The organism is Pseudomonas sp. OA65 (genome assembly GCF_017498305.1).
Lineage (GTDB): Bacteria > Pseudomonadota > Gammaproteobacteria > Pseudomonadales > Pseudomonadaceae > Aquipseudomonas > Aquipseudomonas zanjanensis.
Genome location: NZ_JAGDEZ010000032.1, coordinates 1 through 57671 on the forward strand (window position 1 = coordinate 1; position 57671 = coordinate 57671).

At 61.7% G+C, this 57671-nt stretch carries 41 protein-coding genes (1 of these 41 running past the window's edge); 21 read left to right on the top strand and 20 right to left on the bottom strand.

The genetic code is table 11. The features are described 5' to 3' along the window. Nucleotides 1–249: 249 nt before the first annotated feature. Together J3361_RS22175 and J3361_RS22180 are read right to left on the bottom strand one after the other, a co-directional pair. Nucleotides 250–2685, bottom strand: coding sequence for a TonB-dependent siderophore receptor (locus tag J3361_RS22175; protein WP_207966325.1), 2436 nt, complete (start codon nucleotides 2683–2685; stop codon nucleotides 250–252). A gap of 103 nt (nucleotides 2686–2788) precedes the next feature. Continuing rightward, the gene (locus tag J3361_RS22180) at nucleotides 2789–4438 is read right to left on the bottom strand and encodes a cyclic peptide export ABC transporter (RefSeq protein WP_207966326.1); all 1650 of its coding nucleotides are present in this window, start codon (nucleotides 4436–4438) and stop codon (nucleotides 2789–2791) included. Between the two features lie 547 nt (nucleotides 4439–4985). On the opposite strand from J3361_RS22180, the gene J3361_RS22185 reads away from it, so the two are divergent. Next, nucleotides 4986–7463, top strand: a complete 2478-nt coding sequence (locus tag J3361_RS22185; RefSeq protein WP_207966327.1) for a TonB-dependent receptor — start codon at nucleotides 4986–4988, stop codon at nucleotides 7461–7463. Nucleotides 7464–8189: 726 nt separating this feature from the next. Here the strand turns inward: J3361_RS22185 and J3361_RS22190 are convergent. Genes J3361_RS22190 through pvdM form a run of 3 tightly spaced genes read right to left on the bottom strand, consistent with a single transcriptional unit; the run spans nucleotide 8190 to nucleotide 11736 of the window. After that, nucleotides 8190–9065, bottom strand: a complete 876-nt coding sequence (locus tag J3361_RS22190) for a formylglycine-generating enzyme family protein (RefSeq protein WP_207966328.1) — start codon at nucleotides 9063–9065, stop codon at nucleotides 8190–8192. 23 nt (nucleotides 9066–9088) lie between these two features. Next, the gene (locus tag J3361_RS22195; RefSeq protein ID WP_207966329.1) at nucleotides 9089–10369 is read right to left on the bottom strand and encodes an aminotransferase class V-fold PLP-dependent enzyme; all 1281 of its coding nucleotides are present in this window, start codon (nucleotides 10367–10369) and stop codon (nucleotides 9089–9091) included. Further along, the gene (pvdM, locus tag J3361_RS22200; protein ID WP_207966330.1) at nucleotides 10366–11736 is read right to left on the bottom strand and encodes a pyoverdine-tailoring dipeptidase-like protein PvdM; all 1371 of its coding nucleotides are present in this window, start codon (nucleotides 11734–11736) and stop codon (nucleotides 10366–10368) included. Before pvdM ends, J3361_RS22195 begins: the two co-directional genes overlap by 4 nt. A gap of 337 nt (nucleotides 11737–12073) precedes the next feature. On the opposite strand from pvdM, the gene J3361_RS22205 reads away from it, so the two are divergent. Beyond that, nucleotides 12074–13690: a PvdJ/PvdD/PvdP-like protein gene (locus J3361_RS22205; RefSeq protein WP_207966331.1), complete on the top strand. Its 1617-nt coding sequence runs from the start codon at nucleotides 12074–12076 to the stop codon at nucleotides 13688–13690. Between the two features lie 51 nt (nucleotides 13691–13741). Here J3361_RS22205 and J3361_RS22210 read toward each other — a convergent pair whose 3' ends face one another. The 7 genes from J3361_RS22210 to J3361_RS22240 form a co-directional block, all read right to left on the bottom strand. Continuing rightward, nucleotides 13742–14179, bottom strand: coding sequence for a hypothetical protein (locus J3361_RS22210; RefSeq protein ID WP_207966332.1), 438 nt, complete (start codon nucleotides 14177–14179; stop codon nucleotides 13742–13744). 2 nt (nucleotides 14180–14181) lie between these two features. Beyond that, on the bottom strand, nucleotides 14182–18594 hold the full coding sequence (locus J3361_RS22215; protein WP_207966333.1) for a hypothetical protein: 4413 nt from the start codon (nucleotides 18592–18594) through the stop codon (nucleotides 14182–14184). Nucleotides 18595–18902: 308 nt separating this feature from the next. Continuing rightward, entirely contained in the window at nucleotides 18903–19229 is a 327-nt protein-coding gene (locus J3361_RS22220; protein ID WP_045155537.1) for a DUF6124 family protein, read from the bottom strand. A 549-nt stretch (nucleotides 19230–19778) separates the two neighbouring features. Next, nucleotides 19779–20105 carry a DUF6124 family protein gene (locus J3361_RS22225; protein WP_207966334.1) on the bottom strand — a complete coding sequence of 109 codons (327 nt, stop codon included), beginning with the start codon at nucleotides 20103–20105 and terminating at the stop codon, nucleotides 19779–19781. Nucleotides 20106–20626: 521 nt separating this feature from the next. Continuing rightward, a complete protein-coding gene (locus J3361_RS22230) occupies nucleotides 20627–22021 on the bottom strand; it encodes an efflux transporter outer membrane subunit (protein ID WP_207966335.1) in 1395 nt (464 codons plus the stop codon). A gap of 10 nt (nucleotides 22022–22031) precedes the next feature. Continuing rightward, nucleotides 22032–24002 (bottom strand): MacB family efflux pump subunit, encoded by a 1971-nt coding sequence (locus J3361_RS22235; protein ID WP_207966336.1) that lies wholly within the window; start codon nucleotides 24000–24002, stop codon nucleotides 22032–22034. Further along, on the bottom strand, nucleotides 24003–25151 hold the full coding sequence (locus tag J3361_RS22240) for an efflux RND transporter periplasmic adaptor subunit (protein ID WP_207966337.1): 1149 nt from the start codon (nucleotides 25149–25151) through the stop codon (nucleotides 24003–24005). It abuts the gene before it with no gap. Nucleotides 25152–25610: 459 nt separating this feature from the next. Between J3361_RS22240 and J3361_RS22245 the strand changes: the two genes are divergently transcribed. The 11 genes from J3361_RS22245 to J3361_RS22295 all read left to right on the top strand — a co-directional run bounded on the left by J3361_RS22245 (nucleotide 25611) and on the right by J3361_RS22295 (nucleotide 40300). After that, complete coding sequence (locus tag J3361_RS22245; RefSeq protein WP_279382092.1) at nucleotides 25611–26093, top strand: sigma-70 family RNA polymerase sigma factor; 483 nt, start codon at nucleotides 25611–25613, stop codon at nucleotides 26091–26093. Between the two features lie 146 nt (nucleotides 26094–26239). Then, complete coding sequence (locus J3361_RS22250) at nucleotides 26240–27574, top strand: SidA/IucD/PvdA family monooxygenase (protein ID WP_207966339.1); 1335 nt, start codon at nucleotides 26240–26242, stop codon at nucleotides 27572–27574. A gap of 380 nt (nucleotides 27575–27954) precedes the next feature. Next, the gene (locus tag J3361_RS22255; RefSeq protein ID WP_207966340.1) at nucleotides 27955–31164 is read left to right on the top strand and encodes a transporter substrate-binding domain-containing protein; all 3210 of its coding nucleotides are present in this window, start codon (nucleotides 27955–27957) and stop codon (nucleotides 31162–31164) included. A 261-nt stretch (nucleotides 31165–31425) separates the two neighbouring features. After that, nucleotides 31426–31860 (top strand): response regulator, encoded by a 435-nt coding sequence (locus tag J3361_RS22260; RefSeq protein ID WP_207966341.1) that lies wholly within the window; start codon nucleotides 31426–31428, stop codon nucleotides 31858–31860. 75 nt (nucleotides 31861–31935) lie between these two features. Further along, the gene (locus J3361_RS22265; protein WP_207966365.1) at nucleotides 31936–32589 is read left to right on the top strand and encodes a response regulator transcription factor; all 654 of its coding nucleotides are present in this window, start codon (nucleotides 31936–31938) and stop codon (nucleotides 32587–32589) included. Between the two features lie 229 nt (nucleotides 32590–32818). Continuing rightward, on the top strand, nucleotides 32819–33685 hold the full coding sequence (locus tag J3361_RS22270; RefSeq protein ID WP_207966342.1) for a pirin family protein: 867 nt from the start codon (nucleotides 32819–32821) through the stop codon (nucleotides 33683–33685). Nucleotides 33686–33877: 192 nt separating this feature from the next. Next, nucleotides 33878–35320 carry a mechanosensitive ion channel family protein gene (locus tag J3361_RS22275; RefSeq protein ID WP_207966343.1) on the top strand — a complete coding sequence of 481 codons (1443 nt, stop codon included), beginning with the start codon at nucleotides 33878–33880 and terminating at the stop codon, nucleotides 35318–35320. Nucleotides 35321–35592: 272 nt separating this feature from the next. Continuing rightward, a complete protein-coding gene (locus J3361_RS22280) occupies nucleotides 35593–36033 on the top strand; it encodes a carboxymuconolactone decarboxylase family protein (RefSeq protein ID WP_053123536.1) in 441 nt (146 codons plus the stop codon). Nucleotides 36034–36242: 209 nt separating this feature from the next. After that, the gene (locus J3361_RS22285; RefSeq protein WP_207966344.1) at nucleotides 36243–36743 is read left to right on the top strand and encodes a sigma-70 family RNA polymerase sigma factor; all 501 of its coding nucleotides are present in this window, start codon (nucleotides 36243–36245) and stop codon (nucleotides 36741–36743) included. 37 nt (nucleotides 36744–36780) lie between these two features. Further along, a complete protein-coding gene (locus tag J3361_RS22290; RefSeq protein ID WP_207966345.1) occupies nucleotides 36781–37764 on the top strand; it encodes a FecR family protein in 984 nt (327 codons plus the stop codon). A gap of 97 nt (nucleotides 37765–37861) precedes the next feature. After that, nucleotides 37862–40300 (top strand): TonB-dependent receptor, encoded by a 2439-nt coding sequence (locus J3361_RS22295; protein ID WP_207966346.1) that lies wholly within the window; start codon nucleotides 37862–37864, stop codon nucleotides 40298–40300. Nucleotides 40301–40461: 161 nt separating this feature from the next. On the opposite strand, the gene J3361_RS22300 is transcribed toward J3361_RS22295, so the two are convergent. Further along, a complete protein-coding gene (locus J3361_RS22300) occupies nucleotides 40462–41613 on the bottom strand; it encodes an MFS transporter (RefSeq protein ID WP_207966347.1) in 1152 nt (383 codons plus the stop codon). A gap of 184 nt (nucleotides 41614–41797) precedes the next feature. On the opposite strand from J3361_RS22300, the gene J3361_RS22305 reads away from it, so the two are divergent. Beyond that, complete coding sequence (locus J3361_RS22305) at nucleotides 41798–42817, top strand: diaminopimelate epimerase (RefSeq protein WP_207966348.1); 1020 nt, start codon at nucleotides 41798–41800, stop codon at nucleotides 42815–42817. Nucleotides 42818–42958: 141 nt separating this feature from the next. Here the strand turns inward: J3361_RS22305 and codA are convergent, their stop codons facing one another. From codA to J3361_RS22330, 5 genes are all read right to left on the bottom strand, one after another. Beyond that, the gene (gene codA / locus J3361_RS22310) at nucleotides 42959–44206 is read right to left on the bottom strand and encodes a cytosine deaminase (protein ID WP_207966349.1); all 1248 of its coding nucleotides are present in this window, start codon (nucleotides 44204–44206) and stop codon (nucleotides 42959–42961) included. Between the two features lie 12 nt (nucleotides 44207–44218). Beyond that, entirely contained in the window at nucleotides 44219–45490 is a 1272-nt protein-coding gene (gene codB / locus J3361_RS22315; protein WP_207966350.1) for a cytosine permease, read from the bottom strand. 279 nt (nucleotides 45491–45769) lie between these two features. Next, nucleotides 45770–46597, bottom strand: a complete 828-nt coding sequence (locus J3361_RS22320) for an alpha/beta hydrolase (RefSeq protein WP_207966351.1) — start codon at nucleotides 46595–46597, stop codon at nucleotides 45770–45772. Nucleotides 46598–46802: 205 nt separating this feature from the next. Further along, the gene (queD, locus tag J3361_RS22325) at nucleotides 46803–47159 is read right to left on the bottom strand and encodes a 6-carboxytetrahydropterin synthase QueD (RefSeq protein WP_025212792.1); all 357 of its coding nucleotides are present in this window, start codon (nucleotides 47157–47159) and stop codon (nucleotides 46803–46805) included. Between the two features lie 82 nt (nucleotides 47160–47241). After that, entirely contained in the window at nucleotides 47242–48321 is a 1080-nt protein-coding gene (locus J3361_RS22330) for a patatin-like phospholipase family protein (protein WP_207966352.1), read from the bottom strand. Nucleotides 48322–48595: 274 nt separating this feature from the next. Here J3361_RS22330 and J3361_RS22335 point away from each other — a divergent pair, with 274 nt between their 5' ends. The 6 genes from J3361_RS22335 (at nucleotide 48596) to J3361_RS22360 (ending at nucleotide 54700) form a co-directional block, all read left to right on the top strand. Further along, on the top strand, nucleotides 48596–48904 hold the full coding sequence (locus J3361_RS22335) for a PepSY domain-containing protein (RefSeq protein WP_207966353.1): 309 nt from the start codon (nucleotides 48596–48598) through the stop codon (nucleotides 48902–48904). Beyond that, nucleotides 48904–49215, top strand: a complete 312-nt coding sequence (locus J3361_RS22340) for a PepSY domain-containing protein (protein WP_207966354.1) — start codon at nucleotides 48904–48906, stop codon at nucleotides 49213–49215. Before J3361_RS22335 ends, J3361_RS22340 begins: the two co-directional genes overlap by 1 nt. Next, a complete protein-coding gene (locus J3361_RS22345) occupies nucleotides 49215–49883 on the top strand; it encodes a response regulator transcription factor (RefSeq protein WP_207966355.1) in 669 nt (222 codons plus the stop codon). Before J3361_RS22340 ends, J3361_RS22345 begins: the two co-directional genes overlap by 1 nt. Then, on the top strand, nucleotides 49880–51193 hold the full coding sequence (locus tag J3361_RS22350) for a sensor histidine kinase (protein ID WP_207966356.1): 1314 nt from the start codon (nucleotides 49880–49882) through the stop codon (nucleotides 51191–51193). The genes J3361_RS22345 and J3361_RS22350 overlap by 4 nt, the downstream gene beginning before the upstream one ends. Before the next feature lie 284 nt (nucleotides 51194–51477). Next, entirely contained in the window at nucleotides 51478–52794 is a 1317-nt protein-coding gene (locus J3361_RS22355) for a Na+/H+ antiporter NhaC family protein (protein WP_207966366.1), read from the top strand. Between the two features lie 226 nt (nucleotides 52795–53020). Further along, the gene (locus J3361_RS22360) at nucleotides 53021–54700 is read left to right on the top strand and encodes a methyl-accepting chemotaxis protein (protein ID WP_207966357.1); all 1680 of its coding nucleotides are present in this window, start codon (nucleotides 53021–53023) and stop codon (nucleotides 54698–54700) included. A 272-nt stretch (nucleotides 54701–54972) separates the two neighbouring features. Here the strand turns inward: J3361_RS22360 and yegQ are convergent, their stop codons facing one another. After that, nucleotides 54973–56298: a tRNA 5-hydroxyuridine modification protein YegQ gene (yegQ, locus tag J3361_RS22365; protein ID WP_207966367.1), complete on the bottom strand. Its 1326-nt coding sequence runs from the start codon at nucleotides 56296–56298 to the stop codon at nucleotides 54973–54975. 147 nt (nucleotides 56299–56445) lie between these two features. On the opposite strand from yegQ, the gene J3361_RS22370 reads away from it, so the two are divergent. Next, a complete protein-coding gene (locus J3361_RS22370; RefSeq protein ID WP_207966358.1) occupies nucleotides 56446–57507 on the top strand; it encodes an AI-2E family transporter in 1062 nt (353 codons plus the stop codon). Here J3361_RS22370 and J3361_RS22375 read toward each other — a convergent pair. Further along, on the bottom strand, nucleotides 57504–57671 hold the 3' portion of the coding sequence (locus J3361_RS22375) for a hypothetical protein (protein ID WP_186708722.1). 15 nt of this gene lie beyond the right edge of the window; 168 of the gene's 183 nt are visible here — the last part of the coding sequence; its start codon lies beyond the right edge, outside the window — the gene reads right to left on this strand; its stop codon occupies nucleotides 57504–57506. The two genes, J3361_RS22370 and J3361_RS22375, sit on opposite strands and share 4 nt — an antisense overlap.

Here is a 57671-nt window from a genome sequence, read left to right on the forward strand (position 1 = left end):
AAGCAAAGGGCGGCACGAGAATTTGAGGCGCGTCGGGGGGGCGGGGAGTTGTAAAGAGGAGAGGGAGAAACCACACAAGCGGGGGCGTGGGGATTTATCCCCGCTGGGCTGCGCAGCAGCCCAAAAACAGGGCCGCTTCGCGCCCCAGCGGGAGCAAGCTCCCTCGCCACAGGGTTACTGCCGGGTTTTATTTCGCTTTACTGATCGGCATTAGGGCCAGGCCCGATTTTTTTTTGTGTGCGGTGTTGCTTAGAAGTCGTAGGTCACGTCCAGCGAGGCCACGCGTTCCTGGCCGTAGTAGCAGCCGAACGAGTAGTTGCAGTTGGACACGTACTCGCGGTCGAAGACGTTCTGCACGTTCAGGCTGGTGGTGACGCCACGCAGGCTCGAGGTGGCCTTGCCCATGTCATAGCTGATGGTGGTGTCGAACACGGTGTAGGCTGGGACGTCGAACGAGTTGTCCGCGTCGCCAGGTTTACGCCCGGTATAGCGGACCCCCGCGCCAAAGGTCAGACCATTGAGCGATGCTTGGATGAAGTGGTAGTCAACCCATAAGGTGGCGGAGACAGGAGCCTGTTGTTCGCTGCGGTTGTCCTGGTAGCCCCACTGATCTTTGGTATAGAACGAATCGAGGTAGGTCGCGGCAGCCATCACATCAATATTGTTGATCGCGGATTTGACCTCCAGCTCAACGCCGCGGGAGCGGATCTCACCTGTCTGAGACTCGTACCCAGGGTTGTCCAAATCCTGAGTCTTCACGTTCTTCTGTTCGATCTGAAACACCGAGGCAGTGATCAGGGTTTTGTCGAACGGCTGGTACTTCACGCCCACTTCGTATTGCTCACCCTCGGTCGGCTTGAAGACATTGCCGGCAGCGTCCGTCCCAGTGGTCGGCAGGAACGACTCGGAGTAGCTGATGTACGGAGCCAGGCCGAAGTCGGTGACGTAAGTCAGGCCGATGCGGCCGGTGAACTTGTTATCGCGCAGCGAAGCGACATTGTCTGCCAGCAAATCCTTGTTATCCACTTCGGCCCAGTCCTGGCGACCACCCACGGTCAGGATCCACTTGTCCAGCTTGATCTGGTCTTGCAGGTAGACGCCGGTCTGGCGAACGGTGTTGTCCCATTGGGTGTCCAGCGTCGGGGTCACGTCGCTGGTGTCGTAGTTGTTGTTATTGCCGTACAGGTCGATTGGCGCGCCTGTGATGTTGTAGCCCTTGTATTTACGGTTGAAATGACGATAGTCCACGCCCGCCAGGGTGGTGTGTTCGAGGGCGCCGGTGTTGAATTTGTATTCCACATTGTTATCAATGGTGTAGGCGGTGTTGTGCTGCTGCCAGTCGAGTTTGTTGCGAGTGGCCTGGGTCTGGTCATTCCCAACGAAACCACGCAGGTAGAAGCCCCGATACTGGTCACGCACATCGGTGTAGCGGGCGGTGGAGCGGAATGTCAGGTCATCGGTGAAGTTGTGGCTGAAGTCGTAGCCGAGAACGAACTGGTCACGCTTGTAGTCGTTCCACCGCGTGTCGCCGGAGAAAAAGTCCCGGTCGATCCGCTGGCCGTTGGGGCCGCGCTTCAGGGAGCCGATCATCGGCAGGGCCTGATAGTCTTCCAGGCCGTCATCGCGCTGGATCTGCGCCAGCACCGTCAGCGAGGTGTCTTCATTGGGCGCCCAGGTCAGGCTCGGCGCCAGCAGCATGCGTTCGCTGTGGGTGTGATCGACCTGCTGGTTGCCTTTTTTCGCCACGCCGATGACGCGGTAGCTGAATTCCTTTTGATCGTCGATCGGGCCGCTGGTGTCGAACGCGCCGTTGACCCGGTCGTAGCTGCCCGCGCCCAGTTTGATCTGGCTGCGCTGTTCAGTGGTCGGTCGCTTGGAGACCATGTTGATCAAGCCGCCGGGCTGGTTCTGTCCGTACAGCACCGATGAGGGGCCCTTGAGCACTTCGATGCGCTCCAGGGTATACGGATCGATTTGCGGCGCGCCGCCCAGGCTGCCGGCATAGGGCAGGTAGGCTCCGTCGAGGTACAGCTGTGTCGGCGCGAACCCGCGGCTGGTGATTTCATCGGCGATGGTGTTGCGGTCGGTGAAGCCGCTGGTGTCCAGGCCCGGCGTGTAGCGCAGGGCCTGGGTCAGGTTACGCGCGCCCTGGGTGGCGATCTGGTCGGCGGTGACCACGTTGATGGTCTGCGGGATCTCCAGGATCGGTGTGTCGGTCTTGGTGCCGGTGGCGCTGCGAGTGGCGACGTAGCCGTCCACCGGGCCGTAGGCCGATTCCGCGGATTTACCAGTGATGGTCGTGGCGCCCAGTTCCAGCGAATCCCCCGCCGTCCTGGCGCGCACGCTGGCGGTGTTGCCCTGGATCGTGAACATGACGCCGGTCCCCACCAGCATCTGCGACAACGCTTGCGCCGGCGACAACCGGCCACTGACCGGCTGGCTGCGCAGGCCCTGGACATCATCGGCGCTGTAGAGCACTTGCATGTTCGTTTGATTGCTCAACGCCTGCAGGGCACTCGACAGCGACTGCGCCGCGATGTTGAGGTCGACTTCCTGTGCCTGGACCTGTGCGCTGAACGGCATGGCCAGTGCCAGGCTGAACGCGGTGGCGCTGAAGCCTGGTTGCAGCAGGCGGCGCATGATCAGTGCCTTGGTAAAACGTGGAATCCCCGGAGTTGCTGGCATGTGTTTCACTCTTGCAGGTTTTAGTTTTAATAGGGTGTAGTTGTGATCGATTCTTAATTAGGACGCACCACCCCAGAAAAACCAGAATGAGAATCGTGATTATTTACGCGGGTTGCAGTTCGGTGATGACGCGGCCGGCTTCCATGCGCACCAATTGGTCGGCCACGTCGAAGTAACGGTCGTCGTGGGAAATCACGATGATGGTCTTGCCCAGGCGCTTGAGGTCCGGCAGCAACTCCGTGTAGAAAATCCGCCGGAAGGTCGGGTCCTGGTCGGCCGCCCACTCGTCGAAGACCAGCACCGGGCGTTCTTCCAGCCAGGCATTGACCAGCGCCAGGCGCTTGCGCTGGCCGGTGGAGAGGTCGGTGGTGGTGAAGGCGCCGTCGCGCACGCTGACCTTGTGGGCGATCTCCAGGCGTTGCAGGTATTGGTTGGCGGCGTCCGGGATATGGGTGTCGCCCTGGACGATGTCGTCGAACAGGTAGTAGTCGGCAAAGATCGTCGTGAACAACTGACGATAGTCATCGCGGGTCACGGCCGTCACGGCGTGGTCGTTGAGGCGGATTTCTCCTTGCTGCGGCGCGTAGAGGCCCAACAGCAGCTTGATCAGCGTGGTCTTGCCACAGCCGTTTTCACCGACGATGAACACGATGTCGCCCTGGTCGATCTTCAGGTTCACCGGCCCCAGGCGGAACGGCGCGGCGCCTTCCACCGCCGGGAAGCTGTAGGCCACATTGCTCAGTTCCAGTGTCTGCACCGGCGTTTTCGGCTGGCCTTGGTCGTTGAGTAGCAAGTGGGGTTCAGGGGATGAAAACTGTTCCGACAATTCGGCGATGCGGCGGAAGGCGATCTGCGCACGGCTGACGATAGGCAGGGTGCCGATCAGGTGTTCCAGCGGGCCTTTCATGTACAGCAACACCAGCACGAAACCGCTCATCACCGCTTTGTCGGCGCTCGGCCACAGCGACTGCAGGGCCAGGGCCAGGCCGATCACCACGAAGAACAGCATCGAGCCGAAGGTCTTGGCGATCACGAAAATGTTCACCGAGCGGATCTGCGTGTCGCAGATCTTGTCGGCGGTGTGCTCAATGCCCGAGACGAACATGCGGTGCCGACGAGGGCGATGGATGCGCAGCTCCTTGGCGCCTTCGGCGATGGCGTTGTAGTGCTTCTGCAATTCGTCCTCGGAGTCGCGCGCCTCCATGAAGCCCTTGATCCCATGATCGCGGGCAATGTACTGCACCACGGTGCCGATGATGATCGCCACGACCATCATCAGAAACATCGGCCACGACAGCATTGCCAGGTACCCCATGCACCCAAGGGTGACGGTCAGGGAAATGGCCAGGGGGGCGAAGGCGAAGGCGAAGTCGCTGATGGTGTCGACGTCGTGGGTCAACACCGGGATCAGGCGATGACTGCGGTAGCGTTCGATCTGCTGGATGGGCGCCGACAGGACTTTTTCCCCCAGCTCCTTGCGCAGCTTGGCGATGATCTTCTGGCCAACGTAGTTGGTGCCGATGTCGGAACAGATGGAACTGATCAGGGCCAGCAGGCATAACCCGGCGAACACGCCCACCACGGTGTGACTCAGCCCGCCTTCGGCGTGCAGCACCTGGTTGATGGTGGCCAGCAGCACGGTGACGCTCAGGCCACCGACCATGCCCAGCAGGATGGCGCCGATGACAATCAGCCGGAAGGGTTTGAGCAGGGTGAACAATTCATTGATCACCCCGCGTTTTGGTTGGCTCATGGAGGTTTCCCTGCAAGATGAAAAGGACGAACGCCATCGCGGGGACATGCACCGCATGGGCTGGAGGACGGCGGCACGCCGGGTTGGAGCGGGCCCACCTGTAGAACGATTGGAGGGGAAGGGGATTTAGCGAGGAGCCGCCTGACACACATTATTGTGGCGAGGGAGCTTGCTCCCGCTCGGTTGCGCAGCGACCGCAAAATCTTGGGGCCGCTGCGCCCGAAGCGTCGGACCGGCCTAGCGGGAGCAAGCTCCCTCGCCACAGGTGTGTTTGCAGCCCTGGTGTTGGCTGTGTTCATGGAATCCAGGATTAAAAAGGCCGGCGCCCAGCAGCGCCGGCCTTTTTTTGATTGTTTTCGCGAATGATAAGTAAAGTCATTCCGGTTTTTGCAGATGCTGCGTCTTATTTAGGTATGTGGGCACATCGGGTCGGCCACGCCCTGACACATTGCCCTGGGGCAATCGACGGTGCGGGTTCACGTGTGCCGGCGAGCGGCGGGCCCTTCGGCCCCATGGACTTTTACTTCGACCAATAATAGAGAACACGATGTCATCCATTCATGAGTTGAAACTTCTTTTCAAGGCACTCGTCATGTCCCGCGGCCTGCGTTCGCGGCGGGTGTTGGCCGGTTTGGGGTGGGTCTGCGTACTGCCCCTCAGCACTCAGGTAATGGCGCAAGACGTCAGCATCGACATTCCTGCGCAACCGCTGCCGCAGGCTCTGCAGGCGTTTGGTCAGCAGACCAACCAGCAAGTGATCTACAACGCTGGCGACATGGCCGGGCTGAAAAGCACCCGCGTCAGCGGCACGATGAGCCCGCAGGCGGCCATCGCCGAATTGCTCAAGGGCACAGGCGTGCGCTACAGCCTCGAGGGCAATACCTGGATGTTGATGCGCAGCCCTGCCACGGGAGGCCTTGAGCTGGGTGCGACCACCATCAGTGCACAAGCGTTGGACGCGACAACCGAAGGCAGTCATTCCTACACCAGCAAGGCCGTGACCCTCGGCAAGGGCACCCACACCCTCAAGGAAATTCCCCAGTCGATCACCGTGATGACGCGCAAGCAGATGGATGACCAGAACCTGGTCAGCCTCAAGGACGCCGTCAACCAGACCACCGGCATCGTCGGCCTGCAGGGCGTCGGCCAAGGCATGATCCTGTCGTCACGCGGTTTCCAGATCGACGATTGGCAATATGACGGCGTGCCGATCCTGCGCAATAACTATTCGCTGGGCAACTGGGCGACCCAAGACCTGATCTTCTTCGACCGCCTGGAAATCATGCGCGGCGCGGCCGGCTTGCTGCAAGGCACTGGCAGCCCCGGTGGTGCCGTCAACCTGGTGCGCAAGCGTGGCCAGCATGCCCCGACCGTAACCCTGACCGGCAAGGCCGGCTCCTGGGATCACTACGGCCTGCAACTGGACGCCGGCGGCCCGCTGAACCAGGCCGGCAATATCCGCGGTCGTGTCGTCATCGACGAAGACCAGAGCAATTCGTTCGTCGATCATGCGTGGAGCAAGACCCATTCGCTGTACGGTGCGTTGGATATCGACCTGAGCGAAGACACCACCCTGGGCCTTGCAGTCAGCCAATCCAACGGCGAATCGCGCGGCAACATCCGTGGCCTGCCACGCTACGCCGACGGGTCGATGCCGGACGTGTCGCGTTCGACCTATACGGGGGCGCGTTGGAACCGTTCGGAAATCGATGTCACCACCTACTACACCGACCTGGAGCATCGGTTCAACGATGACTGGGCGTTCAAGGTGGGTGCCGTGTACATGACTGAAGACAACCAGGCGAAAAACCAGCGAGTGCAAAGGGGGGGTGGTCTCTTGCCTGATGGCAGTGGCGTGCAATATGCCGATTTCGTGACTGATTTCCAGTCCACGAAGTCTGGTCTGGACATGAACCTGATCGGCAAGTTCGAAGCCTTGTCGATGGAGCAGGAAGTCATGCTCGGCGGCAACTTCTCGCAATTGGAGACGGATGATCGCTACGCCCGTACATTCAACAGCACCAGCGACTCCATCTTCGACCTGAACAATAACCGGCCGGACATCAGCTATGAGAGTCTGATCAACAGCCCGGGCGGGCGGGGCGTCCTCAGTAAGTACGATATCCGCCAGAAGGGTGTGTATGGCACTTGGCGCGTTAAGCCGATCGATGATCTGACGCTGGTGCTGGGTTCCCGGGTCAGCTGGTATGACTTCAGCTACAAGTCGAGAACCGAAGACTCAGCCGGTATTACCCCCTACACGGCAAACACCGGAACTGAAACCGGGGTGGTCACGCCCTACGGCGGTATCATCTATGACCTGAGCCGTGAGTGGGCGGTGTACGCCAGCTACACCGATGTATTCCAGCCCCAGACCGAGGTCGATACCAGCGGTTCGGTGCTCAAGCCCATCGTCGGCACCAACTACGAAGTCGGCCTTAAGGGTGAGTTGATGGACGGTCGGGTCAATACTTCCTTGGCCATCTTCCGTTACGACCACGAGAACCGCGCCATCCAAGACGTCGCCGGCGGGATGGTATGTGAGGGCGGGTATTGCTCGGCAGCCTCGGGGAAAGTGCGCAGCCAGGGTTTCGATGCGGAAATCAGTGGTGAAGTGGTAGACAATCTGCAGTTGTTCGCGGGCTACACCTACAACACCACCAAGTACTTGGAGGAGCCGGGGAAGGACGGTGTTGTCTTCAGTAGCTGGACGCCGAAACACATGCTGCGGGTATGGGGCAACTACCAGCTGACCGGCGACTGGAGCCGTGTCAGCACTGGCCTGGGCTTCACCACCCAAAGCCACACACTGGTTTACCAGGAAAAGACCGACGTACCGGGTTATACCGTGTGGAATGCCCGTGTCGGCTACCAGCTGACGCCAGAAATCGCTTTGGCGCTCAATGCCAACAACCTGTTCGACAAGACGTACATAACGCCCGCTTACAACCAGCTTGATGGCAACAACAACTTCGGTGATCCGCGCAACCTGATGTTCAGCGTGAAGTACACCCCGGAGTTCTGATTCTTGCGAGAATGAAATAGACCTGCCTTGTGCGTGATGCTGTTCACTTAGACAAAACGGCGCTTCTTCAGAAATGGGAAGCGTCGTTTTTTCTCTTCGTTTTTTGGGGGTTACAGTCGATGAAGAGGGTGGATGTACTGCCCTCATCGCGAGCAAGCTTTGCTCCCACAGAAGGACTCCGTGTGCACGCGGATATTGTGGCTGCTGAAGATCCAATGTGGGAGCGAGCTTGCTCGCGAAGGCGGGGTTACAGTCGATGAAGAGGGTGGATGTACTGCCCTCATCGCGAGCAAGCTTTGCTCCCACAGAAGGACTCCGTGTGCACGCGGATATTGTGGCTGCTGAAGATTCAATGTGGGAGCGAGCCTGCTCGCGAAGGCGGGGTTACAGCCAATGAAGTTGTTGGATGTACTGCCCTCATCGCGAGCAAGCTTTGCTCTCACAGAAGGACTCCGGGTGCGCGCGGATATTGTGGCTGCAGAAGATCCAATGTGGGAGCGAGCCTGCTCGCGAAGGCGGGGTTACAGCCAATGAAGTTGTTGGATGTACTGGCCTCATCGCGAGCAAGCTTTGCTCCCACAGAAGGACTCCGTGTGCACGCGGATATTGTGGCTGCTGGAGATCCAATGTGGGAGCGAGCCTGCTCGCGAAGGCGGGGTTGCAGTCGATGAAGAGGGTGGATGTACTGCCCTCATCGCGAGCAAGCTTTGCTCCCACAGGGGGCGCCTACATCTCCCGCGCCACCCGAAAACCGATCCAGTCGCCGCGGTCGCCCGGCACCAGCGCATTGCGGTTGCCGGAGCGGGAGAACACCGGCGCTTCGCCCCAGTCGTTGCCGCGGATGCGTTTGAATTCGCACTTGCCGGTCAGCCAGGCGCTGCCGTCGCTCGGGGCGCCCACGTAGTTTTCGTTGTAGCAATCGGCGGTCCATTCGTAGATGTTGCCGTGCATGTCGTACACGCCGAAGGCGTTGGGCGCGAAGCTGCCGGCCGGGGCGGTGAAGTTGTAGCCGTCGGCCGCGCCGTAGGTGTTGGCGTGCTGGGCGATGCTGTATTCCTTGCCCTCGTCGAACGGGAAGGGGAACGGCCCGGTGCTGCCGCCGCGTGCCGCGTATTCGCGCAGAGATTCGCTGACCAATCGGTACTGCTTGCCGGTCTTTTTCGACAACCACGCCACGTAGGCCTTGGCCTCGGCGAAATCCATGCACACCGCCGGGTGCCGGTCGGTGTATTGCTTGCGCGGGTCGCTGCCCTGGTAGTCCGGGATGCCGGCCTTGCAGGCCCGGCCGGGGCGATCGTCGCCGTCGGGCATCGTGTAGCCGGTGTCGCGCAGGTAGGCGAACCATTCGCCCTTGAGCACCTGGAAGCGACTGATCGCCAGCGGTTTGGCGAACGTCACCGGGTGCATCGGGCCTTCGTCGGGCTCGCGGCCCACTTCGTCTTCCGGGGTGCCCATTTGGAAGGTGCCGGTGGGCAGCACGACCATTTCCGGGCAGTCCTTGCAATCACGAAAGACCTGGCCCGCTTGAGACGCCTGGGCGCCGGAGGGCAGCAAGGACGCGAGGGCCAGTACCGGGAATAACTTCAGCGAAAAACTGTTCATCCATCTCTCTCGATAAGTCAGGTTCAGAGTGTCTTGCCCAGCAACCCCATGAAGCGATCGATCTCGGCTTCGGTGTTGAGCAGCCCTGGTGCGGTGCGGACCACCGGTCCCGCATCGCGATGCACGGCGTCGGCGATCACGCGGTTTTTCATCAGGTAAGCGGCGACCTCGTCGCTGTCGCGGCCCTTGATCCGGAAGAAGGTGAAACCGGCGGACAGCGCCGGGCTCAGCGGGGTGACCAGTTCAATCTTCGGCTGTGCCAGCAGCTGTTGTTTCAGGTAGCTGTTGAGGGCATGGATGCGCGCCTGCACCTCGGCCTTACCCAGTTGCAGGTGCAACTTGAACGCCTCGTCCGCTGCCCAGCGATGCTCGAAGGCGTGATAGCCGCCCGGCGTCATGACCGTGGAAAACGCCGTGGCTTCGGAGAAGGTCGGGATGATCGGCGTGACGTACTTGAGCTCTTCGCTGCGGCTACACACCAGGCCGGTGCCGCGTGGGCCGAACATCCACTTGTGGGTGCCGGCGATGAAAAAGTCGCAATTCATGGCGGGGAAGCTCAGGTCTTCGACGCCGAAACCGTGCACGCCGTCCACCACATAAATGATCCGCTGCTCATCGCTGCGGCCCTGGTTGTGCTTGTCCACCAGGGCGCCGATTTTGTCGATTGGCAGCTTCACACCGCTGCCCGAGTGCACCCAGGTCATGCCCAGCACTCGGGTTTCGGGGCGTATGTTGCGGTCGAGGGCCGTGAGGATCTGTTCATGGCTGACGTCGTGGGCGTTGTCGAACAACTTGATCTTGCGCACCCGTGTTCCCGTCCGTTGGGTGCGCAGGTCGAGAATGGTGTGAGTGGCGTAGTGTTCGTGGGCAGTGGTGAGGATTTCCTGGTCGGCCGCCACCTGGACGCCGCCGTAGATGATCGACAGGCCTTCGGTGGTGCTGCCAGTGAGGGCGATCTGCGCAGGATTCGCCTGCAGGTAGCGGCCGGCCCAGGTGCGGACGTTTTCCTCGCGTTCTTCGGTGACGCCCAGGTCCCAGTCCATCAACAGCCCCGGGTTTTTATCCAGGGCGGCGCGGTGCTTTTCGATGGCCTCGCGCACCGGGCGCGGGTGGGTGGTGACCAGGAAGTTCGAGAAGTGCAGGTAGTCCGGGTCCTGATCGAACAGCGAGCGCAGTTGCGCCCATTTATTTTTCGGCAGCGGCGGCAGTGGATCGGCGCTGGCCGTGGCGGGCAGGCTGGCCGCGAGCGGCAGGCCGGCGGCGAGGATCCCGGCCTGCTTCAGGAACGTGCGACGTTCATTCATGGCTGGACCGCCTTCTGGGTCGAGGCGAGGGCGGGGCGGGCGGCTTTCTGGACCTGATCCCAGACCCGCAGGAAATTGCCGCCCCACAGTTTGGCGATGTCGGCTTCCGAGTAACCGCGGGTCAGCAGTTCGGCGGTGACGTTGCGAATGTCGCCGACGTTCTCCCAGCCCTCCACACCGCCGCCTTCGTTGAAGTCCGAGCTGATGCCGACGTGGTCGATGCCGATCTTGCGTACGGTGTAGTCGATGGCGTCCCCCAGGTCCTTGAGGCTGGCCTTGGGTTCCTCTTCGAGGATGCCGTAGAGCTGGCCGGCGTATTCGCCGAATTTCTGTTCCGGCCAGGCGGCGATGATCGGGTCGCCGGGCATCAGCGCCATCGCCAGGTTGGGCAGCGGCGGCAGGTCGAAGCGTTCGCGCAGGGCGTTGAGCTTGTCCTGGGTCTTTTGCGTCAGCGGCCGCAGATATTGGGAGAAACCGACGACCTGCACCACGCCGCCGCTGGCCTTGATCAGTTGCATTTCCTTGTCGCTGAGGTTGCGTGGAATGTCGACCATCGCCCGTGGCGCCGAATGGGAGGCCACCAGCGGCGTGCGGCTCAGTTGCGCGACTTGTTCCAGGGCCTGGGTCGACATCTGCGACACGTCGATGATCACGCCCAGGTCGTTCAGGCGCGTCACTGCTTGCTTGCCGATGTCCGACAGGCCGCCGAGGGCGTCGGGCGAGTCGTTGAAGAACGGCAGCGGACGGGAGGAGTCGGCCCAGTCGTTGTTGCCGATGTAGCTGAAGCCGAACATGCGCATGCCCCGCGCGGTCCACAGGTCCAGCAGGCTCAGGTCGTGGCCGAGGGGATAGGCGTTGAGCATGCTGATGAAGATCGCGAACTTGCCTTCGCCGTGCAGGCGACGGAAATCATCCGGGGTATAGGCGATGGCGACCTGGTTGGGAAAGTCGCGGACCAGGCCGGTGATGATCTTGTAGCGCACTTCCTGTTGGTTGCGCGCCTCCTCGACGAAGCCGGCGGTGGGCTTGTGCGGCGCGTTGGGCCCGTTCCACAACTCCGGCCAGCCGAACACCGTCAGGGCCGCGCCGGACAGGTGTCCGCGGTTGGCTTTCACCAGGTCGAACTGGCCGCTGCCGTCCTTGTCGGCTTCATTGCCGGCGGTGCCGAAATCCAGCGGCACGGTGATGTGGCTGTCGAAGGACAGCAGGCGTTCGTGCAGCTCCCTGGCTTCTTTCATCACCTTGACCGGGTAGCCGGGATTGTCCCGCCACCAATGGTCCCAAGCCGCGACGCCAGCACCGACGGCCAGCGCCAGGGCCAGGGGTAGGCCGATAAACAGAGCCTTTTTCGAACGAGGTGTTGTCATTGCCGATCTCAGTCAGGTTCGCCTTGGAAGGACAGGCGCGGGGGCCTTTGCTATCTGGGGAGAACGAGTGATCGGGTGGGAAATTTAGGTGTTCTCGGGGCCGCCATCGCGAGCAAGCTTTGCTCCCACAGGTGACCGCATTGCAATTGCACTGTGGGAGCAAAGCTTGCTCGCGACGGCGGCCTTAAACCCACCCATCTCCTGCGAATGTACTCAGGCCCATTGTGGGAGCGAGCCTGCTCGCGAAGGCGGCCTCAAGGCTCTCTATAAATTTGTCAGCCCACCCATCGTTCTAGCTTGGATAAAGCCCACCCCTGGGCCGAACACAGGTAAGGCAATGACGATTTCTCGACGATGGTTCATGGCAGGCCTGGCGCTGACCGGTGCCGCCGTGCCTGCGGTGTATTACGGGCATCGCGAACTGACCCGGCCGGACCCGACCATCACCCCCGGCGAGGCCTCGTTCGATGTGGCCGACGCAGCGGGCCAGCGCCGGGCCGATACGTTGCGGGGCATCTGGACGATCCGTTTCACCGGCCGCGACGCCGGTCTCGAAGGCTTGCCCCAGGATGATCTGCAACTATTCCTCGATATCGGCCAAAGGGGCCGTGGCCTGGTGGGCTACCTCGACAGCGCCGAACGCCTGCGCGACACCGATGAGCCGCGTTATCGGGTGCTGGGCGACCTGGCCGGCACCGACCCGAAGCAACTGAGCTGGCGGCTGATGAGTGCTCGCCAGGACGCGCCGGACTACGAGTTCATCATGACCCTGGACGAAGTCTGGGCCGGTTTCGGCAATGCCGGCAGCGCCACCCTCAGCGGTCGCGTGTTGCGCCTGGACCGTCCTCTGGCGCTGCCGGAACCCGACAATCATTTCATCGCCATCAAGCAGCGTTTCCCCGAGGCCCGGGAGCGCACGCCGCTGAGCCCGGCGCTGCTGGCCTGGCTGGTATCGCCCGAGCATCGGCTGTTCCACCAGCTCTGGCACGCCTCGCGGGACAAATGGCACACCCTGGACGAAGACAAGCGCAATGCCTTGCGCGGCATCGGCTGGCAGCCCGGCCCACGGGACCAGGAACGTGATGCCCGCGGCCCGCGTAAGGATCGCAACGGTTCCGGCGTGGATTTCTTTTTCATGCACCGACACATGCTCGGCACCGCCCGTTCGTTCCAGCCGCTGCCATCGTGGCCGCGCTTCCCCTTGCCGCAACCGGAACTTGCGCGCGATCGCCTTGGGTTCGCCCGCTACCTCGACAACCACGATGGCACGGCCTTGCCGCCGACCTGGCTGGCCGATGGCGACGAGCAGTACGCCCAGTGGGTCAGCGACATCAAGACGGCAGAGACGTACCACAGCAATTTCCAGGTCTGGGAATCGCGCTACCGCGACCCGCGCTACCTGTCGAAACTGACCCTCGGCCAGTTTGGCTCGGAAGTGGAGTTGGGCCTGCACGACTGGCTGCACATGCGCTGGGCCTCGGTGCCCCGTGACCCTTCCAACGGCCACCCGGTGCCGTTCGCCCGCGACCCGGACGACTTCGCCGCGCGCTGGTACGCTCCGGAAAACGACTTTCTCGGCGATCCGTTTTCCTCCCATGTGAGCCCGGTGTTCTGGGCCTTCCACGGCTGGATCGACGACCGCCTCGAAGACTGGTTCCGCGCCCACGAGCGTTTCCATCCGGGCGAAGTGAGCCGGCTGCAAGTCAACGGTGTGCCTTGGTTCGCCCCGGGCCGCTGGGTCGAAATCGCCGACCCCTGGCTGGGCCCGGACACCCACGGTTGTAGCACCACGCCGGGGTTGCAGGTTGGACGTTCGGTGGAGATGGACCCGGAAACCATGAAGCTGGCCCTGCGCATCACCTTCGGCAGCGATGACAAAAAGCTCTCCGAACTATTCCGTCGCGTGCCGCAGCGGCCGTGGTATGCGCGTAATCTCAAGGCCAAACCCGTGTAGTCACGGCGAGGAGGGGGCTCGCCGTGGTCCACGTTTCAAATGGGGGCGCTCTCAGGTTCGGCACAACTGGCGAAGTTCATCCACATCGTCCGTTACGGCTTGCGCTTCGTACAACGCATCGTAGAAAGCAGACAACTCGTCGGCATCGAACGCATACAATACGCAAGTGATGGCTCTGGCCTGTTCGAACAGCGTTAAGTCGCCATCTGCCGCGTTTGAATCCACCTGCGGATCAACGGTTGAATAGTATTTTTCATCCAGGTCATCGGCTTTTTGGGCGAGACGCTGTCGATCGGCTTCGGTAGCGATATACGTGGGCTGCAGCATTTGCTTGAGGGGCAGCTCATGATGAAGCGCCATGGCATTGCTTTTGGTGCAGGCCCATTGCGCCGCCGCACACGCGACATTTTTTCGACGTGTCGCGGGAAGGCTGGCTCCCCATTCCACCAAGTCTGGCGCTACGCTGGTGAGCCGAGTTTGAGTGTTCATCTTTATCCCTCCTTGATGGGTGTTGCGGCAGTTGCGCCTATGGCAGTTATCAATCGAGCGCATTTCGAGCAGATAGGCCTACCCGCGCCAATCGTAAGCACGGAGTAGCCGTTCTGGCGTGCCCACTCGATGATGTTGGCCTCTGCATGGTCATGGCCATAGATCAGTTCATCGGCGCTTACTGCTACGCTTTTAGGCATATAGCTTCTTGGCGAACTGGTCGAGACGACGACCCGCTGCTCACCTGAGTCATTATTCAAGACCCCTACCGCCAGCGTCGTTTTGTCGATTGCAAAAGGCGGAAGTTGGGACTGCAACACTTGCGCCCGCTCAGCCGCGTGCGCTTGAGCCTGGGCAAGCGGCATAGGTTCAGTCTTGGCGCGTTTGGCCGGTGGACCCAGTGTCGGGTCATCGTCCGATAGGTCATCTTCTTCCAATGGCCGACGTGGATGTACATCGGGTTCTGGTTCGGTGGCTGACGGGGCAGTTGGATGCGTCGGCTCAATCAGCGGTTCTTCGCTGTCCGCCGCCCTGATGATGAATTGCGCCACGCTCGTCAGTTTGCCGGTCGCACGGGCCAGGTTTGAAAAACTCTTGAGGTTTATTTGTCGCTCCAACGCAAATTGATGCCAGGGCGTTTTTTTCCGTTCGGCTTGTGACATGTCCCGCCATTCAATCAGTTCCTTGGCCGTCGGCTCATGGTATTTGATCCCCTCGTTCTTGTTGACCCTGAACTCTCCGAGGGGCCCTAGTTCACCGGTCGCACGCGCTTCGGCATTGAAACGTTTTGGGTTTAATCGCCGGCTGGCGGCAAATTGTTCACGGCTGGTTTTGTTGCGATCGGCTTGCAGCATATCCCGCCAATCTCGCAGATCCTGGGCTGTGAGCGGCTTGAAATGGGTATTGGCCTGCTGGATTTTGTTGATCGCTGTTGTTTTCAGTTCACCGTTCGCCTTGGTGAAATTATTGAAGCTGTGCAAATCGATGGAGCGATCCAGGGCAAATTTATGCCAGGACGTTTCCTTGCGCTCAGCCTCCGGCATGTCTCGCCATTCGATCAGTTCTTCAACCGTGACGGGATGGAATTTGGTGCCTTCGGCCTTGCTGATCCTGAACTGACCCAGCACGGCCAGCTCGCCATTCGCTTTGACTTCAGTTGCAAACGTGTGAGGGTTCAGGTTGCGGCGCAATGCAAAGTCATGGATAGAGATGGTTTCACGTTCAGCCTTGGACAGCTCGTTCCATGCTTTCAACGCTTCGACGGTGGGAGGCATGAGTGTCACGCCGCCTCTATTGAGTTCCATATGACCCAAGGCACTCAGTCCGCCTCCGATCTTTATCTGGGATTTAAACGTATGCGGATTAATGTTTCGCTCGCGGGCGAACTGATACCAAGGTGTTTTTTTGATATCGGCTACGGAGGTATCTCTCCACATAGTCAACTCTTCAACGGTGGGCCGGTGAAACTCCATCCCTGCATCCAAGTCGACCCTGTATTGCCCTTTCCAAGTGAGTTCTCCGGTTATCAACGAGTCCTTGCGAAGGTCACTCAAATAAATTCGGTTGTTCATCGCGAACTGGTGCTGTGGAGTTTTCTGTCGCTCGGCTGTCGGCATGTCCCTCCAGGCTTTCAAATGTTCCACGGTGACGGGTCTAAATGCCTCGCCCAACGTGGCCTCGGCCAATAGGGCCTCTCCCAGCGATGTGAGTGTGCCGCTTTGGTTGATGTAAACCACGAAGGTGGCGGGAGGGACATCATAGGGTTTTAGGAAGTCCAGGAAAGCTTGGCGATTTTTTCGGCCGGTGTCTTTTTTTGGCAGCTTCTGCCAGGCTCTGACCATATCAGCAGTTACTTTCTTCACGCCTCTGGGCGTGCCGCCTACCATCCCTCGTCTTCGCCAGATTCCGGATTCGTCCGGTTTGGCAATTTTGCCGCTGCTCACTAATTTCGAGGCATCGTCCGGGTCTTGTGCTCGCAAGAGATAATGCATGCCATCGCCCGCATCGGGCGCGTCGGCCACGAAATATTCTTTTCCTTCAAATTCTATTTTCTGAATGCCCTGCAACTCGATGGGAAGAACATCCGGGTTGTCCCAAGGCCGAGGCATTTGCCTGAACTCAAGATCGTCGGTGTTGAGATTACGCGCCCATTTGTATGTTTTGAGGGTGGACTGGCTGAGGGCGGCAGGCACTTCAGTCATCCCTATCTCTACCCCGACAGGCAGCACCTCATGTATCAGTTGCAGGATGGATATCACCACGGCGGCGTTGCCTTGGATACGATCTTCTGCGGTCATGCCATACACACTGTCGTGGACGCCAAAGACAATGTTTCCACTATTGCCCACCAAGGGTAAATAACCGAAGGTATTGCCCCAAAATTCCTTTGCGGCTTTCCAGCTTTGTTGGGACGATCCAAAAATTTTTGTCTGATCGGCCCAGACGAAATTGTTGGCGTTGACGGCTTGATACACTGCGGCAATGCTGTCGTCGCCTTCTGGACTCAAGTTTCCATGTTTCAAGCGGTAATAGCGCCCCCGCGATCCGGTGTAGTTGAACAATTCTCTAACGGGTATCAACTGGTCAGAAAGAAGATTGTAATAGCCTTCGTAGTGGGCACCGTTGCCGGCAATTAAATTATCCAGAACCCTCGCTGCCTTTGGCCAATGGGCGTCGATACCTCCTTGCGCATCGTGAGCATTGAACGTTCGAAGCAGGCCGTGACGATTTTCTCTTGCCCAATGTGCAAAACTGTCATCACCTTGGATCTCATGGACTTTGTAGTTGTCCAGATCAATGATCAGCCCGTGATTGGGGCGATGTGTGTAGTCGCCGTCATACGGGGTGTAGGGAACAAATGCATACCCGACGAGCGGATAACCGTAGAGGTTGGGGATAATGATCTGACCGTTTTGCTCCAGGGTTCGCCCCACTGTGAGTTGCCCCTCGACCGTTAAACTTTCAAAACTGCCAGGATCATCCAGCAGGCTTTGCAGCGTCCCGCGGATTGCGTAGGCGAGGGCTTTCCCGGAACGTTTGGCAAGGGTTCCAGAAGGGTTTCGCATCGGCGTGTAGATGTCTTTTTCCCAGTGATGTTGCAGCACGTTGCCGAGCTCCTCCAATTGCTCGATGGTCAATTTGTCTTTGGGCTCGATCTCCATGTACTGGAAGTTGAGTGGGCCAACACCGCCGTATGACGCTTTGTCGTGCGCAAGGGCGCCGGCGGCAATTTCCCAGGCTGAGTAGGTATGATGGCTGCTGCTGGTGAGGTTTTCGGGTTGTCCTATTCCCGTAAACGCGGTCAAGGTAATGACTATTTTTTCATGGGGGTCATACCCGGCGGCCAGCAAGCCACCGCTGAAGTAACCCGAAGGTGTTGTGAAAGGGTGGGTATGCTGGAACTTGACGTTCCGTTCTCCTTCGTGACCCTTTTCTATGCCGTTGAGTTGTAATCGCACGCGATCGGCATAGGCATCGATGCGTTGTTTCCTCCCGGACAGGGAGTCGCCCCGTTTGGGCGGCCGCACGCCTTGTGTTCCGTAGATCGTCAGTTCCTGTTCGGGCAACGTTTCTCCGGTTGATTGCGTATTGATCGGGGTGATCGGAAAGTCCAACAGATATTGAGCGTGGCGATCTAGCAGATCTTGGATTCGATAAGTGATCTCACGTTGTACCTCGGTCGATTCCTGTAGCGCATTCTCCATGGCGATGACTGCGGTTACGATTGTCGCGGCGGCCAGGGCGTTTGTCTGTGGCGCAACGGCACGCCTTTGTAGTTCATATTGCCATTCGATGACGCTAGCCACGGTATCTTCCCCTTCGCTGGCCAGTGCATCGATTAGTTCTTTATCGTGTTGATACCAGGCTGTGTTGCTAGACAATTCCGAGGCTCTCAGTCGTACTTCTGCTCCCACCGCCGCAGAAAGCCATTGGGCCGGTAGCGCATTGCCAATATCAGCGTTTGGAGTGTTCCAAAAGGTATCCAGCGCTTTTTTATAGGTTTTAGGAAAATCAACGCCGGATTCCCTGATGATTTTCTCTATTGTGTTTATTGCGTTATTCGCATCGCGCATTGGCCATAGCATCGTGTCGTCAGCCAAGTCAGTGCTGTTGCCGAATAACCCGCTTAGCCCAGCGGGAAAGGTGACGCTCTGATGAGTGATCAGATAGTTCTTGTACAGTTGGGTCAGGGTCTGGGAAGAGACAGGTTCGCGATGTTCTTCGCCATGAATGTCATAACGCTTAGTAAAGGTCGTCAAGTAGATGTGGTCAGGCCGGATGGCGTTGGGCGGGCCCAGTTTTGGAAAGTAGTGGGCCAAGGCAATTTGCAATAATTTTTTGATCAGGTTTTCAAGTCTGGGCTGATTGGCCAAGAGACTGTTTCTTTCCCGATAGTGAGCATCCAGCTGCTTCATGATTAATTCATCCTGATAAACATATGTACGCGCGGAAGATAGAACGGGCGCATCTGTTGTGTTTGTGTTGGTTTATTTATTTCGTGTGTCTTGGATCCGGCAAAAATGTTGACCGGTTTTTAACAGGTGGATGGGTGGAGAGTAAGAGGAGGTGTAGAAACAAACTGTGTCTGCGTTTTTACTGGATAAACTCAATAACCGTATAGATGCATGAAGGTGGCTGGCCTGTGGAACGATCGCTTTTGTGGCGAGGGAGCTCGGTCCCTCGCCACAAGTGCCACTTGGTTTGAGATTTTTTGTGAAGGTTTTTATCGCGGCGCGGCGATGTCCAGTGCGCGGTTTGCCAGCAACTCACTCAGCTCGACCATCTGCTGGATCCCCAGGGCAAAGCTCCGGCGCGCACCTTCCAAATCAAAGGCCAGCTCGTTGGCCATGACATTGACCGAAGCGAGGGTTTCGCTGAGGTTGGCCAGCAGGCATTCCAGGTCCGCGCCTTGCGCTACGGTGAATAACTGGCCCGGTGGTGGCTTGGGTGTTTCGGGCTTGGGGTCGAGGTAGTAGGCGAGGGCGCGGTCGGCGGCTTCGTCGAGTTTCTTGGAATCGTCTGCGGGAGGGTTGGGGGTAATCTTGAACATGGTGTAACTCCTAGTATTCATTTTCAGGAGCCGACACCCTCGCTACCAAACGATTGGGTGGCGGCCGTACGCGGGTTGGTAGACCGGAGCACTAGGAACCCGGCGCGCCCGAAGACGCCCTGCGCACGGCCACCATGACACAGACGCGAGAGAGCATCTGTAGAAGGTGGCGCTTGCGCCTAGTTGACTCGCGGGCTACCAAACCCGATCGCTGAAATCAGCGACCCGAGAACAGTAAAAGTCATGAGCCAAGCGCACAAGCCGGCGGATTCTGGCGTAGTTGTAGGCAATGACGCAAGGCAACGTAGCCTCGCTCGGGCGTCCTACATGGCCGGATAAACAGAGCCCAAGTCGAACACCGTTTATGAGAAGTGGAGAGTTATCTGTGGCGAGGGAGCTTGCTCCCGCTGGGCTGCGAAGCAGCCCCCAAACCAGTCCCCTCAAAACACCTGACCCACCGAGGTGCTGGCCATTGGGGCTGCTGCGCAGCCCAGCGGGAGCAAGCTCCCTCGCCACAGGTGTCACTTGGCTTGAGGTTAGTGTTAGGTGTCAGCGCGGCGCGGCGATGTCCAGTGCGCGGTTTGCCAGCAGCTCACTCAGCTCGACCATCTGCTGGATCCCCAGGGCAAAGCTTCGGCGCGCACCTTCCAAATCAAAGGCCAGCTCGTTGGCCATGACATTGACCGAAGCGAGGGTTTCGCTGAGGTTGGCCAGCAGGCATTCCAGGTCCGCGCCTTGCGCTACGGTGAATAACTGGCCCGGTGGTGGCTTGGGTGTTTCGGGCTTGGGGTCGAGGTAGTAGGCGAGGGCGCGGTCGGCGGCTTCGTCGAGTTTCTTGGAATCGTCTGCGGGAGGGTTGAGGGTGATCTTGAACATGGTGCAGCTCCTGGTTATTTACGAGGCGCTGCCAGACATCACTTGCAGATGATGGGTGGCAGCTATGCGCGGGTCTGCAAGACCGGGAAACCAGGAACCCGGCAGACCCGAAGGTCTCCCGCACACAGCCGCCATTGAGCGACACAGGTGTGTCGATTGGCTTGTGGCTATGCGCCTGGTATTTCGTCGGGCTTGCAGACCCGATCACTGATGGGCAGTGACGGGAAACAAGTTATCGATGGGGTGCCAAGCGCACAAGCCGGCGGATTCTGGCGTAGTTGTAGGCAATGACGCAAGGCAACGTAGCCTCGCTCGGGCGTCCTACATGGCCGGATAAACAGAGCCAAAGCCGGACACCGTTTATGAAGTGTGGGACCTATCTGTGGGAGCAAGGCTTGCCCGCGATGCAGGCACCTCGGTCCCCCTGAAACCGCGTCGCCTGCATCGCGGGCAAGCCTTGCTCCCACAGAAGTTAACCCTGGCCACACTGTATGACTTGGTTTTGAAGATGTGTTTGAGCCCTACATCACCCGCCAACCCCCACCCAACGCCTTGTACAGCGCCACGCTCGCCTGCACCCGCGCCAATCGCAATTGCACGTTCATGTCCTGGGCGGCGTACAGCGTGCGTTGGGTTTCCAGTACGGTGAGCAAATCTTCCGCGCCGGCCTGGTAGCGGCGTTGGGCGATGTCGAAAGCGGTCTGGGCCTGGTGCAGTTCTTCGCTTTGCCATTGCCGTTGGCGGTCGAGGCCGTTGATGCCGGTCAGGGCTTTTTCGACGTCGGCGAAGCCGTTGATGATGGCGGCGCGATAGAGCTCCAGCAGTTCTTCCTGGCGCGCAAGGGTCCTGTCCCGTTCGGCCTTGAGGCGGCCGTTGTTGAAGATTGGCGCGGCCAGGCCAGCGGTGAGGCTGTAGACGTTGTTGCGCAGCAGCTGGTCGGCGATGTCGGCGCCGGTGGCGAGGCTCAGGCCCAGGGTCATGGCGGGCAGCATGGCGGCGCGGGCGACGGTGATGTCGGCCTGGGCGGCGGCGAGGCGTGCTTCGGCGGCGGCGATGTCCGGGCGGCGGCGCAGCAGTTCGCTGGGTACGCCGGCGTCGATGGCGGGCCAGTGCAGACGGTCGAAACTGTCGTCGTCGAGTGTGACCGACTGCACCGGTTGCCCCAGCAGCGTCGCCAGGGTGATCAACGCTTCGCGGGCTTGTTGTTGCACTTGCGGCACGCGGCGTTGCTGGGCCGCCACCAGGCTTTTTTGCTGGGACAGTTCCAGGGCCGTGGCGCTGCCGGCGTCGTAGCGGGTCTGGACCAGATCGAGTACACGCTGGGCGTTGTCCAGGTTTTGTTCGGCAATGCGCTGTTGCTCGCGCAGGGACAGCGCCTGGGTGTAGCTATTGGCGACGCCGCTGAGCAGGGTCAATTCCACGGTCGCGCGGTCGAACTGGCTGGCCGACAACGTCTTCAACGCACTGTCCTGGGCTGCCCGTTTGCCACCCCAGAAGTCCAGCTCATAGGTGGCGCTGAGGTTGGCGTCGTAGTAGTCGATGGTGCGGTTGTCCCGATCGACGTCCAATTGGCTGTAGCCCTTGCCCCGTAGCAATTCCTGGCGATTGCCGTTGAGTCCGGCGGTGACGGCTGGCAGCAGCGGTGCGCCAGCGATCACGGCGCTGGCCTGGGCCTGGCGTACGCGGGCCATGGCGGCGGCCAGGTCATGGCTGTCCAGGCGCGCCTGCTCGATCAAGCGGTTCAATTGCGGGCTGCCGAAGTGCGTCCACCATTGCAGGTTTACCGCTTGGGCGCTGGCTGTATCGAGGCTCTGCCAAGCCTGGGGCGGTTGAATGCCGCTGTCCGGCGTCGACAATGGGGTGGCGCAGGCCGCCAGCAACAGGCTGGCGGCCAGGAGGGTCAGGTGCGCTTTCATAAAGTGGGGTTCATTCACTGGTGAGGGCCGCCACCGGGTCGAGGCGGGCGGCCTTGCGGGCAGGCATGAAGCCGAAGACGACGCCGGTGACCAGGGCGCAGCCAAAGGCGCCGAACACCGCCAGCCATTCGAAGGCCACGGCGATCTTGCCCAGCAGCAGGGCGCCGCCCACCAGCAGGGCCAGGCCGATACCGGCGAGCCCGCCGACCACCGAGAGCATCACCGCTTCGGTGAGGAACTGGCGCAGGATGTCGCGCTGGCGGGCGCCGGTGGCCATGCGGATGCCGATCTCCCGAGTGCGTTCGCGCACGGTCATGAGCATGATGTTCATCACGCCGATGCCGCCCACCAACAGCGAAATCGCGGCGATGGCCCCGAGCATCAGCGACAGCGTGCCCTGGGTACGCGCCTCGGCCTGGATCATCGCGGCGTTGTTGGTCAGCTCGAAATCCTGCTTGCCGTCGTGCAGGCGCAACAGCGTCCGGGAGACCGCCTGCTCGGCCTCCTGGACCTTGCCGGCGTCCCGGGCGGCGATCACCACGTACTCGGGATGGCGAGTGCCGAACAGCCGCACACTGGCGGCGGAGTAAGGGATGGCGACGCGATTGTCGGCGTCCGAATCCCCGGAGCTGGCGCCTTTTTCCGCCAGCACGCCGACCACCTGGAATGGCATGTTCTCGATCAGGATGTAGCGGCCGATGGGGTCGGCGACGTCCTTGAGCAGCTTCTGCCGGACCTTGTGGCCGATCACTGCCACCGCCGCGGCGCCGCGTTCGTCGGCATCGGTAAAGTAGCTGCCCTCGGCCACTGGCCAATTGAAGATGATCGGGAAGTTTGTATCGTTGCCGCCGACGTAGCTGGTGTGGTCGAGGTTGCCGAAACGCACGCTGGCTTCGGCGCCGTTGACCGGCATGATGCGCTGCACCTCGGGCAGGGCGGCGAGGGCGGCCAGGTCGTATTCGCTGATGATGCCCTTGGCGGCTCGCGGCGTGGGCGCGCTGCCGTTGAGGTAGATGATGTTCGAGCCGAACGCACCCATTTGGGCCATGACCTGGCGCTTGCTGCCTTCGCCCACGGCCAGCATGACCACCACCGAAGCCACGCCGATGACGATGCCGAGCAGGGTCAAGGCGGTGCGAAAGCGATTGATCCACATCACCCGCCACGCCGCCTGCACCGCGTCCACCAGCTCGCCTTTCCAGGCACCGTTGTGTTCGCTGCCGGCACTCAGGCGCTGGCGCAGGTCCACGGCTTGCAGTGCCCTTGGGTTGGCTGGCGCGTCGCCCGGCAAAGCAGTGGCGCTGTCGCTGATGATCAGCCCATCGCGGATCTCGATGATGCGCTTGGCCCGGGCCGCCACTTCGCGGTCGTGGGTGATCAGGATCACCACGTGGCCCTGGCTCGCCAGTTCGTCGAGCAAGGCCATGACCTCGATGCCGCTCTGGCTGTCGAGGGCGCCGGTGGGCTCGTCGGCGAGGATGATGTGGCCACCGTTCATCAAGGCCCGGGCAATCGACACCCGTTGCTGCTGGCCGCCGGAGAGTTGATGGGGGCGGTTGCCGGTGCGGCTGGCCAGGCCGAGACGGTCAAGCAGGGCACTGGCCCGGGCGTGGCGCTCGGCGGCGGACGTGCCGGCATAGATGGCCGGCATCTCGACGTTTTCCTGGGCGGTGCCGGAGGGGATCAGGTGATAGCCCTGGAACACGAAGCCGAAGGCTTCTCGCCGCAGCCAGGCCAATTCATCGCTGCCCAGATTGGCGACGTCTTCGCCGGCGAAACGGTACTCGCCGCTGGTGGGGCGGTCGAGGCAGCCAAGGATGTTCATCAAGGTCGATTTGCCGGAGCCGGACGCGCCGACAATCGCCAGGAATTCCCCGGCATGAATGGATAAATCGATGCCGCGCAGCACCTCCACCCGCGGGCTGTCGCCACCGCCGTAGGCTTTGCGAATGTCCCGCAGTTCGATCAAGGGCGTGTTCATTCAGCCTCCGCCGCCGCTGGCCGGGCCGATCAGCACGCGGTCGCCTTCGCTCAGGCCGTCGAGAATCTCGGTACGCAGCCGATCGCTGACGCCGGTGCGAACGGTGCGTGGCTGGACATCGCCATTAGCGGCCAGCACCCGCACCTGGCCGGCCTCCTGCAATGCGGCGATGGGTACGGTCAGCACGTCGTTGGCTTGGGCAGCGACGAAAAACACTTGGGCGGTCATGTCGGTCATCAGCGCGCGGTCGGCGTTGTCCACGTCCAGCAAGACGGTGTAGAGCACCACCCGTTCGCTGCCGCTGCGGCCACCGGTAGGGCTGCCGCCCTGGCTGGCTTCCAGCGGGCGCGGCGGCACCGGGAGGATCTGGCGCACGGTGCTGCTCCAGCGCCGGCTGCCGCCGGCCAGGGTGGTGAAGTACGCGGTCATGCCTGGCTTGACGTGGCCGATGTCGGCTTCCGAGACCTCGGCCCAGACCGTCATCGGCGACAGCCGGGCGATGCGCAGGATCAGCGGGGTTTGCTGCTGGGCGTTGAGGGTCTGGCCTTCCCGGGCACCGACGGCGACCACAGTGCCGCTCATCGGCGCATAGATGCGCGTGTAGCCCAATTCAGCCTCGTCACTGCGCAGGCTGGCCTGGGCCTGGCGAATCTGCGCCTGGAACATGTCGATGCGTGCCTGGGTCGCGCGCACTTCGGCCTGGGCGGTCTGCACGTCTTCCTCGCGGGTGGCGCCGCCGGCCTTGAGTTGCTGCTGGCGGCGAAATTTCTGCTGCGCCAGGTCGTGCTGGGCGCGTTGTTCCTGGAGCTGGGCCTTGAGGTTCTCGATGGAAAAGCGCCCGGCGTCGAGCTTGGCTTTTTGCGTGGATGGGTCGATTTCCACCAGCAGTTGGCCTTCACGGACCTCGTCGCCGGCTTCTACGTGAATCTTCTGGATCTGCCCAGACGCCTGGGCGCCGACGTCGACATAGCGCCGCGGTTGCAAGGTGCCCAGGGCGGTGACGCTGTTTTCGATATCGCCCCGGGTAACGGGTGCGGTGACCAGGGGCGCCCGGCTTGGCCCGACCGCTTGCCAAGCGGCGAAAGCCACGGCCGGCAGCAGGGCGAAGGTGAGAAGCCAGGCGCGTCGGGTGGGGCGGGGACGTTTCATGCAGGGTTCCGGCCGGTGATATCGGGCCCGTCGCACGGAGGGCCGGGACGGGAAGCTGTTCTGGTAGACGAGCGTTCCGGGCGGGAATTTACTGGTGTGAAACACTTGGTAGCAGGTTGGAAAAAATCAATTGCAGCGCCACAGCCCCTGTGGCGAGGGAGCTTGCTCCCGCTGGGGCGCGAAGCGGCCCTAAAACCTGAATCCCGGTTATGTCAGATTTAATGGTGTTACCTGCCTTGGGCCTGCTGCGCAGGCCAGCGGGAGCAAGCTCCCTCGCCACAAAAGCAATACCTGGCGGCGGTTGAAGTAAACGAATCAGCCTTGATACAAACCAACGCTTTAAATCTATATGAGAATTACTATAAATTACGCGATTGAATCTGCCACTATCGTGCCATGCCCTTTTCAGGCATGCCGGGTGGCACAGGGATAGCTGTCGCAGTTATGCGCACGGGAGTCATGTTGGAAAACTACTATCGCGAGCTGGTGTGTTTCCTGAACGCCAGGCTAGGCAACCGCCAGGCGGCCGAGGATGTGGTGCATGACGCTTATGTGCGAGTGCTGGAGCGCGCCAGCGACACGCCCATCGAACAGCCGCGGGCGTTCCTTTACCGCACGGCGCTGAACCTGGTGATCGACGGGCATCGGCGCAATACCCTGCGCCAGGTCGAATCCCTGGATGTGCTGGACAGCGAAGAACGCTTCTTTACCCCATCGCCCCACATCAGCTTCGACCATGGCCAGCGCCTGGACATGCTGCAGCGCGCCCTGGCCGAGCTGCCGCCGCTGTGCCGCGAGAGTTTCCTGCTGCGCAAGCTCGAAGGCCTGTCCCACCCGCAAATCGCCGAGCGCCTGGGCATTTCCCAGGCGCTGGTGGAAAAGCACATCGTCAACGCCATGAAGCACTGCCGCGTTCGCGTGCGACAGTGGGACGCGCCCTGATTCGATCGTCGCCGGTCACCCGGCGGTAAATTTTTTTTCATTGTCCTCGTTCCTCTCAACAGACGACTTGCCGGCGCCTCGAACGCCGGTCAGGTTTCCCAGGCTTTTCGTGCCCTGTTGAGGGGCTTCTCCAGAGGACACTGGACATGACACAGGCAATTGCATCGCCCATCGTTCACGACTTGATCGGCATTGGCTTCGGCCCTTCGAACCTGGCGCTGGCCATCGCGCTGCAGGAGCGGGGGCCGGTCCAGGGTGAACTGGACGTGCTGTTCCTCGACAAGCAGGCCGATTATCGCTGGCACGGCAACACCCTGGTGACCCAGAGCGAATTGCAGATTTCCTTCCTCAAGGACTTGGTGACCCTGCGCAACCCCACCAGCCCGTATTCGTTCGTCAATTACCTCAAGCACCACGGTCGCCTGGTGGATTTCATCAACCTCGGCACCTTCTACCCGTGCCGCATGGAGTTCAATGACTACCTGCGCTGGGTGGCCGGACACTTCACCGAGCAGAGCCGTTATGGCGAGGAAGTGCTGCGCATCGAACCGGTGCTGCATAACCAACAGGTCGAAGCGCTGCGGGTGGTTTCCCGCGATGCCCAGGGTGAGGAGTTGATCCGCACCACCCGTTCGCTGGTGGTCAGTGCCGGCGGTACCGCGCGCATCCCCGAGGCGTTCAAGACGTTCAAGGATGATGCGCGGGTGTTCCACCATTCCCAGTACCTGGAGCGCATGGCGAGCCAGCCGTGCGTGCAGGGCCAGCCGATGAACATCGCCATCATCGGCGGTGGGCAGAGCGCGGCGGAGGCCTTCATCGACCTCAACGACAGTTTCCCTTCGGTGCAGGTGGACATGATCCTGCGCGGCTCGGCCCTCAAGCCGGCGGACGACAGCCCGTTCGTCAACGAAGTGTTCTCGCCGGAATTCACCGACCTGGTGTTCCAGCAACCCCACAGCGAGCGCGAGCGCCTGGTCAACGAGTACCACAACACCAACTATTCGGTGGTGGACATCGACTTGATCGAACGCATCTACGGGATTTTCTACCGCCAGAAAGTTTCCGGCATCGCCCGTCATGCGTTCCGTACCCTCACCACGGTTGAGAAAGCCACGGCCACTGACGCCGGCGTGGAGCTGGCGGTGCGCAACAACGCCACCGGCGAGCTGACGGTGCGCCGTTATGACGCCGTGGTATTGGCCACCGGTTATGAGCGGCAGATGCACCGCACCCTGCTGGAGCCGCTGGCGCAGTACCTGGGGGATTTCGAGGTGGATCGCAACTACAAGCTGATCACCGACGAGCGCTGCAAGGCGGCGATCTACATGCAGGGCTTCTGCCAGGCCAGCCATGGCCTGAGCGACACCCTGTTGTCGATCCTGCCGGTGCGTGCCGATGAAATCGCCGGCTCGCTGTATGAGCATGGGAACAATCGTGGGCAGGCGCGTCCGGTGCGCGATCGGTTGCTCGCCGCTGTGTAGCGCCCACAGGTCTCAAGTCACTGCAGGAAATCTACAGCCAACCCAACCCCCTTGTGGGAGCGAGCCTGCTCGCGAAAGCGGTGTGATAGCCGCTATCAATGTGACTGGCCTACCGCATTCGCGAGCAGGCTCGCTCCCACAAGTCCCAAGTCACTGCAGGAAATCTATCAGCCAACCCGGCCCCCTTGTGCGATACCGGCTTCAGGTCACTCGCAGGAAATTCTTCAGAAACTTCCTACACTCATGTCATGCGTCTGTTCGACAGGCGCACCGACGGTTCGCTGTTCCCTCGTATTGGCAGTCTGAACCCCTAACCGGTCACCCTGACTGAAGTCGGTGGTGTTCCGGGCCGACTACGCCAAGCGAAACACCCCGACCAGATGATGCTGCTTCTTCGCACAGGCCTGGTGGCGCTGCTGCTGGGCTCATTGAGTGTGGCGCCGCAGGTGGGCGCGGCGCCTGAGACCTTGCAGGTGCTCGGACGCTCCCATGTGGATGATTATTCGGTGTCCCTCGACGCCGCCGACTGGGCCTGGTTGCGCCAGAAGGGCACGTTGCTGCTGGGCGCCTCGGCGCCGGACTATGCGCCTTTCAGCATCACCGGCAATGGTCGCGACTATGAAGGCCTGACTGCCGACTATGCACAATTGCTGGGGCAACTCCTGCACATCAAGGTGCAGGTCCAGCGCTACCCGTCCCGTGCCGAATCGCTCCAGGCCCTGCGCGGCGGGGAGATCGACCTGCTTGGCACCGCCAATGGCTTCGAAGCCGCCGATCCAGACCTGGCGATGTCCCAGGCCTATGCCGATGACTTGCCCACCCTCGTGGCCCGCATCGACGACAGCCAGGACTTGCCCACGGACCTGGCCGGCAAGCGCGTGGCGATGCTCTATCACTACTTGCCGCCAGAGACGGTCGAGGCGTTTTATCCCGACGCTGCCTTTCAATTGTTTCCCTCGACCTTGAGCGCCATCGGTGCCGTGGCGTTTGGTCAGGCCGACGTCTACCTGGGAGACTCGATCAGTTCCAACTACCTCATCAGCAAGAATTACCTGAACAACGTCCAACTGGCCGATTTCTCGCGCCTGGAAGTGCAGCCGTTCGCCTTTGCGGTCAGCCGCGACAATGCGCGGGTGCTGCGCATCGTCAACGCCGCGCTGCACGCCATTCCTGCCAGCGAACGCATGATCATCCTGCGGCGCTGGAGCGCCGGTGGCGCCAGCATGCCGGGTCAGCAGACGCTGCATTTCAGCGTCAGCGAACAGCGCTGGCTGGATGCCCATCCACGGATCAAAGTCGCCGCCAACGAAAACTTCCTGCCGCTGACGTTCTTCGATGAACAAGACCATTTGCGCGGCATCGGCGCCGATGTGCTGGCCAGGATCAGCTTGCGCACCGGTTTGAAATTCGATGTGCAGCGGGGCGACTCGGTTGACGATTTGATCGGCCAGATCAAGAGCGGCAAGGCCGACGTCTTGGCCACCGCCATCCCCAGCGGCGAACTCGAAGACGAGTTGCGTTTTACCCGACCCTACCTGGCGAACCCGTTCGTGCTGGTGGTGCCGCTCAAGGCCAAGGCGCTGACCCTGGACCAGATGGCCGGCAAGCGCCTGGCGCTGGTGCGTGGCAACGTGCTGCGTGAGTTCCTGCTGGAGCAGTTCCCACGGGTGCAGTTGGTGGCGGCGCAGAACGCGGCCGACGCCATGGCCATGGTCGCCGCCGGCACGGCGGACGCGGCGATCAATCCGCTGATCAGCGCCCGCTACATGATCTCCCGCCAGTACCGTGACACGTTGCAAGTCACCAGCACCGTGGGCACCTTGCCCGCGCACGTTGCCCTGGCGACGAACCGGGACGCATTGGCGCTTCACTCGATCCTGGACAAGGCGCTGTTGAGCATCACGCCGGAAGAGATGGACGAACTGACCAACCGCTGGCGCAGCGAAGTGGTGATCGACGACAGTTATTGGCTGCGCAACCGCACCACGATTCTCCAGGGTTTTGCCGTGGCTGCGCTGCTGTTGCTGGTGGCCTTGGGCTGGGGCGTTTATCTGCGGCGCCTACTGGAGCAGTTGCGCGTGGCCAAGGAAAGCGCCGACGAGGCCAATCGGGCCAAGACCACCTTCGTGGCGACCATGAGCCACGAGATCCGCACGCCGATGAATGCGGTGATCGGCCTGCTGGAGCTGGCTCTGAAGAAAGCCGACCAGGGCATCGTGGACCGGTTCGCCATCGAAGTCGCGTCGGGTGCTGCCCATGGCATGCTGGACTTGATCGGCGACATCCTCGATATCGCTCGCATCGAGTCGGGCAAGCTGTCGCTGGCGCCGCAACGGGCCAATCTGCACGGGTTGATCGAGTCGGTGGCGCGGATCTTCGAGGGCCTGGCCTGGCAGAAACACCTGCGCTTGCACTGGGTACTGGATGCGACGGTCAATCGCGACGTGTTGGTCGATCCCTTGCGCTTCAAGCAGGTCGTCTCGAACCTGTTGGGCAACGCCATCAAGTTCACCGACCAGGGTGAAGTGCGCCTGAGTGTGCGCGGCGAGTTGAACCCTGAGCATAAACACTTGGGCATTCGCCTGCGGGTCGAGGACACCGGTTGCGGTATTTCCCCCGAGGACCAGCGTCGTCTGTTCAGTCCCTTTACCCAGGCCGGCCATCACCCCCAGTCGGCCCGCAGCGGTTCCGGGTTGGGGTTGGTCATCAGCCGCACCTTGTGCGAAATGATGGGCGGCACCCTGGCGTTACACAGCGTGCCAGGGCAGGGCACGCAGGTTGAAGTCTTGCTGGACCTGCCCGTGCTCGACGCGCTGCCGACGATGCCGCCCCGCCAGGACGAGGCGCTGCCGACGGTCCGGGCGCTGAGTATCCTGGTGGTCGACGACTACCCGGCCAACCGCTTGCTGCTGTCTCAGCAACTGGGCTACCTGGGCCATCGTGTCCAGGAGGCACAAAACGGTATCGACGGCCTGCAAGCCTGGCGCCGCGAACATTTCGATGTGGTCATCAGCGACTGCAACATGCCGTTGATGAGCGGCTACGAACTGGCCCGGGCCATTCGCGACGAAGAGCGCGACCGCAACCTGTCGCCGATAGTGATCCTGGGGTTCACGGCCAACGCCCAGCCTGAGGAAAAGCAGCGCTGCGCCGAGGCTGGGATGGACGATTGCCTGTTCAAGCCCATCGGCCTCAGGGAGCTCAATGCGTGCCTGGTGTCAGTGACGCCGGATGCGCGCGCGCGCCAGTCCAGCGATGGCATTGACTTGGCCGGTCTGGAACAACTGACCGGCAGCGACACGAGCGCCATGAAGGCGTTGTTGGAAGAGCTGGTCAGCAGCAATGCCGAAGATCTCGTGCGGCTGCTGCACTTGGCCACCCGACAAGACTTGCCGGGCTTGGCGGACCTGGCGCACCGGATCAAGGGCGGGGCGCGGATTATCCAGGCGCAACGGCTGATTGCTGCCTGCGACGCGCTGGAAGAGGCTTGCCGAGAAGGCAACGTGTCGCTACTCACCGAAGCCGTGGAAGACCTACGCCAAGCCATCGACCACCTGGCGGAACAACTGAAACCCTACATGGCGGAATAGGACCGGTAGGAGCTGACGAGTGCAACGAGGCTGCGATCTTTCCCCTGACACTTGAGTCCCAAGCGAAAAATCAAAAGATCGCAGGCTTCGCCAGCTCCTACAAAATCCGGGCAGAGAATCAATTCCTTCACCGCAGGGGCTGTGTCTGGCTTCATTTTGGGAATAATCCTACATCGCCCTTCAAACACTTCCTCTAGCCTGAGCGCCCTTAATGTTCTTGAGCCGGTGCCTACCTGGCGCGTTGCTATTGGAAAGCTTGCCATGCCGAACAAAGCACTTCGTATCCTGATTGCCGATACCCAACATACCCATCGAATCGTGCTGGAGCGTCTGTTCAATCAACTGGGCTATTTCCGGATTGTGCCCGTAAGCCATTTGCAGGAGTTGCTGACACTGGTGGAGTACGGCAGCGAGCCGTTCGACCTGGTTGTCGTCAACGCGCAACTGGCCGGTGGCGCACTGGATCTGCACGATTTTGTTGTCTATAACCCACAGGTTCGCCACGGGATGCTTTACAACGCGCAACCGACCAGCCAGTCGACGACGCCTGTGGCGCGTCGATCAAGACTGCACTTGAGCCAGGCGCCACTGCCTGGCCTGGCTTCGCTGCGGGGTTTGATGGAGCGAGTTGATCCTCAGGTCAATGAGCCGTTGCAGGCGTGGGGGCGCCCCCTCAGGCTGGGTCATGGAGATTGATCCAGACCGTTGGTCCGCACTGTCAGGTCTGACAGGTGGCAGGGCCGGATGCTTGTGCAAGAGTCCGATGCGGTCATGGTGCCGGTGCCGTTTGTATTGTTTTGGGGAGCTGCCTTGAAAGACGTGTTGATCGTGGATGACCACCCTGTCATACGAGGGGCGCTGCGGCTTATTTGCCAGAGTGAAGCATTCACCCACATCCGGGACGCCAGCGGAGTGGCCGATGCCAGGGCCCTCATCAAGGAGGGCGCGCCAGACCTGGTGATCCTGGACCTGGTGATGAACGGTTTCGATGGTCTGGACCTGCTGGTGTGGATCATGGCCCAGTTTCCAGAATGCAGCGTGCTGGTGTTTACCTCCCAGGACGCGCAGCACTTCTGCAACCGCTGCATCTCGGCCGGGGCCCGGGGCTTTGTGACCAAGAAAAGCGATCTCAAGGAGCTGACCAAGGCCATCCAGGCGTTGAAGTCCGGTTATGCCTTTTTCCCCCAGACGACTGTCCGACTGGATTTCCAGCAACGCAGCGAGCAACAGGCCTTGGAAAGCCTTTCCACCCGCGAGCTGTCCATCTTGCGCATGCTGGCCATGGGCATGCGCGGCAAGGACATTGCCGAAAGCCTGTTCCTGAGCCCGAAAACCGTCAGCACCTACAAGATGCGCCTGCTGGAAAAACTCGGCTTGCAATCCTTGGTGGGGTTGTCGGAGTTTGCCAAGCGCAATCACCTCTAAATGAACCACCCCAAATAAACTGTGGGAGCGAGCCTGCTCGCGATAGCGTCCTATACGTCAATGCATCATTGACTGACAGATCGCTATCGCGAGCAGGCTCGCTCCCACAGGTTCTTCATCGTTCTCAATATGGAACGCTAAAGCCGATTTTTGCCATCTAGTGCTTCAAGGGTGTCGGTTTTAAGCTATCTCCATCGAATCGCAGTACCTGATTTTTTGGAGACACGGCATGAAAAACATCATCGGCCTCTACACCAGCCCGCGGCCCCATTGGGTCGGCGATGGCTTCCAGGTGCGCACGCTGTTTTCCTACGACAACCTGGGCAAGCACATCAGCCCGTTCTTGCTGCTGGACCACGCCGCCCCCACCGAATTCATGCCCACCACCGAGCGGCGTGGCGTCGGCCAGCACCCGCACCGTGGGTTCGAAACCGTGACCATCGTCTACCAGGGCGAACTGGAGCACCGTGATTCTACCGGCAGCGGTGGCAAGATCGGTCCGGGCGACGTGCAATGGATGACCGCCGCTTCCGGCATCATCCACGAAGAGTTCCATTCCGAAGCCTTCGCCCGGCAGGGCGGGTTCATGGAGATGGTCCAGTTGTGGGTCAACCTGCCCGCCAAGGACAAAATGGCCCCGGCCGGCTACCAGACGATCGTCAAGGGCGACATTCCGAATATCGCCCTGAAGGACAACGCCGGCAGCCTGCGCCTGATCGCCGGGCGCTTCGAAGGGCATCAAGGCCCGGCGCGGACCTTCACGCCCATCGATGTCTGGGACATTCGCCTGAATGCCGATAAAAACCTCACCCTTGACCTGCACGAAGGGCACAACACCGCCTTGGTAGTGCTGCGGGGCTCGGTCCAGGCCAATGGCCGCGAACGAATCGAAGCCGGGCAGATGGCCCTGTTCGACCGGGCCGGCGACCAATTGAACCTGCAAGCCAATAACGATACGGTGGTGCTGCTGCTCAGTGGCGAGCCGATCGACGAGCCCATCGTCGGCCATGGTCCGTTCGTGATGAACAGTGAGCAGGAAATTCACCAGGCGTTCGAGGATTTCCATTCCGGACGCTTTGGCCGGATGCAAGACTGAACGCTAACTAAGCAGCAACACGAATCTATTGTGGGAGCGAGCCTGCTCGCGAATAAGGTAGGACATTCAACAATGGATTGACTGTTACACCGCATTCGCGAGCAGGCTCGCTCCCACAAGGATTTGGGCGTCCGGTACACTCTCGTCAAATCTGTGCCAATCTTCGCCAATCGCCCTCCTGGAGCTGTTCCGATGCTGTCTCTGATCTCCGAGCACCCGTTGCTCTGCGCCCTGGCACTGCTGGTGTTCGACTTGTTGATGTGGCACTTGGTCAGTGCGGATCGGATCTATTGGAAAGTCGGCGCAAGGCTGGTGATTTTTTCGCTGTTCAGCGTGCTGCTGTTCAACGAAGGCCTCAATCCCATGGTGCCGGCGCAGTGGGTCGACGATGTGCCGCGGCACCTGGCGGCGACCGGTTTGCAGATCACCTGGTGGCTGTTTGCCGCGCGAACCCTGACGGTGTTGATCGTGGCGGCGTTGATGCAACGGGTTGGCCACACCGGGCGCTTGTTGCAGGACTTGTTGGGGGCGGTGATTTTCCTGATTGCCGTCATCGCGGCGTTGGCCTATGTGCTGGACCTGCCGGTCAAGGGCGTGCTGGCGACGTCCGGCGCGATGGCAATCATCGTCGGCCTGGCCTTGCAGAGCACCCTCAGCGATGTGTTCTCGGGCATCGTGCTCAACACCACCAAGCCCTATCAGCTCGATGACTGGATTTCCATCGACGGCACCGAAGGCCGGGTCACCGACATCGATTGGCGAGCCACACGCTTGCAGACCGCCCAAGGCAGCATGGCGGTGATTCCCAACTCGCTGGCGGCCAAGGCCAAGGTCATCAACTTCAGCCGGCCGAGCGATGTCCATGGCTTGTCCATCAGTGTCCAGGTCAGCCCTCATGCGCGGCCCCAAACCGTGATCGACGCGCTGGAGCGGGCCACGATCGGCTGTCGTTCCCTGCTCGCCAGCCCGGCCCCCAGCGTTGCCCTCAAAAGCAGCGGCGGTGGCGGCGCGGAGTATGAAATCAGCGGGTTCGTCGCCTCCATGGCCCAGAAACGCACGGTGCGCAACCAGTTGTTCGACCTGGCGTTCCGGCATTTGCAGGCGTCCGGCGTGAGCCTGCTGTCCACCAGCGAAAGCGCCACGCCCCCGGTGGTGTCGCGGCCCCGGGCCTTGCTGGAAAGCTCGAACATTTTCTCCACCCTGCGCCAGGATGAGAAAGATACCTTCGCCCAGAACATGACCCTGCAGACCTTCCGTGCAGGCGATGTGATCCTCGCGGCGGGAGAGGTCAGCGATCATCTGTTCATCATTGAGTCCGGGGTGGTCAGCGTGACCCTCATGCGCAACGGCCAGCCACTCGAGGGCGGACGCATGGGGCCGGGGGAAGTGATCGGCGAAGCCGGGATCGTCGCCGACCAGGCGGCGCTGGCTAATTTTAACGCCAAGACTTTCTGCACCCTGTATCGCATCGAGAACAGCTACCTGAAGCCGTGCCTCGAAGCCCGTCGCGATATCAACGACGCGATGAAGAACCTGCTGGATGTGCGCATGCATCTGGCCCAGAACCTGACTCGCGAAGCCCCCAAGCCGATCGCCAAGAAACGCTTCCTGCAATGGTTGCGCAGCCGGGCCTGAACCGTATCTGAACGACAAGCACCGCTCCCTCGCTGTGTGGGAGCAAAGCTTGCTCGCGAAACAGGCGCCTCGATATCTGAAGGACTGCATCGCACCCATCGCGGGCAAGCCTTGCTCCCACAATTCCCTCGCCACGATAGATTCGTGTTCTTCCCAAAGGATTAGCATCGGCCTCCATTGGCCACCCGAACTTCCCAACAATTGGCTATTTGTACCGCGCCCCTGCACCGCTAACGTAGCGCTACACCCAATTGCTGTCCTGGAGGTTCACCATGCAACCGCGCATCGATTTCTACACCGCTTCCCCCGACGCTTTCAAAGCCATGCTGGCCCTGGAAAACGCCGCTTCGAACCTGGGCCTGGAGAAGTCCCTGCTGGAGCTGGTCAAGCTGCGTTCCTCACAGATCAACGGCTGCGCCTTCTGCATCGACATGCACACCGCCGATGCCCGCAAGGACGGCGAGACCGAACGTCGCCTGTACGCCGTGACCGCCTGGCGTGAAGCACCATTTTTCACCGGCCGCGAACGCGCCGCACTGGCCTGGACCGAAGCCCTGACACGCCTGAGCGACACCCACGCACCGGACGCCGACTATGCCTTGCTGAGCGAGCATTTCAGCCCCAAGGAAATGGTCGACCTGACCGTGGCAATCAACGCCATCAATGGCTGGAATCGCTTGGCGGTGGGCTTTCGCAAGATGCCTGAGGCGTAATCAGAAGAAAAAATTACCTGTGGGAGCAAACCTGCAGGAGCAAACCTGCAGGAGCAAAGCTTGCTCGCGATAGCGGTCCAAGAGTCCATGCCCCATTGACTGACACACCGCCATCGCGAGCAAGCTTTGCTCCCACACGGATATAATCGGTTTGCTTCACCTTAATAATAACAATTACTATTCACGCCCCGTCTCCACAGCGCGCCGCGATGACCCCCAAGCTGCCCCGCAGACCCGGCTTTTTCGAGCATTACGAAGAGTTGATCGGCACCTGGACCCGTCGCCTGCGCAATCGCCAGCAGGCCGAGGACCTGGCTCACGACACCTTCGTGCGGGTGCTTGAGGCCGATTCGAGCGGGGTCGAGCAGCCGCGGGCCTATTTGCATCAGACGGCGCGCAACATTGCAGTGGATGGCTATCGGCGCGAAGATCGACGGGGGGCCATGGAAGAGGCTGTCATCGACCCTGGCCAGTCGTTTTCGGGCGACCCGGAGCATTTCATGCACGCGATCCAACTGGCGGACTCCATCGAGCGGGCGCTGGCCGAGCTGCCGGCCAACTGCCGCACAGTGTTCGTCTGGCAGAAGATCGAAGGCCTGACCCAGGCGGAAATCGCCGAGCGCTTGGGCCTGTCAAAAAACATGGTGGAAAAGTATATGATCCGCACCCTGCGGCATCTGCGCGATCGCCTGGACGGACCAGGCCAATGATCCGTCGCCCTCTTTCACCTGAGCCACAGGACCTTCCATGATGGATAGCCGTGAATGCCCGTGCGGGCAGGACAGGGTTCGCGACGCGGCGGCGCATTGGTTCGTGCGTTTGCAAGCGCCCGCCATGAGTATCGAAGAGCGCCAGGCTTTCAACGCCTGGCTGGACGAACATCCCAACCACCGCGACGAAATCCAATTGCTGCAGGGCATATGGAGCGCCACCGACCTGCTGCCCAAGGAACGCCTGCAAGCCTTGTGCGAACCACCGGCCGAACGTCCCAAGCGTCGGCCGCTGCTGCGCTACGCGGTTGCCGCCGGGCTGTTCGCGGTGGCGCTGGGGTTGGGGTTGTTCAGCGGCTTGGGTTCTTCCACCGACTACAGCGGCGAATACGCCACCGCCTTCGGCGAGCGTCGGCATATTGCCTTGCCGGACGGTTCTGTGATCGACCTCAACAGCCGCAGCCGTGTGCGCATAGAATTTGCACATCATCTACGCCGGGTGGAACTGGCTGAAGGCGAGGCGTTGTTCACGGTCGAGCATGATGCGGGCCGGCCCTTCACCGTCGAGACGGGCAACGGCCAGGTGACGGTCACCGGAACGCGCTTCGATGTGCGCCGTGACGCCGACAAGACTCGGGTAGCGGTAGCGCAGGGCAGCGTCAAGGTCCAGGGACGCGCCGCACCCCCGGCTCAGTTCGTTCGCCTGACGGCGGGGCTTGGCACCCAGATCGATGCCCAGGGCCAAGTCACCACGCCTTACGCGGTCAACGCCGAGGCGCTCACCGCGTGGCGCAGCGGCAAACTGGTGTTCGACAATGCGCCACTCAAAGAAGTGGCGGAAGAAGTCTCCCGTTATCGCCCCCAACCCCTGCGGGTCGGCAGCTCGGCGGTGGGCAACCTGCGCCTGACCAGCGTGTTCCGCGCCGACGATCCCGAGGCACTGCTCAAGGCGCTGCCGAACATCCTGCCGGTGGCCGTGCGTACGCTGGATGACGGCAGCCAGGAAATAGTTGCGAAATAAATTCAGGTTTTTTCCGAGTTCATCGTCTTCTTGTCCAACTGCAACTGGTTTGCATTAACAGACGCGTATTCTTGCGATCAACAGGACAAGGTTCGACGTGAAAACCCTCGCCAAAAACAACAACCGTACCTCGGCACGCTGGCTGCCGCTGGCCCTGACCCTGGCGGTCAGCGCCGCACTGCCCCAGGCATTCGCCGACCAGGCCGCCACCGCCATTCACATCCAGGCGCAGCCGTTGGGCCAAGCCTTGAGCCAGCTCGGCCAGCAAACCGCGTTGCAGGTGTTCTTCAGCCCCGAGCTGGTGGCGGGCAAGCAAGCGCCGGCGGTGGACGGCAATCTGTCCCCGGAAGCGGCCTTGCGTCAATTGCTCCAGGGCAGCGGCCTGCAATACCAGCTCGATAATGGATCGGCGACCGTGTTGCCGGCGCCCTCGGCCTCCAGCGCTGGCCCGTTGGAGCTGGGTGCCACTGAGATCCAGGTGGTCGGTGACTGGCTCGGCGATGCCAATGCCGAGGTGGTGCAGAACCACCCCGGCGCGCGTACGGTGATCCGCCGCGAAGCGATGGTGGAGCAGGGCGCCATGAATGTCGGCGATGTGCTGCGGCGCGTGCCGGGTGTGCAGGTCCAGGATGCCAACGGCACCGGCGGCAGCGATATTTCCCTGAACGTCGGCGTGCGCGGCCTGACCTCGCGCTTGTCGCCGCGCTCCACGGTACTGATCGACGGCGTACCGGCGGCATTCGCGCCCTACGGCCAGCCGCAACTGTCCATGGCGCCGATTGCCTTGGGCAACCTGGACAGCATTGACGTGGTGCGTGGCGCCGGATCCGTGCGCTACGGACCGCAGAACGTCGGCGGGGTGATCAACTTTGTGACTCGTGCCATTCCGGAAAAAGCCACCGGTACAATCGGCACCACTCTGGAAACCTCCCAGCGCGGCGGCTGGAAGCACATCGACACGGCCTTCCTCGGTGGCACCGCCGACAACGGCCTGGGCGTGGCGCTGTTGTATTCGGGCGTCAACGGCAACGGCTATCGCCAGAGCAACAACGGCAACGACATCGACGACGTGATCCTCAAGACCCATTGGGCACCGACCGATGTCGATGACTTCTCGCTGAATTTCCACTACTACGACGCCAAGGCCGACATGCCCGGTGGTCTGAAACAGGCCCAATACGATGCCGACCCGTACCAGTCCGACCGCGACTGGGACAACTTCAGCGGCCGACGCAAGGACGTGTCGTTCAAATGGATCCGCGAGATCAACGAGCGCACCCAGGCCGAGGTGCTGACCTATTACTCCGACAGCTACCGTGGCAGCACCATTGCCTCCCGGGACCAGCGCAACCTGGTGTCTTACCCCCGCACCTATTACACCTTCGGCATCGAGCCTCGGGTCTCCCACGTGTTTGACCTGGGGCCCACCACCCAGGAAGCCAGCATCGGTTATCGCTACTTGAAGGAAGGCATGCACGAAGAGGCTAGCCGCCTGGCGTTGGTGGATAACAAGCCAGTGGTGGGCCCGGGTTCCGACGGCCACGTCTACCAGGACCGTACCGGCGGCACTGAAGCCCACGCGGTGTATATCGATGACAAGATCGATGTTGGCAACTGGACCATCACCCCGGGCATCCGCTTCGAAAGCATCAGCACCGAATGGCACGACCGTCCGGTGCTCGACACCGCCGGCCGTCCCGTGCAGGAAAAACGCCGCAGCATCGACAGCAACGAGCCGCTGCCGGCCCTGAGCGTGATGTATCACCTGTCGGACGCCTGGAAGCTGTTCGCCAACTACGAAACCTCGTTCGGCAGCCTGCAATATTTCCAGCTCGGCCAGGGCGGCGACGGCAACAACACTGCTAACGGCCTGAGCCCGGAAAAGGCCAAGACCTACGAGATCGGCACGCGCTACAACGATGACGTGTGGGGCGGGGAAGTGACGCTGTTCTACATCGACTTCGACGACGAGCTGCAATACATCAGCAACGACGTGGGCTGGACCAACATGGGCGCGACCAAGCACCAGGGTCTGGAAGCTTCCGTGCACTACGACATGGCCGCGCTCGACCCACGTCTCGAAGGCCTCACCGCCAACGCCGGCTTCACCTACACCCGGGCGACGTATGAAGGTGAGATCCCCAGCTTCAAGGGCCGTGACTTGCCGTTCTATTCCCGCCAGGTGGCCAACGTGGGCCTGCGCTACGAGGTCAATCGCTGGACCTACAATCTCGATGCGTTCGCCCAGTCCAAGCAACGCTCACCGGGCAACAGCGTGAACGCCGATGGCAGCTTCAGCGGCGACTACATCACCGATGGCAGCGCCGATGGGCAGTACGGCGACATGCCGGGCTACGTGCTCTGGAACGTGCGCGCCGGTTATGACTTCGGTGAACAACTGTCGAAGCTGAAAGTCGGCGCTGGGGTGAAGAACCTGTTCGACCACCAGTACTACACACGCTCGAGCGACAACAACTCAGGCATTTATGTCGGCGCACCGCGGACGTTCTTTGTGCAGGCGAGTGTGGGGTTCTGATCTGGCCAAGGATCGAGTGAGCTTTACGCTGTGGGAGCAAAGCTTGCTCGCGATGCAGGCACCTCGGTCTCAAAAGGACCGCGTCATCTTCATCGCGGGCAAGCCTTGCTCCCACAAGGCCTGTGGAAACTCAAGTCTTGCTCACAAGGTCCGTGGAGACCTCAGACCTTCAACACTTTCCCACTGGCCGCCACCGCCACCAGCGACAGCGCAATCAGCCCAAAGGCAAAGCTCAAGCTGCTGCCATGGGCGACGAAGCCGATCAACGCCGGGCCGGCGAGGATGCCGGCGTAGCCGATGGTGGTGATGGCCGGCACGGCAATGGCTTCCGGCATCAGGGTCTGTTTGCCGACGGCGGTGTATAGCACCGGCACGATGTTCGAACACCCCGCGCCCACCAACGCATACCCCAGCAGCGCCGCTTGCCACATCGGTGCGAGGGTCGCCAGCAGGAACCCCGCCGCCGCGATCGATCCGCCATAAATGATCACGCGTTTGGCCCCCAGGCGATGCACCACCGCATCACCGGTCAAGCGCCCGACGGTCATCGTCAGTGCGAACGCGGCATAACCCAACCCGGCATAGGCGGCATCCACCGCGCGCTCGGTGGTCAGGAACACCGCGCTCCAGTCCAGTACCGCGCCTTCGGCCAGGAACACGATGAAACACAGGATGCCGATAAACAGCACCACGCCGTGGGGAATGGCGAACGCCGGTCCCGAGCTTTCACTGCCGTAGGGCAACAGGTGCGGCGCCGCCTTGAACAACGCCACCAGCAGCACCCCGTTGACCACCAGCGTCGCCCCCAGCGGCGAAAGACCCAGGCCGAGCAGGGCGCTCACGCCGGCTGCGCCAATGATCCCGCCGAGGCTGAACATGCCGTGGAAACCCGACATCATGGTCCTGCCGCTGGCCCGCTCGACGATCACCGCTTGCAGGTTCACGGTCGAGTCGACGGTGCCGAGCCCGGCGCCAAACAGGAACAACGCAGCCACCAGCCAGGGCAGGGAAGTCATCGTCGCCAACAACGGCAACGCCAGGCAGATCAGGATCGTGCCGCCGCTGAGCACCCGACGGCAGCCGAACCGCGTCGCCAGCGCGCCGGAAATCGGCATCGCCAGGATCGACCCGACCCCCAGGCATAGCAACAGCAAGCCGAGGGTGCCTTCATCCAGGTTCGCCCGGACCTTGGCGTAAGGCACCAGCGGCGCCCAGGCGGCGATGCCGATACCGGCGATGAGGTAGGCGATGCGGGTGGACATCTGTTCCAGGCGTCCGGGAACAAAGGTGGGCGGGGGCGTAATGGCAGTCATGGAACGTCCTTGGCTTTCGTGCGGTGCGGTGATGCAGGCAGGGGCCTATGCTTGCATATCCACTGACCGCACCGCGACCCCAAGGTGCCGACGGGAATGGCCGGCTTGCCCAGCAAGCTTTGCTCCCCCGGCCCTTGCCGACATAAAGTAGCGGCCCATTGGTGGTTGATAGTGGGTCTGGTCCATGACGCAGTTTTATGACGCACGCGGCAATATTTATGGAGTCGCTTCACCGCAGCAGGTCCGCGACCTCGGCATCGATCTGCCTCAGTCAGCCACCCAGGCCGCACAGGCACGTGAGTCCTGGACAACGGCGGCCGTGCACGCCTTCTGCGTCTGGGCGCCGGGCGAAGCGCCGCCGGATGCCAAGGCCCATCGCAGTGACGGTTTGCTGATTGGCCCGTTCCAGAACGAACCGCCCTTTGATCTGTTGATCGTCAACACCGATGGGACACTGGCCGAGCGCAGCGGCAATGGCTTGACGATCTTCTCCCAGGCCTTGCGAGAGCAGGGCTTGATGGCGGGGCCTGGTGATTGCGTGCTGCAGGTTCATCACGATAAACCCGACGGCGTGTCACCGCTGCAAACCTCGGTTCGCGCCGCTGGATTCGAAGGGGTGCAAGGTTTCTGGCTGGACCTGGGCAAACCGCTGTTCGGGCCCCGGGCCGTTGGCGCCCAAGAGGTCGAGACGGTGGTGTTCAACCAGCGTGATGTCAGCCGTGTGGCGGCGCTTGAGCGGTTGGACCCGGCGTGGGGCAACAGCCAGTTCGTGAGCATGGGCAATCCGCATTGCGTGACGCTGGTGGAGGGGGCCGAGGCGTTGCCAAGCAATGCGCAGATGCGTGCTGCGGCGCTGTCACAGTGCTTGACCCGCATCGCTTATGCGGCGCCCGGTGGGGCTGGTGTTCCATGCCCCAGGGGGGTGAATCTGCAATGGGCCAGGCTCGAAGCCGAAGGGCAAATCGCCGCCCGGGTGTTTGAACGGGGCGAAGGCCCTACCGCGTCCTCGGGCACCAGCGCCAGCGCGGTGGCCTGTGCAGCGTGGCGGGTGGGTTGGGTGAAGGCGGGGGCGGTGCGGGTGGTGATGCCCGGCGGTACTGCGCCGATCTTGTTGGAGGAAGAGGCGGGGGAGCTGGTGCGGGTCAGATTGTTTGGCGCGGCGCGGCGCATGACGCCATCGCGAGCAGGCTCGCTCCCACAGTAGATGTTCGGCGGGCACGAAATGAATGTACGACACAGATCCCCTGTGGGAGCGAGCCTGCTCGCGATAGCGGCAGTACATCCAACATCAATGCAGCTGACCCACCGCCATCGCGAGCAAGCTCGCCCACAAGGTATTCGGGAGTCAGCCAGGCTGCTGGGCAAACTCCACCACCGGCATCTGCCGCTTCATCAGCACTTCGCCATTGCGAATCGAGTAGAGCGGCAGACCCTGGCTGCGGATCACTTCGTAGTCGCTGTCCGCTGAAAGGACCAGCAAGTTCGCCGGGCGGCCGGGTTCCAGTCCGTAGCGCTCGCCCAGGTTCATGGCCTTGGCGCTGTTGTCGGTGACCAGGTCGAGGGCGCTTTGCAGGTTGCGGTAGCCGAGCATGTGGCAGATGTGCAGCCCGGCTTCCAGCACCCGCAGGATGTTGCCGTTGCCCAGCGGGTACCACGGGTCGACGATGGAGTCCTGGCCGAAACACACATTCATCCCGGCTTCGAGCAGCTCATTGACCCGAGTGACGCCGCGGCGTTTGGGGAAGGTGTCGAAGCGGCCTTGCAGGTGAATGCTTTCGGTCGGGCAAGAGACAAAACTGATGCCCGAGTGCCCAAGCAGGCGGAACAGCTTGGCGCAATAGGCGTTGTCATAGGAGCCCATCGCCGTGGTGTGGCTGGCGGTGACGCGGGCGCCCATGTCGCGGCTGCGGGCTTCTTCGGCGAGCACTTCGAGAAAACGCGAATGCGGGTCGTCGGTTTCGTCGCAATGCACGTCCACCAGGCAGCCGGTGCGTTCAGCCAGGTCCATGAGGAACTTCACCGAGCTGACACCCTGGTCACGGGTGTACTCGAAGTGAGGGATGCCGCCCACCACGTCGGCGCCCATGCGGATCGCTTCTTCCATCAGCTCGCGGCCGTTGCGGTAGGACTCGATGCCTTCCTGGGGAAACGCGACGATCTGCATGTCGATCAGATGACGGCTTTGCTCGCGCACCTCCAGCATTGCCTTGAGGGCCGTGAGTTCGGGGTCGGTCACGTCGACGTGGGTACGCACATGCTGGATGCCATGGGCGGCGAGGGCCTGGATGGTTTTCTTGGCGCGGGTGCTGGTGTCTTCCTGGGTGATGGTGGCCTTGCGTTCGCCCCAGCACTCGATGCCTTCGAACAGCGTGCCGCTCATGTTCCAGCGGGGCTCGCCGGCGGTGAGGGTGGCGTCCAGGTGGATGTGCGGTTCGACGAAGGGCGGGACCACCAGGTTGCCGCCGGCATCGAGGTCTTCCGGGCCGAGGCTGGGGGCCTCGGTCTGGCGGGCGATGTTGGCGATCAGGCCGTTTTCCAGGTGCAGTTCATGCAAGCCTTCGCGGTTGCGCAGGCGGGCGTTGATGATGTGCATCGGGCGAATCCTTTAGAGGTCTTGTAGGGGCGCGTCAGCGGAGCGAATACCCATTACGCCGATCAATAGCACATACGTTAGCGCGGCGGTGGCGATTCCTACCAGTGGCGCGACCCACGGCGAATTGAACGCGGCGACGGTGCCGAGCCCATAGGCCGCCAGCCCCGGCCAGTTGAACGCCGGCAACCGGGCTTCGGCCAGGCGCGGATAACGGCCGCGCCAGCGGAAGAAGAAATCGGCCATGATCACCCCGCCAATGGGTGGGATGACGGTGCCCAGGAGAATCAGGTACGGCACCAGCAGGTCATACATGCCCAGCAGCGCCAGCAGCGTGCCGATCACCGCGCCGCCGAGGGTCACGGCTCTGCGCCGACGGGTGCGGAGCAGATTGCAGCCGGCCACGGCGAAGTTGTAGATAGTGTTGTCCTGGGTGCTCCAGATGTTGAGCAGCAGCATCGCCATCGCCGCCATGGCGAAGCCCTGCAGCAGCAACACTTCGACCACGTCCGGTTGTTGATAGACGATGGCCCCATAGGCGCCGATCAGCACCATCAGGCCATTGCCCAGGAAAAAACCGATCAGGCTCGCCAGCACCGCGACCTTCGCCGAGCGTGAGAACCGCGTCCAGTTGGTCGCCTGGGTCGCACCGCTGACAAAGGTGCCGAACACCAGGGTAATGGCGGTGGACCAATCGAGGCTGCCCGTCGGCACGACCGCCAGCAAACCCTCGAAGCCGCCGACTTTCACCGTGGCGACCCACATCGACAGCATCAGCAGCAGCATCATGGCCGGCACGGCGAGGTAGGAGAGGATTTCCAGGCCGCGATAACCGATGTAGGCCGTGGCACAGAATCCCAGGCCGAACAGCACCATCAGCCACAGCACCGTGCCCTGGCCCAATTCGAAATACTTGCCCAGCACCACCGCCGCCGTCGCCGTGCCCCAGGCGTACCAGCCGATCTGGGTAAAGCCCAGGATCAAATCACTGAGCTTGCTGCCCACCTCGCCGAAACAGAAGCGGCCCATCAACACCGAATTGAGCCCGCTCTTGAAGGCGATGTAACCCAGGCCGGCGGCATACAGGCCCAGCAGCAGATTACCGATGACGATGACCGTGAGCATCTCGGCAAAACCGAACGCCACGCCCAGCTTGCCGCCGGCAAACATCGTCGCGGTGAAAAAGGTGAAACCCAGCAGCACCATGGCCGTGGAGGCCAGGCCCTTGCGCGCGTGCAGCGGCACTTCGCTCAGGGGATAGTCATTGCCCGGATCGTTCTGAGTCATGTGGCGGTCCTTGCGGATGAGGGAGTGTCGCAAGCGTGCAGCGGCCGTGCCAAACGGGTGATCGCGAGGTTATTTATAGACAATCCTGGGGATTGGGTGGGTGAAGGGGGCGAAAGCGGTGCGGTGGTGATTCAAGTTGGAACACAGTTCTGTGACTTATGCAGTTTTCCTTGTGGGAGCGAGCCTGCTCGCGAAAGCGGTGTGTCAGTTACTAATACATTTCTGACACAGCGCTTTCGCGAGCAGGCTCGCTCCCACAGTGGAATGTCGGCGGGGGCTTCAGGTTGGGGGCAACGCCAGAAACCGCAACACCGCCGCCACCACGGCCTCCGGCGCATCTTCCTGAACCAGGTGCCCGGCGTTCGGCACCGGGTGCAGTTGCGCCCCCGGAATCAATTGATGCAGGGCCCGGCCGCGCTCGATGGGGATCCACTGGTCATCCTCGCCCCAGAGTATTTGGGTCGGGCAGCGCACGGACGGGTACAGGCCTTCGACCTCGCGGGTATAGCGCTCGTCCATCTGGGCGATTTGCCGGTAAAACGCCGCCTGGCCCGGTTCGCCAAGCCACGGTTGCACGTAGGGCGCCAGTTCGGCGTCCGGAATGTCCCGTTTGATCGCGCCGCGAATATAGGTCGGCACGATGGCCCGCTGAATGTAATCGGGCAGGCCGCTGAAGGCCGCTTCATGCTGGCGGACATGCTGCACAAAAGGTGAACCCCAGGGCGACAGCGCCACCGGGTCGATCAAGGTCAAACTGCGGTAATCCTTGCCATTGAGCAGGTGCGTGCGCAGGGCCGTGGCGCCGCCGAAGTCATGGGCCACCACGTCCGGGCAATCCAGGCGCCAATGCTCGAGCAGTTGGGCGAGCACCTGGTTTTGCACACCGAGGGACACATCGGCATCGGGCTGTGCGGACTGGCCATACCCCAACAGGTCGAAGTAATGCACCCGGTGGGTGGCGAAGAACAGCGGGGCGATGCGGTGCCACACGTAGGAAGAGAAGGGCGTGCCGTGGACGAACACCAGTGGCGGGCCATCGCCGTGAATGGCGTAGCGGATGGGGTGTCCGTTGAAGTCGTAGGTTTGATCCAGCGGCCAGTGGGTCATGCTCGATACTCCCCTGAAAATGGCTCAGGGGACCAAGCATAGGCCAATGCTGAGGAGACAGGAAAATCCCAAGGGTGGCGTTAGATTTTGTGGGAGCAAGGCTTGCCCGCGATGCAGGCGCCTCGGTTCCAGAGAGACTGTGTCAACTTCATCGCGAGCAAGCTTTGCTCCCACAGGCAAACCCTACAGGCAGGCCCCACGGTTTTTATTCGCCGTGGTAGATGCAACCGCTGGTGCAGGTCTCGTGGATGCGGATGGCGCTGAGTTCCGGCAACAGCGGCTTCAACTCATTCCAGATCCACTTGGCCAAGACTTCGCTGGTGGGGTTTTCCAGGCCAGGAATGTCGTTGAGGTAGTTGTGGTCCAGGCGTTCGTAGAGCGGTTTGAAGATCGCCTTGATCTCCGAGAAGTCGCGAATCCAGCCGGTGTGCGGGTCGATATCGCCGCTCAGGTGGATCGCCACCTTGAACGAGTGACCGTGAAGGCGGCCGCACTTGTGGCCTTCCGGCACGTGGGGCAGGCGGTGGGCGGATTCGAAGGTAAACTCTTTGAAGATTTCCACAGGTTCGGGCTCTTTAGATAGCGGTCGCGAGGCAGGCGGCGGAGTTTATCAGTTTGATCACGGCGTTGCGCGACCGTGCTGACTAAAGGGTCAGCAAACGCTCGCCCAAGCCACCGTTGGCGGTCAGTTCCAGGAACTCATCACCGAGCCGGCGGCTCTCGTCCATCGCCGTGCGCCAATATTTGCGGCGGCTTGGGTCATCGCCCATGAAACGCTTGAAGTCGTTGCGGTCCGGCAGTTTGCCGTAGGGCAGGCGCGCCAGGTATTCCCGGGACGGTGCCAGCAGCAACACGTCCTGCAGGCGCTCGACATTGCCCCGGCGCCACGGCAGGCCCTTGTCGAACCAACCGGGAATGACCCGGTCGGTGAAGTGCGGATACAGCACGATGTCGTCGCCGCTATAGGGCAGGTCGAGGTGGTAGTCCAGTAGACCGCCGTCGCGGTAGGTGCCGGCACCCGCGCCCGGCAGGTCGCGCACGCCTTCCATGACCATCGGAATCGAGCCCGACGCCAGCAGGGCCTGGCGCAGGTTGCCGGCCGCCAAGGGCACGAAGCGCGACGGGAAGTCATTCAGCGGATGCAGGGGCGGGGCCAGGCGCGGGTCATGGATGATCAACCGTTCGAAATGCCGCGACAGCCGCCCACGGCCACGCAGATTGTCGGCAATCACCGACGACAATCCCAGGCCCAGCCGGCCGCGATGATCCTGGGCGAGCAGGCCGTGGCTCTTGACCACCATGATGTTGAGCCGGTATCGCGGGTTGTCGAGGATCGAACTGTCGCGGCCGTCGAGCAAGTCATCGAGCATGCGCTGCGAACTCTGGCTGACCACGGCCATGGTCACGCCTTTGGCGAAGCTTTGTTCGTTGTACAAAGTGCCCAGGCGCCGGATGCCCTCGGCGGCATCCGGCAGGCAGGCGCTGGCGAAGCGCCAAGCCCCCACCGAGGCCCCGATCAGCGAGCGTTCCCGGGGCGCGGCGGGGAGCCATTCGCCGAACAGTGCCAGGTCGAGCCCCTGGATGCCCAAGGCCTTGGGGCCACCGGCGGCGCCCGGCAGGATGCCGACGTCGACGGCGTTCAAGCCGGCCTGGCGAATCCGTCCGAACGCACGGGGGCCGGCCTTGAGGGTGAGGGCGGGAAACTTGATGTGGATAGCGGTCATACCGGTCTCATGGCCTAGCGGGTGCAGCGATTATAGGGAATCCTGTAGAAGCTGCGTAGAAGCGCGTAGGAGCTGTCGAGTGCAACGAGGCTGCGATCTTTCCCCAGACACTTGAGTCTCAAGCGAAAGATCAAGATCAAGATCAAGATCAAAAGATCGCAGCCTTCGGCAGCTCCTACAGGGGTAGAGGAGGGTTCCATGATGGCTATTCAGTTTCAGTTAAGTTCGTCCCGATACAGTCCGCCCGTGAAACATTATAAAAAGGAGACAACCCATGAACCGCCTGACTGCCTTTTTCATCGCGACCCTCATGGCCCTCGGTACGAGCCAGGCTCACGCACGAGACCTGGGCGTGGACGAAGCCCGTAAGCTGCAAGACGCTGGTACCATCCTGTCCGTCGAAAAGCTCGATGCCGCCGCCCTGGCCAAGCACCCTGGCGCCACCTTGACGGAGACCGAGTTGGAGGAAGCGTACGGCAAGTACATTTACCAAGTGGACCTGCGCGATACGAAGGGCATCGAGTGGGACCTGGAATTGGACGCCACCAACGGCAAGGTACTCAAGAATCATCAGGATCTGTAATGAAGCTTAATTTATGCGCCCGCAGCCGATGGGCGCTGGCGCTGCTGGCGTTCTGTTCGCTGGCCGTGGCCCGGGACCTGGATCAGGACGAGGCCCTGCAACTGCGCCAGCAGGGCGTTATCCTGCCGCTCGAACAACTGCTGCAGCAGGCGATGGGCCGACACCCCGGGGCCAAACTGCTGGAGGCCGAGTTGGAGGAAAAACACGGCGTCTATATTTACGAGGTCGAGCTGCTGGACACCGACGGCGTCGTGCGCGAACTGGACCTGGAGGCCGCGACCGGCCGTTTACTCAAAGATAAGGAAGACTGATGCGCCTGCTTCTGGTGGAAGATCATGTGCCCCTGGCGGACGAACTGATGGCCGGGCTTGCACGCCAGGGCTACGCCGTCGATTGGCTGGCCGATGGTCGCGACGCGGTGTATCAGGGCAGCAGCGAGCCCTACGACCTGATCATCCTTGACCTCGGCTTGCCGGGCATGCCGGGACTTGAAGTGCTGGCCCAATGGCGCGCCGGCGGCCTGGCCACGCCGGTGTTGATCCTCACCGCCCGCGGGTCCTGGGCCGAGCGCATCGAGGGGCTCAAGGCCGGGGCCGACGACTACCTGACTAAACCCTTTCACCCCGAAGAGCTGCACTTGCGGATCCAGGCACTGTTGCGCCGCTCCCATGGGCAGGTCAACCAGCCGACGCTCAAGGCTGCCGGCCTGCATTTGGATGAAAGCCGCCAATGCGTGGTCCGCGACGGCACCGATATCCAGCTCACGGCGGCCGAATTTCGTCTGTTGCGCTATTTCATGCTGCATCCCGAACAGATCCTTTCCAAAAGTCATCTCGCCGAACACTTGTACGACGGTGAGACCGAGCGCGATTCCAACGTGCTGGAAGTTCATGTCAACCACCTGCGGCGCAAGCTGGGACGCAGCGTGATCGAAACCCGTCGCGGCCAGGGTTACCTGTTCGGCGGGCAGGCGCAGTGAGATCCATCCAGCGGCGCCTGAGCCTGGGCCTGATCGGTGTGATGGTGGTGGTCGGCCTGATTCTGGCGCAAACCAGCCTGTGGCTGTTTGAGCTGGGCTTGCAGCGTTACTTGGAGGCCGGACTGCGCAACGACAGTGAAAACCTGCTGGTGGCCCTGGTGCGTGGCCCGCTGGGCTTGCAACTGGATGAGCGGCGCCTGTCGCCGGCCTATCAACGACCGTTTTCCGGGCATTATTTCCGCATCGATTTTGCCGATGTGCACTGGCGTTCCCGGTCCCTGTGGGACCAGGAATTGCCCCGGCTCGACCACCCGGGCTTGCACAGCAACCTGCAACTGGGCCCGGAGGGCCAGAGGCTGCTGGTGCTGCGTACCGATTATCGGCGGCTGGGCCAGGCGATTTCCATCAGCGTGGCCCAGGACTACACGCCGGTGCGTGACAGCTTCCGTCGGATGCAACAAGTTGGCCTCGGGCTGGGGTTGGCGGGGCTGCTGCTGATTCTGTTGCTGCAACGCATCACCGTGCGCCGTGCCTTGCGTCCGCTGGATCGGGCGCGGGAGCAGATTGCCCAGCTGCAGCGCGGGCAACGTTCGCAACTCGACGAACAGGTGCCACGGGAGCTGGAACCGCTGGTGACGCAAATCAACCATCTGCTGGCCCATACCGAAGACAGCCTCAAGCGTTCGCGCAACGCCTTGGGCAATCTCGGCCATGCCTTGAAGACCCCGCTGGCGGTGCTGCAAAGCCTGGCATCGAACGAGAAGCTCGATCCCTATCCTGAGCTGCGCAAACTGTTGCTCGATCAATTGGAGCAGGTCCGCCAGCGCCTGAACCGCGAACTCAACCGCGCTCGGCTGTCCGGCGATGCCTTGCCCGGCGCGCACCTGGATTGCGACGCCGAACTGCCGGGGTTACTGGCCACGCTGAACATGATCCATGGCGAGCACCTGGACCTGAGCTACGTCGCTCCGCCGGGCCTGCACCTGCCCTGGGACCGTGAAGACTTGTTGGAACTGCTGGGCAACCTGCTGGACAACGCCTGCAAATGGGCCGACGCCGAGGTGCGCCTGACCCTGACCGAAACCGCCGAAGGGTTCAGCCTGGCGGTAGAGGACGACGGCCCGGGCATCCCCGCGGACCGCCGCGAGCAGGTATTCAGCCGCGGCACGCGACTGGACGAACAGACCGATGGCCACGGCCTGGGCCTGGGCATCGTGCGGGACATCGTCGACACTTGGGGCGGAACACTGTCATTGGACGACAGCGAGTGGGGTGGGTTGAAGGTTGTGATCGAGTTGCCCAAGCGCTGATAACTACTTCATGGCACCGCCTCCCTGTGGGTGGGATGAGCCTGTGGGAGCAAAGCTTGCTCGCGATAGCATTTCTAAAGCCAGCACAGATGTTGTAGGTGACGATGTCATCGCGAGCAAGCTTTGCTCCCACAGGCTCGTTCCTACAGAGGGCCGTGGTGGATTCAAACAGGGTAAGTCATTGAAAACCCGCCCCACGGCCCTTGCAGCTTGCCGCCGCTTGCTGCAAAGTCGCGACCTTTTTGTCCGGTGGCTTTCCATCGCTGTGCTCTGAGGTAACGATGATAAATGCAGTAATTGCCGCGGTTGGCGTCATGCTGGTGCTCAGCCTGTCCCGCGTGCACGTGGTGATCGCGCTGATTATCGGCGCGTTGGTGGGTGGCCTGACGGGTGGCCTGGGGATCGAGGCGACGCTCAAGGCGTTCAACGCCGGCCTGGGTGGCGGTGCGACGGTGGCATTGTCCTACGCCTTGCTCGGCGCCTTCGCCGTGGCGATTGCCAAGTCCGGCATGGCCCACGCCCTGGCGGACAAAGCCCTGGCCCTGGTGGATCGCCAGGACGTCGCTGGTGGCTCGGGCGTCAAATGGGTGCTGATCGGTCTGCTGGGCACGGTCGCGGTCGCTTCCCAGAACATCCTGCCGATCCACATCGCCTTCATTCCGTTGCTGGTGCCACCGCTGCTCTACGTGCTGACCAAGCTGCAACTGGACCGCCGTTTGATCGCCTGCGTCATGACCTTCGGCCTGATCACCCCCTACATGTTCCTGCCGGTGGGCTTCGGCAACATCTTCCTCAATGAAATCCTCCTGGCCAACGTCGCTCGCAGCGGTGTGGACGTCAGCGGCATCAACATCACCCACGCCATGGGTATCCCGGCGTTGGGCATGGTGTTTGGCCTGGTGCTGTCGTTTATCACGTACCGCAAGAAACGCGTCTACGACCTGAAGAAGATCGCCAAGGCCGAGCAAGTGGCCGTGCACTACAACCCGCTGAGCCTGATCGTGGCCGGGGTTGCGGTGGCGGCGGCGTTCGCGGTGCAACTGCTGGTGGACTCGATGATCCTCGGTGCCCTGGCCGGGTTCCTGATTTTCTCGCTGTCGGGGGTGGTGCGCTGGCGTGAGACGGACGACCTGTTCACCGAAGGCATGAAGATGATGGCGATGATTGGTTTCATCATGATCGCCGCCTCAGGGTTCGCCGAAGTGATGAAGGCCACCGGTGAAGTCCAAAGCCTGGTGGAAACTTCGGCGGCCTGGATCGGCCACAACAAGGGCGTCGGCGCGCTGATAATGTTGCTGGTGGGGCTGCTGGTGACCATGGGCATTGGCTCGTCGTTTTCCACGGTGCCGATCCTGGCGACGATTTTCGTGCCGCTGTGCCTGCAACTGGGCTTCAGCCCGCTGGCGATCGTCTGCATCGTCGGCACCGCCGGCGCCCTGGGCGATGCCGGTTCGCCTGCCTCGGACTCGACCCTGGGCCCGACCTCCGGCCTGAACATCGACGGCCAGCACCATCACATCTGGGACACCGTGGTCCCGACCTTCATCCACTACAACCTGCCGCTGCTGGCGTTTGGTTGGGTGGCGGCGATGGTGTTGTAACCTCAAGCCCGAGTCGTTCCCTTCGCGAGCAGGCTCGCTCCCACAATGGATCGGTGTGAACACAAGATGTGTGAACACCACCGGGCCCTGTGGGAGCGAGCCTGCTCGCGATGGGGCCCTCAAGGCCGACCCTTTTCTTGACCCTGTTCACCTTGTCCTACAGTTTTGCCGTGCGCTGCCGTTAATACAGCTAACCACGCCAATAACACCTACAAGAGTGAACAGCATGCGCCTGAGCCTGAAGGCTAAAGTCCTGTCCCTTGCGATACTGCCGGTATTGCTGTCCGCCGTGATCATCAGCCTGACCACGGCTTTCATCTTGAAGGAACAAGCGAGTAAAGAGGTCCAGCAGACCCGCGAGCGGCTGCTCAGCGACGCCAAGGCCACGTTGCAGAACTACGTGGCGGTGGGCCTGACCGCGATCAAGCCGCTCTACGATGCCGCCACGCCGGGTGATAACGAAGCGCGGGCCCAGGCCATCAAGCTGCTGTCGAACATCAGCTACGGCAAGGACGGCTATTTCTTCGGCTACGACTCAGAGACCATCCGCCTGTTCAAGGCCAACAGCCCCGATGGCGTGGGCAAGAGCTTCAAGGACAACCGCGACCCGAACGGTGTCTACGTCAACCGTGACTTGGTGAAAGTCGCCAAGGACGGCACGCATTACCTGGAATACAGCTCGCCGCTGCCCGGCAGCAAGGACCTGGTGCCCAAGCTCGGCTACACCGAATACCTGCCCAAGTGGGACCTGGCGGTCGGTAGCTCGGTCAACCTGGACGGCATCGAAGCCCAGGTGGCGCTGGTGGAAGCCAAGGTCCACGATCGCCTGCAAGGCGTGGTGCTGAGCATTGTCGGGATCGCCGCCGTGGTGTTGCTGGTGATTGCGGTGGTGGGCCTGGTGCTCGCCAACACGATCCTGCGCCCCCTGCACCTGATGAAAGACAACCTCGATGACATCGCGGCGGGCGAGGGTGACCTGACCCGGCGCCTGGCGATTACCAGCCAAGATGAACTGGGCCAACTGGCCGGTTCGTTCAACCGCTTCGTCGACAAGATCCACGGCCTGGTGCGGCAGATCACCGACATGACCTCGCAACTGACCGGCCTGGTGACCCAAGTCTCCGAGCAGGCCCAGCGCTCCGAACAAGCGATGGAGCGTCAACGCCACGAAACCGATCAGGTCGCCACGGCGATCAACGAGATGTCCTCGGCGGCCCAGGAAGTCGCTCGCAGTGCCCAGGGCGCTGCCGTCGCGGCCCAGCAGACCGACGAAGAAGGCCAATCGGCCAAGCGTGTGGTGGCCGGCAGCATCCAGCAGATTCATGCGCTGGTGAACGATATCCGCAGCAGCGGCGTGTCCTTGGACAGCCTGCAGCAAGACGTGGCTTCGATTGTCAGTGTGCTCGGGGTGATTCGTTCGATCGCCGAGCAGACCAACCTGCTGGCCCTCAACGCCGCCATCGAGGCTGCGCGTGCCGGCGAGGCGGGGCGTGGGTTCGCGGTGGTGGCCGATGAAGTACGGGCCCTGGCCAGCCGGACCCAGCAGAGCACCCAGGAAATCCAGGGCATGATCGACCGCCTGCAATCGGGCACCCACGCGGCGGTGGAAGCGATGCGTCGTTCCAGCGAGGCCGGCGATGGCACCTCGGAACGGGCCAACGAGGCGGGCGCCTCCCTGGACACCATGGCGCAGCTGATCGGCACCATCAACTCGATGAACGCCCAGATCGCCAGCGCTGCCGAAGAACAGACTGCCGTGGCCGAAGAAATCAACCGCAGCGTGCATCAGATCGCCGTGGCCGTGGACAGCGTCGCCGACGAAACCCAACTCGGCGCCCAGACGTCCCGCAGCCTGGCCGACCTGGGCCAGCGCCTGGGTCAACTGGTGGGGCAGTTCCGCATCTGACCCGGGGCAGCAGGAGCTGCCGAAGGCTGCGATCTTTCGCTCTCGATCCAGATGTTTTCGCCTGGGCTACCAGGCCCTATCGGAAGCGGAGGATCGCAGCCTTCGGCAGTTTCTGCCGGGAGCTAAAGATTTGTGGCATGCAGAATCTTGTGTCCACCACAAATCCCCTGTGGGAGCGGGCTTGCTCGCGAATACAGTGTGTCAGTCAATGTATTCACTTCTGACACACCGCCTTCGCGAGTAAGCCCGCTCCCACATTTGTTCGGTGGCGACTATGGCTCACGCACATCCCGCATCAACAACCCAAACCGCAGATCCACCGCATCCGGGATCGGCACGTACACCACATGTCCATCCCCCGGTGCCACCTCAATGCCCTGGCCTTTGACGTTCTGCAACTGATGCAGGTCGAAGTGGAAGTTGCCCTTCGGGGTCATCAGTTCCATATGGTCCCCCAGGCCAAAGCGGTTCTTCACCCGCACTTCGGCCAGGCGTTCGCGCCGTTCGCCGGTCAGTTCGCCGACGAACTGCTGGCGCTCCGACACTGAGCTGCCGTTCTGGTAGTTCTGGTATTCGTCATGCACGTGGCGTCTCAGGAAGCCTTCGGTGTAGCCACGCTGGGCCAGGGACTCCAGGTCGGTCATCAGGCTGCGGTCGAATTCCCGGCCGGCCACCGCGTCATCGATGGCCCGGCGATACACCTGGGTGGTGCGCGCGCAATAGAAATGCGACTTGGTCCGGCCTTCGATCTTCAAGGAATGCACGCCCATGCGCGCCAGGCGCTCGACGTGTTGCACGGCCCGCAGGTCCTTGGCGTTCATGATGTAGGTGCCGTGCTCGTCCTCGAAGGCCGGCATGGATTCGTCTGGGCGGTTGGCTTCCTGGAGCAGAAACACCTGGTCGGTGGGTGCGCCGAGGCCCAGGGTCGGTTCGGGCTGATAGCTTTGCACAATATCGCCCACGGCATTTTCCACCGCCGGTTGCGCCGAGTACTTCCAGCGGCAGGCGTTGGTGCAGCTGCCCTGGTTGGCGTCGCGCTTGTTCATGTAACCGGAGAGCAAGCAGCGCCCGGAGTAGGCCATGCACAGCGCTCCGTGGACGAATACTTCCAGCTCCATGGCCGGCACCTGTTCACGAATCTCGGCGATTTCCTCCAGGGACAATTCCCGCGACAGGATGATCCGGCTCAAGCCCTGCTGCTGCCAGAACTCGACGCTCGCCCAGTTCACCGTGTTGGCTTGCACCGACAGGTGAATTGGCATCTGCGGAAAATGCCGGCGAACCAGCATGATCAATCCAGGATCGGACATGATCAGCGCGTCCGGTGCCATGGCAATCACCGGTTCGAGGTCTTTGAGGAAGGTCCGTAGCTTGGCGTTGTGCGGGGCAATGTTCACCACCACGTAGAAGCGCTTGCCCATGGCCTGGGCCTCGGCGATGCCCAAGGCCAGGTTCGCGTGGTCGAATTCGTTGTTGCGCACCCGCAGGCTGTAGCGCGGCTGGCCGGCGTACACCGCGTCGGCACCGTAGGCGAAGGCATAACGCATGTTTTTCAGGGTGCCGGCGGGAGCCAGTAGTTCGGGGGCGGCAAGGGTCATGATGGCGTCGGATCGCAAAAGGCGGCGAGGGTAGCCCATGGTCGGCCAGGTCTTATTGATCTGAATCAATGCGTAGCGCAAACGTGAAGGCACTCCGGCGAGTCCTGGCTGACTAATGTGTATCCCGCCTTTGGACATGGAAAGCTGATGAATCGAAAGTTGCTGCAAAACAAAGCCCAGATGTTGTTGCTGGCGCTGGTCACGGTCGCCTTCATTTGGATTCTGCTGCCGTTCTATGGCGCGGTGTTCTGGGCGGTAATCCTGGGTATCGTCTTTGCGCCGATGCAGCGCCGCCTGCAGTTCAAGTTCGGTTGGCACCGCAATCTTACGTCGTTGTTCACCTTGAGCATCTGTGTGGTCATCGCGATCCTGCCGGTGATCGTCATCAGCATGTTGCTGGTCCAGGAGGGAGCGGCGCTGTACAAGAGCCTGGAAAGCGGAGAGCTGGACATTGCCGATTACCTGGCCCGCTTCAAGGATGCCTTGCCGCCGTACTTCCAGCACCTGCTGGACCGCTTCGGCCTGGGCAACCTGAACGGCTTGCGTGACAAGATCGTCAAGAGCGCGATGCAAGGCAGCGAATTCTTCGCCACCCAGGCCTTCAGTTTCGGTCAGGGTACCTTTCAGTTCCTGGTCAGCTTCTTCGTGATGCTCTATCTGCTGTTCTTCTTTCTGCGCGACGGTGCGGAGCTGGTGCGCAAGGTGCGCACGGCCATTCCCTTGGCGGAACATCAAAAACGCCGCCTGCAGTTGAAATTCAATCGGGTGGTGCGGGCTACCGTGAAAGGCAACCTGTTGGTCGCCATTACCCAAGGTGCGCTGGGTGGGCTGATCTTCTGGATCCTGGGGATCCCTACGGTATTGCCCTGGGCGGTGCTGATGGCGTTCCTGTCATTGTTGCCTGCGGTGGGGGCAGGTCTTGTCTGGGCGCCGGTGGCGGTGTATTTCCTGCTCTCTGGAGCGATTTGGCAAGGCGTGGTGCTGACGTTGTTCGGGGTGTTCGTGATTGGCCTGGTGGACAATTTCCTGCGGCCAATCCTGGTGGGCAAGGACACCAAGATGCCTGACTACATGGTACTGGTCTCGACACTGGGCGGGCTGGCGGTGTTCGGGTTGAACGGCTTCGTGATCGGGCCGCTGATCGCTGCGTTGTTCATGTCGTGCTGGGCCTTGTTTGTCGAGGGCTCGCCGCGTGTGCAACTGCCCTAGGCGTTCATCAGGTAGGGGCCGATACGTTGTGACAGCGCCTCGGCGGCGGGCAGTGAAGTCAGCGGGCCGCTGATGGTCACGCCGTCCTGCACCAGATACCAGCAGGCCAGCAACCCGAGCTCCCGGAGTGGGGCGGGGACGGCGCTGCCAATGACAGACATGAT

Excerpts from the sequence above, each read along its gene's own strand:
- J3361_RS22225 (WP_207966334.1), bottom strand. The coding sequence starts at position 20,105 with ATGTTCAAGATCACCCTCAACCCTCCCGCAGACGATTCCAAGAAACTC.
- J3361_RS22285 (WP_207966344.1), top strand. The coding sequence starts at position 36,243 with ATGACCCCCAAGCTGCCCCGCAGACCCGGCTTTTTCGAGCATTACGAA.
- J3361_RS22320 (WP_207966351.1), bottom strand. The coding sequence starts at position 46,597 with ATGACCCACTGGCCGCTGGATCAAACCTACGACTTCAACGGACACCCC.
- J3361_RS22305 (WP_207966348.1), top strand. The coding sequence starts at position 41,798 with ATGACGCAGTTTTATGACGCACGCGGCAATATTTATGGAGTCGCTTCA.
- J3361_RS22190 (WP_207966328.1), bottom strand. The coding sequence starts at position 9,065 with ATGAACAGTTTTTCGCTGAAGTTATTCCCGGTACTGGCCCTCGCGTCC.
- J3361_RS22265 (WP_207966365.1), top strand. The coding sequence starts at position 31,936 with ATGGTGCCGGTGCCGTTTGTATTGTTTTGGGGAGCTGCCTTGAAAGAC.
- J3361_RS22175 (WP_207966325.1), bottom strand. The coding sequence starts at position 2,685 with ATGCCAGCAACTCCGGGGATTCCACGTTTTACCAAGGCACTGATCATG.
- J3361_RS22215 (WP_207966333.1), bottom strand. The coding sequence starts at position 18,594 with ATGAAGCAGCTGGATGCTCACTATCGGGAAAGAAACAGTCTCTTGGCC.
- codA (WP_207966349.1), bottom strand. The coding sequence starts at position 44,206 with ATGCACATCATCAACGCCCGCCTGCGCAACCGCGAAGGCTTGCATGAA.
- J3361_RS22205 (WP_207966331.1), top strand. The coding sequence starts at position 12,074 with ATGACGATTTCTCGACGATGGTTCATGGCAGGCCTGGCGCTGACCGGT.
- pvdM (WP_207966330.1), bottom strand. The coding sequence starts at position 11,736 with ATGACAACACCTCGTTCGAAAAAGGCTCTGTTTATCGGCCTACCCCTG.
- J3361_RS22360 (WP_207966357.1), top strand. The coding sequence starts at position 53,021 with ATGCGCCTGAGCCTGAAGGCTAAAGTCCTGTCCCTTGCGATACTGCCG.
- J3361_RS22250 (WP_207966339.1), top strand. The coding sequence starts at position 26,240 with ATGACACAGGCAATTGCATCGCCCATCGTTCACGACTTGATCGGCATT.
- J3361_RS22220 (WP_045155537.1), bottom strand. The coding sequence starts at position 19,229 with ATGTTCAAGATTACCCCCAACCCTCCCGCAGACGATTCCAAGAAACTC.
- J3361_RS22235 (WP_207966336.1), bottom strand. The coding sequence starts at position 24,002 with ATGAACACGCCCTTGATCGAACTGCGGGACATTCGCAAAGCCTACGGC.
- J3361_RS22260 (WP_207966341.1), top strand. The coding sequence starts at position 31,426 with ATGCCGAACAAAGCACTTCGTATCCTGATTGCCGATACCCAACATACC.
- codB (WP_207966350.1), bottom strand. The coding sequence starts at position 45,490 with ATGACTCAGAACGATCCGGGCAATGACTATCCCCTGAGCGAAGTGCCG.
- J3361_RS22185 (WP_207966327.1), top strand. The coding sequence starts at position 4,986 with ATGTCATCCATTCATGAGTTGAAACTTCTTTTCAAGGCACTCGTCATG.
- J3361_RS22335 (WP_207966353.1), top strand. The coding sequence starts at position 48,596 with ATGAACCGCCTGACTGCCTTTTTCATCGCGACCCTCATGGCCCTCGGT.
- yegQ (WP_207966367.1), bottom strand. The coding sequence starts at position 56,298 with ATGACCCTTGCCGCCCCCGAACTACTGGCTCCCGCCGGCACCCTGAAA.
- J3361_RS22230 (WP_207966335.1), bottom strand. The coding sequence starts at position 22,021 with ATGAAAGCGCACCTGACCCTCCTGGCCGCCAGCCTGTTGCTGGCGGCC.
- J3361_RS22270 (WP_207966342.1), top strand. The coding sequence starts at position 32,819 with ATGAAAAACATCATCGGCCTCTACACCAGCCCGCGGCCCCATTGGGTC.
- J3361_RS22340 (WP_207966354.1), top strand. The coding sequence starts at position 48,904 with ATGAAGCTTAATTTATGCGCCCGCAGCCGATGGGCGCTGGCGCTGCTG.
- J3361_RS22300 (WP_207966347.1), bottom strand. The coding sequence starts at position 41,613 with ATGACTGCCATTACGCCCCCGCCCACCTTTGTTCCCGGACGCCTGGAA.
- J3361_RS22370 (WP_207966358.1), top strand. The coding sequence starts at position 56,446 with ATGAATCGAAAGTTGCTGCAAAACAAAGCCCAGATGTTGTTGCTGGCG.
- J3361_RS22275 (WP_207966343.1), top strand. The coding sequence starts at position 33,878 with ATGCTGTCTCTGATCTCCGAGCACCCGTTGCTCTGCGCCCTGGCACTG.
- J3361_RS22195 (WP_207966329.1), bottom strand. The coding sequence starts at position 10,369 with ATGAATGAACGTCGCACGTTCCTGAAGCAGGCCGGGATCCTCGCCGCC.
- J3361_RS22290 (WP_207966345.1), top strand. The coding sequence starts at position 36,781 with ATGATGGATAGCCGTGAATGCCCGTGCGGGCAGGACAGGGTTCGCGAC.
- J3361_RS22245 (WP_279382092.1), top strand. The coding sequence starts at position 25,611 with ATGTTGGAAAACTACTATCGCGAGCTGGTGTGTTTCCTGAACGCCAGG.
- J3361_RS22280 (WP_053123536.1), top strand. The coding sequence starts at position 35,593 with ATGCAACCGCGCATCGATTTCTACACCGCTTCCCCCGACGCTTTCAAA.
- J3361_RS22345 (WP_207966355.1), top strand. The coding sequence starts at position 49,215 with ATGCGCCTGCTTCTGGTGGAAGATCATGTGCCCCTGGCGGACGAACTG.
- J3361_RS22330 (WP_207966352.1), bottom strand. The coding sequence starts at position 48,321 with ATGACCGCTATCCACATCAAGTTTCCCGCCCTCACCCTCAAGGCCGGC.
- J3361_RS22180 (WP_207966326.1), bottom strand. The coding sequence starts at position 4,438 with ATGAGCCAACCAAAACGCGGGGTGATCAATGAATTGTTCACCCTGCTC.
- J3361_RS22255 (WP_207966340.1), top strand. The coding sequence starts at position 27,955 with ATGATGCTGCTTCTTCGCACAGGCCTGGTGGCGCTGCTGCTGGGCTCA.
- J3361_RS22240 (WP_207966337.1), bottom strand. The coding sequence starts at position 25,151 with ATGAAACGTCCCCGCCCCACCCGACGCGCCTGGCTTCTCACCTTCGCC.
- J3361_RS22210 (WP_207966332.1), bottom strand. The coding sequence starts at position 14,179 with ATGAACACTCAAACTCGGCTCACCAGCGTAGCGCCAGACTTGGTGGAA.